The sequence below is a fragment of the uncultured Winogradskyella sp. genome (assembly GCF_937958655.1).
Taxonomy (GTDB): domain Bacteria; phylum Bacteroidota; class Bacteroidia; order Flavobacteriales; family Flavobacteriaceae; genus Winogradskyella.
On the sequence record NZ_CALGNH010000020.1, the window covers coordinates 1 to 42355 of the forward strand.

Here is a 42355-nt window from a genome sequence, read left to right on the forward strand (position 1 = left end):
GTTGCTGGCGTTAAGACCTCTCTGGGAATTGAAGTTAAAGCAAAAACCGTTGTATTGACTAATGGTACATTTTTAAATGGTCTTATTCATATCGGTGATAAAAACTTTGGTGGAGGAAGAGCGGGTGAAAGAGCTGCTACAGGAATAACAGAAGAGCTCATCGAAATTGGTTTTGATTCGGGTAGAATGAAAACAGGAACACCACCAAGGGTAGATGGACGGTCATTAGATTATTCTGTAATGATAGAACAACCAGGTGACACCAATCCAGAGAAATTTTCCTATTTAGATATTACGAAACCTTTAGAGAATCAACGTTCTTGTCACATGACTTATACGAGTCCTGATGTACATGATTTATTGCGTGAAGGTTTTGATCGTTCACCAATGTTTAATGGTAGAATTAAAAGTGTCGGCCCAAGATATTGCCCTTCAATAGAAGATAAGATTAATCGTTTTGCGGACAAGGATAGACATCAATTATTCGTAGAGCCTGAGGGTTGGAATACGGTTGAGGTATATGTTAATGGGTTTTCAACTTCCCTTCCAGAGGATGTTCAGTATAAAGCTCTAAAATCTGTAAAAGGTTTTGAAAATGTGAAATTCTTTAGACCAGGCTACGCTATAGAGTATGATTATTTTCCACCAACACAATTAAAGCATACGCTAGAAACAAAGTTAGTTGAAGGTCTATTCTTTGCAGGGCAGATTAACGTGACAACTGGTTATGAAGAAGCGGCGTCTCAAGGTCTCATGGCTGGGATAAATGCAAGTTTAAAAGTACAGAAAAGAGATCCATTTACCTTAAAACGAGATGAAGCTTACATAGGTGTTTTAATAGATGATTTGATCACAAAGGGTACAGAAGAGCCTTATCGTATGTTTACCTCACGCGCTGAATACAGAACGCTTTTAAGACAAGACAATGCAGATTTTAGGTTAACACCAAAAAGTTATGATTTGGGATTAGCATCTGAAAAACGACTGAAACGAATGGAAGAAAAGCAATCTAAATCCAATGCTTTTGTTCAATTTTTTAAAGACACGAGTGTAAAGCCAGATGAGATAAATCCAGTTTTAGAATCTAAGAATTCAGCTAAGGTGAAACAGCAGGACAAAATGTTTAAGCTTTACGCAAGACCAAATATTACCATAGATGATATGCGTAAAGTGGAGTCGGTACAAAGCTATATTTCTGATAATAATTTAGATACCGAGGTCATTGAGCAAACGGAAATACAAGTTAAATATGCTGGTTATATAGAGAAGGAAAAGAACAATGCAGACAAACTTAATCGCCTTGAGAATCTAAAGATTCCTTCAGATTTTGACTATTCAAAACTAAAATCTATGAGTATGGAGGCAAGACAAAAGTTAGCAGAAATTCAACCAGTCACTATTTCACAAGCCTCAAGAATCAGCGGAGTATCTCCGAATGATGTGTCCGTGTTATTAGTTTATTTAGGAAGATAATTGTTTGTGTTCCACGTGGAACATGTAACTTTATTTATAAAACACCCCTGAAGTCCACTAAAGCGGATAATCAAAAAATAGCCAAATTAGATAAATGTTCCTTGAGGGGACTTTAGGGGTATAAAAGAAAAATATCTGTGAATTAGTGGTAAACCATAAAGCAATATATCTAATAGTAAAAGACCATTCCGTTTCGGGAGAAGATTTTCAGCTGCTGTATAATAACGAACTCGATATGTTGTAAACGTTTCCACAACCTAAAGCAGAAAACCTTTCTGAATATTACAAGAGTGAAGACTATATTTCACACACTGATACGAAACGAAATCTGTTAGAAAAGGTTTATCATTTTGTTCGAAGCATCTCATTGAAGCGAAAACTAAAATTGATCAATTCATTCAAAATTGAGAAGAAAACGCTTTTAGATATAGGGTGTGGTACTGGCGATTTTTTAGAGGTAGCTCAAAAAGATAATTGGCAGATTACAGGAATTGAACCCAACGAAAGCGCAAGAAAGATCGCCAATTTAAAAACCAATAATTCAGTTTTTGAAATAGAACATTTAGCTACGCTAGAAGCAAACAGTTTTGATGTCATTACACTTTGGCATGTATTGGAGCATTTACCAAATATAGAAATGCACATCAAGTTGTTTAAACATCTTCTAAAACCTAATGGCACTTTAGTAATAGCGGTTCCTAATTTTAAAAGTTATGATGCTAGTCACTACAAAAACTTTTGGGCAGCATATGATGTACCAAGACATCTTTGGCATTTTTCGCAGACATCAATAGAACGACTTTTTAAAAAGGAAAAGATTGATCTCAAAGAAACATTACCATTGAAATTTGATTCGTATTACGTGAGCTTACTTTCTGAAAAATACAAGTCGGGATGGATAAATCCCTTCAAAGCATTTTGGATTGGATGGCATTCAAATTATGGGGCAAGACGCTCAAAGGAATATTCATCCCACATATATATATTAAAACACCAAAATTCTTAAATATAAGCCGCCTAGTAATCAATCTCTGTCTAAAACAATAAAGTATAAGTCTTAAAATTTAAATGCGCTTAAAACGCATTATTTTGAACAAGAATTAATAGGTTTTTAATATAAAAATAACCTGCAGCATAGATTTTATATATGAACAAGAATTTTCGTAAAACACAACTTAACTTTTATACATTTGCAAAAATTTAATTTAAATCGAATATGAAAAACCTAATAGTAGCATTAATAGTTTTAGTTTCTTTTTCATCTTGTCAAGAACAACACAAAGTTGCTTTTGTAGACAACACAAAAGTGATAGACGATTATCAAATGAAAATTGATATTGAGAAAAAATTTGAGGATCAAAGCACCGCATTTAACAAAAAGAGAGACAGTATTGGTCAGGTATATCAAATGGAAGTACAGACGATACAAATGAAATTAAGTAGAATGTCTCAAAGAAAGCAAGAAGAAGAATCCCAGAAATTTCAGCAAAAATGGCAACCCATTCAACAGCAGATGCAATTTCAGCAACAGCAAATGGAGCAAAGTTTTAATACAGAAATAGAATTGGTATTAGAAAAAGTAAATGGCTTTGTTGACGATTATGGTAAAAAGAATGGTTATACCTTTATATTCGGCAAAAATAGAGCTGGTAGTATAATGTATGGAGCAGAGGCTAAAGACATTACTAAAACCCTTACAGAAGCCATAAATAAAGCTTATGAAAATAAGGACGAAGCTAAAAAGGAAGCCAAAACATTAGAAGACGAAACGGAAGAATAAAAAGAAACTTCGGACAAATAATAACAACGTTCTTACTCTAAAAAGCCGAGCTTATGCTTGGCTTTTTTTATGGAGTAATCGTGTTAACTTTATGGATAAATCTGTAAGAATAATCTTTGAGTTACCGTTGCGTTCAATATGGTAAATGGCGTCCTGTAACTCATTAGAAATTTCAATAATATTAGAGCCATGCACAAAAGGCGCAAACTTTTCGAGTTTAAAATTAGCCGCTTTAGGCTCTAAGTAAACTAAGTCATTAGCCTTGTAATTTAAAAGCATAGCTTGCCTAAAGTAATTGAGACAAAATGCTAAAAATTTCTTTTGAGTTTCTCTGCCAGTTTTGGCAATTTCTTCGGACCAAGAAATTAAATCGTGTATGGCGCTCTTATTGTCCTTCGCTTTAAATGCAGAACGTACCCAAATAACAAACCATTTTTCAAACTGTATGTCTTCACTATCTTTATAAATTAAATCGCAGGCTTTGTTAAAATTTCCATTGGCTTGGTGGGCAATTTTTGCAGCAACACTCATTTCTATATGGTATTTAGCCACTAAGGCCTCTGCAATGGTTTCTTCTGCTAATGGAGGAAAATGTAAAATCTGGCATCGCGACCTAATGGTGTTAATGATTTGTTCTTCATCTTCAGCAACTAATATAAAAATTGTTTTTTCTGGTGGCTCTTCTATCAGCTTTAAAAGCTTGTTGGAGGCAGCTGTATTCATCTTTTCCGCCATCCAAATTAGCATGACTTTGTAGCCTCCTTCATAAGATTTTAGGGTTAAAGCTTTTACTATTTGATGCGCCTCATCAACACCAATCTGACCTTGCTTATTATCAACACCCAATAGTTTGTACCAGTCAAATAAATTACCATAAGGTTGCTGGTCTAGAAGTTGTCGCCATTCTTCCAAATAATAACTAGAAACAGGTTTACTTTTTACTTTGTCACTAGTAGTTACCGGAAAAGCAAAATGCAAATCTGGATGCGATACATTTTTAAACTTAAGATTGCAAGATGCATTACCACCCGTATTTTCGCTATTAGTATTGCCGCACAACAAATACTGTGCGTAGGCTAAAGCCATTGGCAAAGTGCCAGAACCTTCAGAGCCAACAAATAATTGTGCGTGTGCAATTCTGCCAGCATCAACACTAGTGGTAAGATGGTTTTTAATATGTTTTTGACCTAAAACGTCTGAAAATTGCATAGCGCAAAACTATATAATTTTTTTGTCCTGTGTAATCTTTATCTTTGCACACTTTAATTATTCAATTTTACACTAATTCTATAAAATGAAAACACTAAACGACTTCAACTTCAACAATAAACAAGCACTAATACGTGTAGATTTTAATGTACCATTAAATGATAATTTTGAGGTTACCGATGCCACAAGAATTAATTCTGCAAAACCTACCATTATTAAAATCTTAGAAGATGGAGGAAGTTGTGTGTTAATGTCTCATTTAGGGCGACCAAAAGGTGTACAAGAAGAATTTTCATTACAACATATTCTTTCAAAAATAGAAGACGCGCTTGGTGTTGAAGTAAAGTTTGCTGGTAACTGTGTTGGTGAAGAGGCCATAGAAAAGGCAAATGCTCTAGAGCCTGGTGAAATTTTGCTATTAGAAAATTTGCGCTTTCACGAGGAAGAAAAACAAGGCGATAAAGACTTTGCAGAACAGCTTTCAAAACTTGGTGATATTTATGTTAATGACGCTTTTGGTACTGCACATAGAGCACATGCATCAACCACTATTGTAGCGCAGTTTTTTCCAGAAGCAAAATGTTTTGGTCATTTATTGGCTAAAGAAATTGAAAGTATCGACAAAGTCCTTAATAACAGTGAAAAACCAGTTTTAGCAGTTCTTGGAGGAGCAAAAGTATCCTCAAAAATCACCGTAATAGAAAATATATTAGATAAGGTAGACCACTTAATTATTGGTGGAGGAATGACCTATACTTTTATAAAAGCACAAGGCGGAAAGGTTGGTGATTCTATATGCGAAGATGATAAAATGGAATTGGCTTTAGATATTATGAAGCAAGCCGAAGCTAAAGGCGTAAAAATACATATACCAGTAGATGTTATTGCCGCAGATGATTTTAGTAACGATGCTAATACACAAATTTGCGACGTAAAACAAATACCTGACGGTTGGCAAGGTTTAGATGCTGGCCCTCAAACGCTACAAAACTTTAATGACGTGGTTAATTCCTGTAAAACCATACTTTGGAATGGTCCTCTTGGTGTTTTTGAAATGGAAAGTTTCTCTAAAGGCACCATAGCACTTGGTGAATCTATCGCAAATTCTACTAAAAACGGTGCATTTTCTTTAGTGGGTGGAGGTGATTCTGTAGCAGCAGTGAAGCAATTTGGATTTGAAGATAAAGTAAGTTATGTAAGTACTGGTGGTGGTGCTATGCTAGAAAGTTTAGAAGGAAAAACCTTACCTGGAATAGCAGCGATCTTAAATTAGAATTTTATTATACTATATTTAGAACCCTTTAAGTTGATAGGGCTTAACCTTGTTTGATCATGAAAATTTTGAGACATTTTAGTGTTGTTTGTTTTGTGTCAGCCTTTTTTTTAGGGACTGCACAAGAAAATAATAGTAATATAACAGATAGAATTACAAAAGAAGATTTTGAGCCAGGTAAAAGTTATGAAAAAGATACCATAATCAATGGTATTAACTATTATAAAGAGTTTAAAAGTAAAGTAAGTCAGCCAATAGAAAGTAAACCACAAATTGATGGTGCACCAACAAAGCTAAATAAGCAGATTCCGCCAGAAAATAAAGCTATTGAGATTAATAAGCTTACAGATTTACCAGAAGCATTAGAATTAGACCAAAAATGGTTAGATGAATTGTATAGCAATGCTTTGTTTGATACTATTTATAAGTCGGTTTCAGAACTTACTTACGAGCCTGTAGATTATCCAGAGTTAACCACAGACACGTTAAAAGCAAGACTAAAACGCTTAAATGCAAGAACCCCTTTTAATGTTGAATACAATCCATCACTAGAAAATGTGATTAAGCGGTATTTAAAACACAGAAGAAGCTCTATGGAGCGGCTAATGGGACTTAGCCACTTTTATTTTCCGATGTTTGAAGCTGAGTTCGATAATTACAATGTGCCTTTAGAAATGAAATACCTTTCTATTGTTGAGTCGGCCTTAAAACCAAAAGCCAAATCTAGGGTTGGAGCTACAGGATTGTGGCAATTTATGTTCGGTACAGGTAAAGAATATAAGTTAGATGTTAGCAGTTATGTTGATGAGCGTAGCGACCCAATAAAATCTACAAAAGCAGCAGCGCAGTATTTGTCTAGACTTTATAAAATATTTGGCGATTGGGATTTGGCACTGGCAGCTTATAATTCGGGTCCAGGTAATGTAAACAAAGCCATAAGGCGATCAGGTGGGTATAAAAATTATTGGAATATAAGACAAAACCTTCCAAGAGAAACTGCAGGTTATGTACCAGCATTTTTAGCCACCATGTATATTTTTGAGTTTGCCAAAGAACATGGCTTTAAACCAGAGCGACCGCTATTTCAGCACATACAGACGGATACCATTCATGTTAAGCAAATGATAAGCTTAGACCAAGTTGCTGAAACTACTGGAGTAAAGATTGAAGAGCTTCAGTTCTTAAATCCTGCCTACAAGTTAGATATTATTCCTAAATTAGAGGGTAAAACCTATGCGCTACGCTTACCAAGAGAAGCTGTTGGTATATTTACATCAAACGAGGACAAAATATATGCCTTTGCCAATGCCGAGTTTAACAAACGCGAAAAACCTTTACCACAATTATTTAATGCGGATGCCAAAGTGAGATATAGAGTAAAAAGTGGAGATTATTTAGGTAAAATTGCCAGAAAATACGGAGTAAGAGTAAGCCAATTAAAACGTTGGAATGGCTTACGAAGTAACAATTTAAAAATAGGACAGCGTTTAACCATATACCCAAAAAATCCGAGTACTACGGTAAAAACTAAGCCTAAAAAAGTATTAAATACAAAAGGTAAAAAAACATATATAGTGCAATCTGGCGATTCCCTTTGGAGTATATCACAAAAATTTTCTGGTATTTCTGTTCAAAATCTTAAAGATTGGAACGATATTAGTGGTAGTAAACTCAAAATCGGAATGACCTTAATCATTTCAGAGTAAATAACCGACAAAAATTTTAATGTTATGAGAATCGTATACACTTTATTTATTTGTGCATTATTAGTAGCATGTGGAGAAGAAAAAAAGGAAGACAGAACGACCTATTTACCAGCATCTAATGGTAACCTCAATAGTATATCCGTTGTAATTGATAATCAGCTTTGGGATGGTAATGTTGGCGAAACTATAAGGTCTGTTTTTGCAGCACCAATTAATGGTTTACCAGTGGATGAACCAAAGTTTATGATACGTCAAATTCCTCCTCAGGTATTCGATGGTTTTGCAACCCGAAGCAGAATTGTTTTAAAGATCGAAAAGGGAGACGACGCATCAGAAACTAAAGTAGTTAAGGATGCATTTGCTAAACCACAAACCCTAGCGGTTATTGGAGGGCTAACAAATGACGCTATTATAAGTCAGATAAAAACAATAAAGGTTAAAATAATAGATGCCTTTAATAAAGAAGAGGTTAAAGAAAAGCAGAGACGCATAAGTTTATCCTTACTTGCTGATGAAAAAATGGAAAAACAATTAGGTTTTAGTATTGATATTCCATCGGCTTATAGAATCAGTAAAGCAGCTGAAGATTTTTTCTGGGTGAGAAAAAATTTAAGTACCTCTAAAACAATAGAACTTATGTTTTATGAGGTTCCATTAAATTCTATTTCTAAAGGAGATAGTACTATAGTAGATATAATAAATGTACGTAACAACATTACTAAAACAAAAATACCAGGTGAGGACGATATCTATATGGCCGTAGATGATATATATGCACCATCCATGTTTAAAACCATAATAGATAATAAGCCAGCTTACGAAGTAAGAGGATTATGGAGAATGCAAGGCTATACTATGGCAGGCCCTTTTATAACTTACGTCATTGAGGATAAAGTTAATGAGCGCTATTTAATTGCCGATGGCTATGTATATGCTCCATCACTCAATAAGAGTGAATATGTGTTTGAGCTAGAGGCGATAATAAAATCTATAAAAATTAAATAAATAGAAAAGCCAACTTAATTAAGTTGGCTTTTTTTATATTCTTTAACAAGGAAAACTATTCTTTTTCTTTGCCTTCAGCAGGATCTTCTTTACTTGCGTCTTTAAATTCTTTAATTCCGCTTCCAAGCCCTTTCATTAACTCAGGGATCTTTTTCCCACCAAATAAAAGTAAAATTGCCACAATAATCAGCACCATTGACCCTGGGCCTGGCATACCTAAAAATATTGAACTTGAGATCATAATTTCTTATTTAGACTACAAAGTTAGTAATTATAGTTTAATAATAACGCTGAAAAGCTAACTTTAGCACTTTAAGCTAAAGCTATTTCACAATTTTAACTAATTTTGTTTTAATGGCAAAAAAAGACAAAAAAGATAAAAAGTTAGCAAAAAAACTATTGCATAAGTATCGTTTAGTCATTTTAAATGAAGATACTTTTGAAGAACGTTTTGCAATTAAGCTAACCAGACTTAATGTGTTTGTTTTAACCTCTGTTTCAGCAATTTTATTGGTGTTCTTAACCATTTTATTAATTGCCTTTACACCATTAAGAGAGTACATACCAGGCTATTCGTCTGCAAGACTCAAAAAAAGAGCCTCTACTTTAAACTACAAAACAGATTCTTTGGTTAAAGAATTGGAAATTAATAAAAAATACTATGCATCCATTAAAAAAGTATTAACAGGCGATGTAAAAACAGTAGAGTTTAACAGAGATTCTGTTATTGAGGCGGCCAAAAACGATGTAGATATAAAACCAGTGAGTACCAATAGAGAAGATTCCTTATTGAGAGAAAAAATAGAAAAAGAGGACAAATACAACGTTTTTGATACCGCTCTTAAAGCCTCAAACTATGTGCTTTTTCCTCCAGTAAACGGTACGTTATCAGCGCCATATAACATAGAAGAAAAACATTACGCAGTGGATATTGTTGTTGCTGCTAACACACCAGTAAAAGCTACTGCAGACGGCACAGTGATTTTTGCGGAGTGGACGGTTGAAACAGGTTATGTTGTTATTTTAGAGCATAACCAAGAGTTAATTTCTGTATATAAACACAATTCAACCATAACTAAGGAACAAGGGGACTTGGTAAAAGCAGGTGAGGTCATTGCTATGTCTGGTAATACCGGAGAGCTGAGTACTGGCCCACATTTACATTTTGAATTATGGAGTAAGGGTTACCCTGTAAATCCTACTAATTTTATTGACTTTAGATAATGCCTTCATTAAAAGCATCACTTTCTAAACCGTTTGCAAAATACGTTGCTAAACGTATACATAAATGGTCTTCTAAACCAGTCGAAACGCAACAAAAGGTGTTTGGTCATTTAATTTCAGAGGCTAAAAACACAGCTTTTGGTAAAGATCACAACTTCAACACTATTTTCTCTTATAAAGATTTTAAACAATATGTCCCTGTAAGAGATTATGAAGAATTAAAACCCTATGTGGAGCGTGTGGTTAAAGGCGAAGAAAATGTACTTTGGAAAGGTAAGCCCATCTATTTTGCCAAAACTTCTGGCACAACCTCAGGTGCTAAATATATTCCTATTACCAAAGACAGTATGCCAACGCATGTAGAAGCCGCTAGAAATGCCATTTTAATGTATATAAATGAAACTGGCAATTCAAAATTTGTAGATGGTAAAATGATTTTTTTACAAGGAAGCCCAATTCTCGAAGAAAAAAACGGCATAAAGCTTGGTAGATTATCTGGCATTGTGGCGCATTATGTTCCTAAATATCTTCAAAAGAACAGAATGCCAAGCCTAAAAACCAATTGCATAGAAGACTGGGAAACTAAGGTAGATGCTATCGTAGAGGAAACCGTCGATGAAAATATGACAATCATATCTGGGATTCCATCTTGGGTACAGATGTATTTTGAAAAATTGATTGAAAAGCGCAATAAAAAGGTAGGTGAGATTTTTAAAAATTTCAATCTATTCATATTTGGAGGCGTTAATTATGAGCCTTATCGGTCTAAGTTTGAAAATATGATAGGCAGAAAAGTAGATAGTATTGAGCTTTACCCGGCTAGTGAAGGGTTTTTTGCGTTTCAGGATAAACAGCATGAAAAGGGAATGTTGCTGCAGTTGAATTCAGGCATATTTTATGAGTTTATTGAAGCAGAGCATTTTTTTGAAAATAACCCAGAGCGCATCACTATAAAAGACGTTAAGATTGGAGTCAATTACGTTATGATTATTTCAACTACGGCTGGGCTGTGGGCTTATAATATTGGAGATACCGTTCAGTTTACTTCATTAAAACCCTATCGTGTTATTGTAAGCGGAAGGATAAAACATTTTATTTCAGCATTTGGAGAACATGTTATTGGTAAGGAAGTTGAGCAAGCACTTAAGGAGGCTACCGAGAGTACAGATATTTCAGTGAATGAGTTTACAGTTGCTCCAAAAATTAATCCTGAAGAGGGTTTACCATATCACGAGTGGTTTATAGAATTTGAAAACGAACCAACTGACGAGAAAGCATTTATTAATCGTTTAGAAAACTCCCTTAAAAAGCAGAACAGCTATTACTTAGATTTAATTGAAGGAAAGGTACTTAGGCCATTGGTAGTTACTAAAATTAAGAAGGAAGGTTTTCAAAACTACATGAAATCTATTGGTAAGTTGGGTGGTCAAAACAAGATACCGCGTCTATCTAATGACAGAAAAATAGCAGATGAATTACACAAGTTACAAGTAATTAAATAAATCTATATTTGAAGACGCAATAGTTTATGGATAAAGTCAATAAATCTCTAGGACGAACAAGAGCACAAGAAAGCTCTAGCGCCATTGAACGGATGTATATTACAATGCGTCATTTATTCAATCGTGGGTTTTACAAGCCTATGGGTGTTTCTGGAGAAACATTAAGAGAAGCGTTATTGTTACTCTGCCCAGAAATATACGGATCTGTAGGCGAAGAAAAAGCAGAATTAGAAGGCTTACTTTATGTTATAGATCGTTTGCCACAGGGCATAGAAGAATGCAAATTTATAAACCTCACCAGTGACGAAGGTTATGGAGACTCTCATTTTAAACCTATAATACCTTCTAAAAGACGCCGTAATTGTTATCGTATCGATAGCGAACAGATGAATATTGAGATTACAAGAGGACGATCAGAAATTTACGATATTTTAACCCACCTCACTTTTTTATTTATTGAATCGCATAAAATAAGTAAACGTGTAATTGTAGACGAAGAAGGCACAACCATTAGAGATTGGCAGAAGTTAGAGGCAATAGTTAAAAACACCAAAAAACTTACGCAGAAAGAACGGGAAATAGCAATAACACATACGGCAACTATTTTAGGAAGAACATTTAAAGAATTATCAGAAGTGTATTCTAAATTTGCAACAGTGGGCCAACCAGAGCGTTTATTAAATATAGTCTATTGGTTGGGTAAATTAGCAATAGAAGAAGTTGTAAAAGAACATAAAAGAACAATAACGTTTAGTCCTGTTTTACGAGAACGCTTAGGACACCACATACATGGAGAAATATGGGCAAATAATGTCAAAGCCGTTTTGTTTAAGCATGGACTGATAGAGCGACCAATACATATTATTAGCGCCAATATGCATAGTGTAATGAACTCTATTTTTGCCAAGGGTACACTAAAATCTAATACTACAAAAAACAATAGTTTTGAAATTTATGAGACTTTGAGCAACCCTAAAAGTTCTAATCTTCGTAATAAAGTAGAAAAATTAGCGTTGCAGAATGGAATGATTTTTATTAAAGATACGTCTGGTTCCAATATAGATGTTCAGATTTTTGATACTGATAAAATTGATTTTTCTAAAACAGATTTTAAATATAAAATAGATAAGGTAGAAGATAAGGCGGTTATTTGTGTTATGGATTATGCTTTTGGTGAACAAGCCTATGAAACCATGGACGAACTTTTAAAACCAATAAGCGTTGATCGAAAGAAAATACATTTAGATGTTAAGTCAATATCTATTATGGGTAAAGCAGGGATTTTAGAAGGTGGTAAGGGAGATGTAATGATACCATCTGCTCATATTTTTGAAGGAACAGCCGATAATTATCCATTTAAAAATGAACTAAGTAAAAACGATTTATTAGATTGCGGAGTTGATGTTTACGAAGGCACTATGATTACTGTATTAGGAACATCGCTTCAAAATAAAGAGATTTTAAAGTTTTTTAAAAATTCTACATGGAATGTCATAGGCCTCGAGATGGAAGGCGCACATTATCAGAAAGCCATCCAAGCGGCATCTAAGGTTAGAGGAAGTATAAACGAAGATGTAAAAGTAAGATATGCTTATTATGCGAGTGACAATCCCTTAGAAACAGGAAGTACTTTAGCTTCGGGTGGATTAGGAACTTCTGGTGTAAGACCAACGTATGCAATAACAAAAAAGATTTTAGAACAACTATTTAATGCCTAAAAAAATGAGTGAAAAATTACCACAAGACACACAAAATGAAGAAGTTGATTTAGGACAACTATTTAACGCTATAGGTAAATTATTTAAAAGTTTATTCAATTTTATTGGAAACATCTTCAAAGGATTATTTTCGGTTATAATTTATGCTATTAAGCCTTTTGTTGTGCATTTTAAGATAATTGCCCCTATTGTAGTTATTGCAGCGATTTTGGGCTATTTGTACGATAAAAAATTTAAAGATCCGGTTTATTATTCTAAAATGGTTGTTAAACCGCATTTTGATTCAAAATATAAACTATCCAGTAATATTAATTATTTTAACGAACTTATTGGTTTTCAAAAGTTAACAGAATTATCAGAGGTTTTTGAGATAGACACTTTAAGGGCTAAAGAGTTAAAAGGTTTTGAATTAGAAATGGGACCTGAGACGCAGAATGATCTTTTTTTAGAGTATGATGAATATGTAAAGAGTGTTGACACTTCTGTAGTAGATGAGCTAAATTATATTGATTTTGTAAATAATAGAGAAGTTTTATCCGCTAATATTTTTACAGTTACTGCAAGATCAAGTAGTGACGATATCTTTGTCAATTTAGAACAAGGATTTAAAAAAACGTTTGAAAATGAGTTTTCTAAGCGTCAAAAAATAAAAAGAGATGCGGTTGCTGACATTGAGCGACAAGCGCTATTAACGCAATTAGCGCGTTTAGATAGTATTCAAAAAACATATTTAACCGTATTAAAAAACGAATCTGAGAAAAGTAAACTTGCTTTAAATCTTGAAGGTGCAATACCTCTTCAAGAATCTAAATCAAACACTAAGGAATATGATTTATTTAAAGAAGAACAACGCATAAGAAGTATGCTAAGTGAAATAGAGACTGAAGTTGCTGAAGAAAACACCTACTTTGATGTATTATCAGGATTTGATAACGTTGGCCGTAAAGATAATAGTCTAAAACGGCGTTATTCTATACTCTTGCCGTTATTACTATTGGGCATTGTATTTTTAACCTTTTTAAGTATTAAAGCTTTTAATTTTATTAAAAACTATGAGGGATAGACTAAAAATACTGGTAACAGGCGGTGCTGGTTTTATTGGTTCTAATTTTATTCATCATATTCTAGACAACTCTAATAATTTGTCAATTGTAAACCTTGATAAGCTTACATATGCTGCTGACCTTTCAAACTTAGAAAGTTTAGTTACTAACAATAATTATACATTTATTAAAGGAGATATTTGTGATTCTGAATTAATGGATTCGCTTTTTAAAGACTATAATTTTACAGGTGTCATACATTTTGCTGCTGAATCCCATGTAGATAATTCTATTAAAAATCCAGACGCATTTATAAATACCAATATTCATGGTACATTTAATTTAATAAATACAGCAAAAAATTATTGGATGGACGCACCCTTTACTTTTAAAAAAGGATGTGAAAATAACAGGTTTCATCATATATCTACAGATGAGGTCTATGGCACGCTAGGTCAAACGGGTTTATTTACAGAGCAAACACCGTATGCGCCTAATAGCCCATACAGTGCATCAAAGGCGTCTTCAGACTTTATTGTTAGAAGCTATTTCCATACCTATGGGATGAATGTTGTAACCACAAATTGCAGTAATAATTATGGTCCAAAACAGCATAAGGAAAAATTAATACCTACCATTATAAGAAAAGCCTTAAGCAATGAGGATATTCCAATTTATGGAGATGGTAAAAATATAAGAGACTGGTTGTATGTTAAAGACCATTGCAAAGCAATTGATTTGGTTTTTAAAAAAGGAACAGCAGGAGAAACCTATAACGTAGGTGGTAAAAACGAAAGAAATAATTTATATATCGCCGATAAAATTTGTGCTATTTTAGATAATATGGCGCCAAAAAGTAAATCTTACAAAGCACAAATTACCTTTGTTAGTGATAGGCCAGGTCACGATTTTAGGTATGCAATTGATGCTTCAAAAATTGAAACTCAGCTAGGTTGGCGTGCAGATGAAAATTTTGAAACAGGCATTATAAAAACCGTTAACTGGTACTTAAAGAAACTTCAAAAGAAATGAAAGGAATAGTATTAGCTGGTGGATCTGGCACGCGTTTACACCCCTTAACGTTAGCAATAAGCAAACAGCTTATGCCAATTTATGATAAACCAATGATATACTACCCTATATCTACATTAATCTGGTCTGGTATAAGAGAAATACTCATTATTTCCACACCTTCGGACTTACCTTTATTTAAAAAATTACTTGGAGATGGTAAAAAGTATGGTTGCGACTTTCAATACGCAACCCAAGACAAACCTAATGGTTTGGCAGAAGCATTTATAATTGGCGAAGAATTTATTGGTAATGATAAAGTTGCTTTAATCTTAGGTGATAATATTTTTTATGGTACAGGTCTGTCAACGTTACTTCAGCAGAATAATAACCCAGACGGAGGGATAATTTATGCCTACCATGTGTTAGACCCAGAACGCTATGGCGTAGTAGAATTTAACCAAGAAGGAACAGCGATTTCAATAGAAGAAAAACCGCTTAAACCAAAATCAAATTATGCGGTTCCAGGAATTTATTTTTATGACAACTCGGTTATTGATATTGCAAAAAATATCGTACCAAGTAAGCGTGGTGAATTAGAAATTACTGACGTTAATAAAGCCTATTTAAAACAAGGAAAATTAAGTGTTTCCATTTTAGATAAGGGAACAGCATGGTTAGATACTGGGACGTTTCAATCGCTTATGCAAGCCTCCCAATTTGTACAAGTTATAGAGGAAAGGCAAGGCTTAAAAATTGGAGCTATAGAAGAAGCAGCCTACAAAATGGGTTATATTAACAAGGTGCAATTTCAGAATGTTATTCAACCATTAACTAAAAGTGGTTATGGTAAACACTTATTGAGTTTATTACAAGAGTAATATGGAATTTAAAGAAACAGATCTTAAGGGCTGCTATATATTACAACCAAAAATTTTTAACGATAAGAGAGGATATTTCGTTGAAAATTACAATAAAAAAACGTTTTTTAAAGCGACAGGATTAGACATCAATTTTGTACAAGACAATGAGTCGCGTTCGCAAAAAGGGGTTTTACGAGGTCTGCATTATCAGTTAGGTGAACATGCCCAAGCTAAATTAATTAGAGTCTCAAAAGGTAAGGTGCTCGATGTGGTTGTAGATTTAAGAAAAAACTCACAAACCTTTGGCCATAAGTTTTCAATAGTGTTATCAGCAAAAAACAAAACGCAATTATTTATACCAAGAGGATTTGCTCATGGGTTTTTAGTATTAGAGGACAACACCACTTTTAATTACAAATGCGATAATTATTACAATAAAGACGCAGAGGCAGGGATTATTTATAATGACAAAGATTTAAATATAGATTGGCAACTAACCTCAAACAATTTGATTATATCAGAAAAAGATTTGGTGTTGCCAGAATTTAAAAACGCCAAATTATGAAAAAAGTTGTAGTACTAGGCGCCAATGGGCAATTAGGACAAACACTTCTGGATATTGTAAAGAATGAGCGGTACCAGTTCTTTTTTTTTTCAAAAGAAGATATAGATATAACTAATAAAGAAAGCTTAGACGTTTTATTTAAAAAATCAGATTTTGAATATTGTATCAACTGTTCTGCATATACTAATGTAGAGGCTGCAGAAACGGATATTGAACAAGCTTTTTTGGTCAATGCTAAAGGAGTAAAGCATATTGCTGAAGTTTGTAATTTGAGTAACGTAAAGCTTATTCATATTTCTACTGATTATGTCTTTGATGGAGAAAAAAAATCACCATATAAAACGGATGACGAAACCAACCCATTAAATCAATACGGGAAATCTAAACTTAAAGGAGAACTGTATATTCAAAGTATATTAAAAGAGCACTTTATCATTAGAACATCTTGGTTATATTCTATTTATGGAAAAAATTTTCTTAAGACTATAATCAATAAAGTTGATGAAAATAAGGAGTTAAAAATTACAACAGAAGAAGTTGGCACACCGACTAGTTGTATTGATTTATCTAATTTTATTATCCATTTAATTACTAAACAAAACACTTCATACGGAATTTATAACCTTTCGGCTAAAGGGCAAACCACGTGGTATGGATTTGCCCGAGAAATTACGTATCATTACAGCCCAAAAAAAATGAACCTTATCCAACCAGCGGATCATTTTAAGACAGTTGCCAAAAGACCTAAATACACTGTATTAGATATGACTAAAACAAGTGAATTTTATGATGAGATAAAAAACTGGGAGGCGAGTGTTAAAGACATTGTAGACCAACTAACTTTAGAAAATAATCAATAAAATGACAAGTATTTTAGATAACAAAAATATTCAAACGGCAACAAAAGCCGCCCTAGAAGCTGGTGATGTTATAATGCAAATCTATGATTCAGTCTTTGATGTTGAATATAAAGATGATAAATCTCCACTAACCGAAGCAGATAAAAAAGCAAATGATGTTATAAACGCTTTTTTAAAGCAAACGGATTTTCCTATAATTAGTGAAGAAAATAAGCAGACGGACTATAACATAAGAAAAACATGGAATAGTTGCTGGGTTGTAGACCCTGTAGACGGAACCAAAGAATTTATTAAGCGTAATGGTGAGTTTACTGTTAATATAGCTCTTGTTGAAAATGGGAAACCAATACTAGGAGTCATTTACGTGCCAGCGACTAAAACACTTTACTATGCAGATACTAATTTAAAGAAAGCATACAAAGCTAGTTTAAGTTCTCATAACCAAACTATAGATTCAATTATCAATAAATCTCAACCTTTAATTCCTAAAGACAATAATTCAAACAACATAGAAGTTGTTGGAAGTAGATCTCACATGAACCAAGACACACTTGATTATGTAGAAGCACTAAAAAAAGACGGCAAGCAGGTGGAAATTGTTTCTAAAGGAAGCTCATTAAAATTCTGCCTAGTCGCAGAAGGTAAAGCAGACGTTTATCCACGTTACGCACCTACGATGGAATGGGATACTGCCGCTGGGCAAGCCATTTGCAATGCTGTAGGCTTAAAAGTTATTTCTAAAGAAACAAATAAATCTTTGGCTTATAATAAAGAAAACCTACTTAATAGTTATTTTTTAGTAAGCAAATAAATGGCAGATATTTCTTACAAAAGACATATAGCAAAGACCATTACGTGGAGAGTCATAGGAACTATAGATACCATTATTTTATCTTGGGTTGTAACAGGTAATCCCTTAGCAGGTCTAAAAATAGGTTTAGCAGAAGTTACTACTAAGTCTATATTATATTATCTTCATGAGCGTGTATGGTTTAAAATTAACTTAAGTAAAGAAGGTGTATTATTAGAAAGTAGAAAACGCCACCTAGCAAAGACCATTACTTGGCGCGTTATTGGTACTATAGATACAATGACTTTAGCTTGGATTATTTCAGGTAACCCATTAGCTGCACTACACATAGGTTTAGCAGAAATAATCACAAAAATGATATTGTATTACGTGCACGAGCGTGCGTGGTATAAAATAAATTTTGGATTAACCCAAAGAAATAAAAATTGAAATGGCTAAAAATATAATTCCCCATACTTACCAAGTCGCTTTAAACGATAGAATTAAAACAAATGGGCATAAATCGTTACTATTATGGTTTACAGGTTTGTCAGGTTCTGGTAAATCAACGATTGCAAACGTTGTTGAACAAAAATTATTTCAGAACGATATTAAAACCTATACTTTAGACGGCGATAATATAAGAAAAGGAATAAACAAAGACCTTGGTTTTTCACCAGAGGATAGAACAGAAAATATTAGGCGAATAGCAGAGGTGTCCAAATTAATGATTGATGCTGGTTTAGTAGTTTTGGGCGCATTTGTATCCCCTTATAAAAAAGACCGCGAGAACATTAAAAGTATAGTTAAAGATGTTAACTTTGTTGAAATTTTTATTAATACTAGCGTAGAAGAATGTGAACGTAGAGACGTTAAAGGACTCTATAAAAAAGCTAGAGCTGGCGAAATTAAAAATATGACAGGTATTTCCGCTCCTTATGAAGCGCCAGAAAATCCTGATATAGAAATAAAAACAGAAAACGAATCTATAGAAGCAGCTGCTCAGAGAGTCGTTGACTTTATAACACCAAAATTGTCAGAGTTACAATGAGTAAGTATTATTTAAATTATTTAGACGAATTAGAAAGTGAAGCTATTTTTGTTTTACGAGAAGTATGGGCTCAATTCGATAATCCCGTAATATTATTTTCGGGAGGAAAAGACTCTATTTTAGTTACACATTTAGCAAAAAAAGCATTCTATCCTGCAAGGATACCATTTCCATTAATGCACGTAGACACAGGGCATAATTTTCCTGAGACCATAAAATTTAGAGATGATATCATTAAAGAATTGGGAGCACAACTTATAGTGGGTTCTGTTCAAGACTCTATTGATGAAGGTCGTGTTGCAGAAGAGAAAGGTAAAAATGCCACAAGGAACGCCTTGCAAATAACAACACTTTTAGATGCCATAGAATCTAATAATATAGACTGCGCTATTGGTGGTGGAAGACGAGACGAAGAAAAAGCCAGAGCAAAAGAACGTTTCTTTTCACATAGAGATGATTTTGGGCAATGGGATCCAAAGAACCAACGACCAGAACTCTGGAACATTTTTAATGGAAAGCATTTTGAAGGAGAGCACTTTAGAGCGTTTCCTATAAGTAACTGGACAGAAATGGACGTTTGGAACTATATAAAAAGGGAAAATATAGCCATCCCATCTTTATATTTTGCTCACGAAAGAGAAGTGGTTTGGAGACAAGACAGTTGGATACCTAATTCTGAGTTTTTAATCCTTGAAGACCATGAAGAAATCGTAACCAAGAAGATACGTTTTAGAACTTTAGGTGATATTACCATAACAGGTGGTATAGAATCAGATGCAGATACGTTAGAAAAAATTGCTGATGAGGTTTCGGGTATGCGCCAGACAGAGCGTGGTAACCGAAGCGATGATAAACGTTCAGAATCTGCAATGGAAGACAGAAAAAGACAAGGCTATTTTTAAAGAAGACAAACATGTTAGATAATAATCAACTATTAAGATTTACAACAGCAGGAAGCGTTGATGACGGTAAGAGTACATTAATTGGGCGCTTACTGTACGATTCTAAGTCTATATTCGAAGATCAACTAGAAGCAATAGAAAACACAAGTAAAAAGAAAGGTCACGAAGGTGTAGATCTTGCTTTATTTACGGATGGATTGCGTGATGAAAGAGAACAAGGTATAACCATAGACGTTGCGTATAGGTATTTTACAACGCCTAAGCGTAAGTTTATAATAGCGGACACACCAGGTCATATTCAATATACCAGAAACATGGTAACCGGTGCTTCTACAGCTAACGCAGCAATAATTCTTGTTGATGCTAGACATGGAGTTATTGAGCAAACTAAACGTCATTCCTTTATAGCATCATTATTACAGATTCCTCATGTCATTGTTTGTATCAACAAAATGGATTTGGTGGATTATAAAGAAGACGCATACAATAAAGTTATTCAACAGTTTGAAGAATTTTCTTCAAAACTATTAGTGCATGATATACGTTTCATCCCTATTAGTGCACTTAATGGCGACAATGTGGTTAACCGATCAGAAAATATGAATTGGTATCAAGGCGCACCTTTATTACACACTTTAGAAACTATGCACATCAGTAGTGATATAAATAAAGTGGACGCAAGGTTCCCAGTGCAAACAGTCTTAAGACCGCAAAGCGACGATGACAATAGAGACTATAGAGGATATGCAGGTCGTGTAGCAAGTGGAATATTTAGGGTTAACGATGAGGTTACTGTGATGCCTTCAGGCTTTACGTCAAAGATTAAGTCTATAGATGTGCTGGATAAATCATTAAATGAAGCTTACGCACCAATGTCAGTGTCCTTAACGCTTGAAGATGATATTGACATTAGTCGTGGAGATATGATTGTAAGATCCAATAATAAGCCAGAAGCGCTTCAAGATATAGAAGTTATGCTTTGTTGGTTGAACGACGATGCAGCTAAGCCAAGAGCTAAATACAGTATAAGACATACTAGTAATGAGCAAAAGGCAATGATTAAAGAGGTGATTTATAAAATAAATATCGAAACTTTAGACCGTAATACGGAAGATAAATCACTTAACATGAATGATATCTCTAAGGTAAAAATAAGAACTACAAAACCTTTAATGGTTGATCCTTACAGAGAAAATAGAACTACAGGAAGCATCATTTTAATAGATGACGCAACTAACGAAACTGTTGCTGCGGGTATGATTGTTTAATGAGTCTAACATCAATACCTTTTTTAAATTAATAATTTAGTTAAAATTGATTTTACCTTTAGTTTAATTGGTTTATTAATTGTTGATTTGTAATTGCGTATGGTAATACAAGATTTATGAAAAAAACAGCATTAATAACTGGTGTTACAGGTCAAGACGGAGCATATCTTAGCGAATTTCTCTTAAAAAAGGGCTATATAGTACATGGAGTTAAAAGAAGATCATCGCTTTTTAATACAGGCAGAATAGATCATTTGTATCAAGATCCTCATGAAGAGGATCAAAATTTCTTTTTACATTATGGGGATTTAACAGATAGTACTAATTTAATAAGGATTATCCAAAATGTTAAGCCCGATGAAATTTACAATTTGGCGGCCATGAGCCATGTTCATGTGTCTTTTGAAACGCCAGAATATACAGCAAATGCAGACGGTATAGGTACATTAAGGATTTTAGAAGCCGTAAGAATATTAGGTTTAGAAAAAACAACAAAAATTTACCAAGCCTCAACTTCAGAACTTTATGGTAAGGTACAAGAAGTGCCGCAAACTGAAACGACGCCGTTCTACCCAAGAAGCCCTTACGCAGTTGCTAAAATGTACGCGTATTGGATTACAGTAAATTATAGAGAAGCCTATGGTATGTATGCCTGTAATGGTATTTTGTTTAATCATGAATCACCAGTAAGAGGAGAAACTTTTGTAACCAGAAAAATTACAAGAGCCACATCTAGAATTGTCTTAGGCATGCAAGATAAAGTATACCTTGGTAATCTCGATGCTCAACGAGATTGGGGACATGCAAAGGACTACATTAGGATGATGTGGATGATTTTGCAGGCAGAGCAACCAGAAGACTGGGTCATAGCAACAGGAAAAACCACCTCTGTAAGAGATTTTGTAAAGATGTGTTTTAGTCATGTCGGTATTGAGTTGGATTTTAAAGGAAAAGGTGCTAATGAAAGGGGTTATATAAAGGCTTGCAATAACAAAGACTACCAGATCCCAATAGGAAAAGAGGTTGTATCTGTAGACGAAAAATATTTTAGACCAACAGAAGTAGATTTATTAATAGGTGATGCTACAAAAGCCAGAGAGAAGTTAGGTTGGATACCAGAATACGATTTGCCAGCCTTGGTTGAAGATATGATGTCTAGTGACCTAAAATTAATGCAAAAGCAACAATACCTCAAGGATGGAGGCTATCAGGTTAAAAATTACTTTGAATAGAGATGCATAAAGATTCAAAGATATATGTTGCAGGGCATCGCGGTTTGGTAGGTAGCGCAATATTAGAAAATTTAAAAGCTAAAGGTTATACTAATATAATAACCAAAACACATACAGAACTCGACCTAACCAATACAGAAAAGACAAGGAAGTTTTTTGAAATAGAGAAACCAGAATATGTCTTTCTAGCAGCAGCTAAAGTTGGAGGTATCATTGCAAATAATACGTATCGCGCAGATTTTATTTATCAAAACTTGATGATTCAGAATAATGTAATTCATCAAAGTTATTTAAATGGAGTAAAAAAATTATTGTTTTTAGGAAGCACATGTATTTATCCTAAAAATAGCCCTCAGCCAATGAATGAAGCGTATCTGTTAACAGATACCTTAGAATACACAAACGAACCCTATGCTATTGCTAAAATAGCAGGTATTAAGATGTGCGAAAGCTATAATTTGCAATATGGCACAAATTTTATCTCTGTAATGCCTACAAACCTATATGGGCCAAATGATAATTTTGATTTAGAGAAATCCCATGTTTTACCTGCATTAATCCGAAAGATTCATTTAGCTAAATTGATCAGTGAATCAAAATACGATGAGGTTTTAAAAGATTTAGGCTTAAAAACAATTGAAGAAGCCAAAACCTATTTGGCATCATTTGGTGTTTCTGCAAACAGTGTTGAAATATGGGGGACAGGAAAGCCCAAAAGAGAGTTTTTATGGTCAGAAGATATGGCGGATGCTTGTGTTTTTTTGATGGAGAAAAGGGATTTTAAGGATACATTTTCGGAAAGTGAAACAGAAATAAGAAATACCCATATTAATATCGGTACAGGTGAGGATATCTCTATAAGGGATTTAGCCAAAACCATAAAAGATATTATAGGTTTTACAGGTGAACTTGTTTTTAATACTGAAAAACCAGATGGTACTTTGCGTAAATTAACCGATGTTTCAAAGTTGAATGGTTTAGGCTGGAAGCATAAAGTGGACTTAAGAGAGGGTATAAGGATATTGTACGATTGGTATATAAGTAATAATTCTAAACCCTTACTTTAAAATCAAATCCAGAAGTTGTACTGCAATAATGACCAATAAAACCAGCAGTAAATTAGTATTAATAAACAGATTTTTATTGAGTAAAACAATAGTTACAGTAAGATCTGTATAATGGTTAATATAAATTTGAAATAACTATACCTATTACATCTGTATTTTCGAGTTTGAAAATAAAAATAAGCACTAGCTGAAACCTCTTTGAGACATTTTTAAATAAAATAGTTGTTGAATTACAGGGAATATGAAAGAAAAACTAATATTTTAAAATTATAAGTTTATTTATTTTGTCAGAAAAACCAACCTTTATAGTTATTTTTATTTTATGTTATTTATTCTCCTGTGAAAATGAAGGTAATTATTATTCTATTTCTGCCTATTCAAAGGATGGTGCAGTAAATGCAGTTATCGAGATACCAGCAGGTAGTAACGTAAAAAAAGAGTATGACCCAAGTGCCAATACATTTTACGTGGATCAAGAAAACGGAAAGGACAGAGTGATTAATTTTTTACCCTACATAGGCAATTACGGTTTTATACCATCAACCTATTCTGATCCAAAAAAAGAGGGTAATAGTTTTTTAGCCCTACGGATTCAAGGGGCTTATCCGGACAGAGTAGACGCTGTTTTTAATTTAGATAGTGGTAAGTTAAAAAATGTGAAAAAGGCAGGCAGATTTGAAAATGAAAACGCAAAAATTGAACCTTTAGGAAATGGTTATTATAAGTGTGTATTAACTGGCAAAATAAATGCTTCTAACGTTTCGTTGCTTATAGGAACTACATCAAAAGAAAACAAAATTTTAAGTTGGGAAGCTAAGTCTGAGGACTCAAAAAGTGTGAAAATAATACCATCTAGTCTAAAATTGGAAATCCTTTGAATTTAATTAGGTGATAAAAAAATTTTTAAAAGATAAGGAGTCTAAGGTTTTAGTAGATAATTACTTATCCTTATTAATACTGCAAGGTGCAAACTACCTTTTACCATTATTGATTTTACCCTTTCTTGTAAGGGTATTGGGTACAGACAAGTTTGGACTTGTAATGTTTGCGCAAGCGCTGTCAGTATTTCTTACGGTTTTTGTAGATTTTGGTTTTAATATAAGTGGCACGAGAGAGGTATCTCTGGCAAGAAATAATAATAAAAAACTTTCCGAGATCTTTAGTGCCATAATATTCATAAAGCTATGTTTAACTATAGTCGCACTCGCCATATTATTCTTTGTTATTAATATTTTTACAAGATTTAGTATAGATAAGTCTGTTTATCTATTTAGTTTTGGGATTGTAATAGGTCAGGCTATTTTTCCTGTTTGGTTCTTTCAAGGCATAGAGAAGATGAGATTTATTACGCTAGTTAATATTTCTGCTAAACTCATTTTTACACTACTTGTTTTTATTTTAATAAGGCAGGAGTCAGATTATATTTATGTGCCTGTTTATAATTCTTTAGGATTTATAATTGCTGGATTTTTAGGATTAATCTTTAGTTTTAAGTATGTAAAATTTAAAGCCCCTAGCTATACAATGGTAAAAAGATTAGTGGCAGAGAGCTCTAGTTTGTTTGTGTCTAATTTTGCCACAACACTCTATACGTCTAGTAATGTTTTTATCCTAGGTATTTTTACAGGAAATACTATTGTCGGTGTATATGCTAGTATGGAAAAACTAATATTAGCGGTAAAAAATTTTTATGTCCCACTTTACCAAGCTATGTATCCTTGGATGGCCAAACAATTGGATAAAGATAAAGTGAAAAACATAAAAAAGATTACACCTTATATTATAGTTACGGGCTTACTAATTACTGCTATTATTCTAATTTTTGGTAAATCTATCTTAAACTTAGTTTATGATGATACCTTAATAGAAAGTTATGTTGTAATTTTTAAAATACTTAGTTTTATTGCTATTTTTTCTGGATTAAATATGTTGTATAATGCGTTGTATTTTCCGGCCATAAAAAAATATAAAATTAGAATGAATATTATGATTGCAGGAGGTGCTGTAAACTTGTTGCTAAGTTTAATACTTGTAAAGCTTTATGGTATTTATGGAACAGCAATTACTGTTACATTTACAGAATTTGTACTTTTGATTTTAGGCTTTTATTTTTTTAAAAGAGAGCAGAAATTTTGAAAAAACTAATCATTTTACAAACTGCAGCACCTCATTATAGAAAGGGTATTTATTCCTATTTAAATCTTGAATTAGGTGATTATTTTAAACTATATTCGGGTAAAAGCTATTTTGAAAAATCAATTACTACAGATAAAACGATATCTTTTATAAAACCAGTTAAAAACTTCTATTTTTTTAATAGACGCTTGCTTTTCCAAATGGGTATGTGGCATCAGGTTTTTAAAAAGAACACTATGGTTTTGGAAATGAATCCAAGGATTATTTCCAACTGGCTCATTTTAATAATTCGTAGACTTTTGTTAAAAAAAACGGTACTTTGGGGACATGCTTGGCCTAGAAATGGTAAAAAAAGTAAAACAGATCTTGTTAGGCATTTTATGCGACTTTTAGGTAACGAAATTATAGTTTATACACAGACCCAAGCTAATGAACTTAAGCAGAAAATGCCTAAGAAGAAGATAACTGCGGCACCTAATGCATTGTACTTAAAAAAGAATATGCTTTATAATGAAGATAATAGACTTATAACAAATCTTATTTATGTTGGACGATTATCCAAAGCTAAAAAAGCATTTTTTTTAGTTAAAGCATTCCATGAAGCATTAAGTGAGATACCCAATACGTGTCATCTAATTATTGTTGGTGAGGGTGAAGAGAAAATAGATATAGAAAACTACATTATAAAGAATAATTTAAAAGAAAGAATTAGCCTTAAAGGACATATTTCTGATTTAAAGACATTAGAAAAACTTTATGCGACTTCGTTATTTAGTATTTCGCCAGGTTATGTAGGCCTATCTATTACACAAAGCTTTAGTTTTGGCACACCAATGATAATATCTAGGGAAGAAAATCATTCTCCTGAGATAGAGGCAGCCTTAAAAGGTGTTAACGCTTTATTTTTTGAAACAAATAGTAAAGCTTCTTTTAAGGAGACCTTAAAGTGTGCTTTTCAGCAAAAATTAAGTTGGATTAATAAGCGCCAAGAAATCTGCCAATTTTGCAAGAATACCTATTCAACAGAAGCAATGGCTAAAACATTTTTAAATGTCATAAAATAAATGAGTTTAAGAAATATTTTTTTGGTAGTTTATGTTATTATAAGTTCAATTCTATTCATCACATTTCGTTGTGATCCTATGGTATGGACAACATTCTTTGTCAGTTTTATTATTGTTTCTATCATAGTATATTATCATTTATTTGTTGAAAAGCATTTTTCCCCATTTATCTCAGCCTACATCGTTTTTACATATTTATTCTTTTTACTCGCGCCTATTATACAAATAGGCGGTTTTAAAGACGGAGTTGGCAAATATGCTACCAATTTAGATTATAAAGTTGATTTAACACTAAAAACCAATGGCTTAATAATTTTGTTTAATCTTATTTTTTTTCTGTCCTATTTTTTCATAAAAAAAAGATTCACTAGGAAGATTATACAACCCAAACAATTAAAACAAGAAAGAGTATTGCCATTAACCATATTTGTGCTTTTTACAATAAGTATATTGGTTTATTTCGTTACAAAAGACTTTATAGAAGATGAGTTATATAGGCCAAGTTGGCAAATATCATCATATTCTATTTTTGAATTACTACTTCAAAAAAAGGTATTGTTTATGATACCTCTTGCGGTTATAATTTTATGTTATCAATATTTTAAAAACCATAAAAAAATAAATAACAACACATTAATTATCGCTCTAATATTAGTGATATCATTTTTTATTCTACTTTGGTTTAAAAATCCAATGACAGAGAAACGAAATGCCTTAGGGCCTATTTATATAGCTTTAATATTTTTATTCTTTCCAAAAACTTTAAACTCTAATGTAAAAGTTTTATCATTTTTGTTTTTTGCAATGATTATTTTATTTCCTCTTTTTCAGGTAATAACGCACATAGATTATTCTTTTGAGTATATTGTTAATAATCCAGAAATACTTTCAGAAGAGTTTGCAAAATCTAATTTTGCCACAACATTTAACACCCTCAATTATGATGCATTTTCTAACATTTCAGCAACAATAGATTATGTTTCTTATAATGGTTTTGCTTATGGGTATCAACTATTAAGCGGGCTTTTATTTTTTGTGCCAAGAGCAATATGGACGTCTAAACCTATATCTACAGGAGAACTTATTGGCAACTATATAGTAGAAGAATATAATTTTAATTTCACTAATCTTGCAAACCCACTGGTGTCTGAAGGTTATATAAATTTTGGCATCTTTGGTGTTTTACTAATGTCTATAGCCTTAGCTTATTTTATGGTAAAACATTTAATATGGTTAAATAGAGATGATCAGTTAAAGAGGATCATGGCGTTTTACTTTGCCATACATTTAATTTTTTTATTAAGAGGAGATTTTACCAATGGTTACACGTATTATATAGGTACGTTAATGGGAGTATTTTTAATTCCCAAAATCGTCCATAAAAGTATTAAATTTGCCCTAAAAAAGTAATGATGGTACTAACAGACAGTTTTAAGTTTAAATTGCTTAATATTAGTCTATTTATAATGTTTTCTTTACCTGTAATACCAGATTACATTAGACCTTACGCTATAATCTTTCTGGGATTATCATTACTGATAGCAAATATTAATAGGTCATTTAATTTTAACCTAAAGTTTTTTTTAATAAATTCTGGCATATATGTGCTAATGGCACTTAGTTTGTTTTATTCAGAAAATTTAGACTATGGATTTAATAAGCTAGAGACCATGGCTTCTTTAATAGTGCTACCTTTATTATTTTCTTTCTTTCCAAAATTTGCACTAAAAAAAGTAAAGGCGAACCTTAGTAATTATTTGTTAATATATAGTATTGCAATTTTAATATATAACATTATTTCTCTGGTATATCATTTTGGACACTATGGTAAAACAACACTAATTCATTACCCTACAGTTAATCGAATTGCGCAAGGCCCATACAATATACATCCTATATATTTATCTATGCACATATGTACAGCCATTCTGTTTTCATTTTTTATTCTCAAAAAATTAAAAACGAAGTGGAAAATTGCACTAATGGTTGTATTAGATTTTGTTCTTTTATTTTTCCTTTTTGTTTTATTAAAAAAAGGGCTAATCATCGTTTTAGGTTTTACTTCTATAATATTTGTCTTATTTCAAAGAAGTAAAAAATTACTGTATGTTGGTTTTGCTTTAATAGCAATTAATGTTGTTATAATTATAAGCATACCGCAATACCGTAGTAAGTTTATGGAGTTAACTAAAATTGAAGATGTTAATAAAGGAGGCCCTACTTCTACCAATATTAGATATACAATATATAGGTCTGCATTGTATAATTTTTTAAAATCTCCTTTAATTGGTTATGGTTTAGGAGATCATAAAGATGTACTTTTAGAGGGTTTTAAAGAAAAATCTAAGGAGCTCTATAAAAACAGGTATAATACCCATAATCAATACATTAGTTTTATGCTGTCTTTAGGAATAATTGGATTACTTTACTTTCTTTACTTCTTAGGCTTTAATTTGGTGTTAGGTATACGATATAATAATCAACTCTTAATTTTGTTGGTTGTTTTTTATGGAATGATAATGCTTTTTGAAAATATATTGGAAAGAGAAAACGGAGTTATTTATTTCAGTTTCTTTATTAACTTTTTCGGGTTGATGTCTTATTATGAACACCAAGACCGTAAAAATAAAACACTAAATATTTAACTATGAGAATAATCCATATTGTAGAGGATTACTCAATAACAAGTGGTGGAATACGAACCGTGGTTAAAAGTCTCCACGAACAGCTCCTATTACATAAATATAACTCATTAGTAGTAACCCCTTTCTTTGAAGAAAAGGATGAGGGGATAGTAGCTATACCAATGAAAAAGAAAAACCCATGGGTTTATTCTAGCAAATTGGATAGTATTTTAAGAAAGCTCCACAATGAATCAAGTATTGATGTAATTCATATACATGGAGTATGGATGCATCCTCAATACTATGCTAGTAAATTTGCATATAAAAACAACATATCTTTTGTCATATCTTTTCATGGTATGTATGAGCCTTGGTTGTGGAAATCTGGAAATCTAAAAAAAAGATTATATTCAAGATTTTTAACAAACAAATATTTTAGTAAAGCCAAAGTTATACACTCTATTACAAATTCTGAGACTTCCAATTTAAGCAAGACTTTTAAAGAAGCCGATATTATTGAAATACCTAACCTTATACGTTTTAGAAATTTAAAGTCAGTTGGTTCAGAAAAAGATAAGTCTAACTATATTTTGTTTCTTGGAAGATTGGATCCTATTAAAGGTATAGATTTATTAATCGATGCTTTTCATAGAATCAGTAAAAATGATGATCTTTTATTAAAAATAGCAGGCCCTATAAATAGTTATAAAGAAAAATTGCAAAATCAAGTTGAACAGTTGTCTTTAGAAAATAAAGTTGAGTTTTTGGGTTTGGTTAAAGGTATAGAAAAGCAAAAACTTTTTGAAAATGCTCTAGCATTGGTAGCGCCATCATATTCCGAAGTTATTGGTATGGTAAATTTAGAATCAGCTCTTTTTGGAACAGTAGTAATTACAACTCATGCAACGGGTTTAAGTAAAGACTGGTCAAAAAATGGGGGGTTTTTAATAAATCCAAATATAGATGAAATTGCCAAAGCGCTACAAAAAGTTCTAAGTTGGGATAACAGCACACTTAAAGAAAAAGAGAGCCAACTAAAACAGTTTGTGAGGAAGAATTATTCTTGGGAAGAAAGATTTATAGATTGGGAGAATTTATATAAACATGTTTGCAAATAATTATGCGTAACATTCAAAACTTAAAAGCATTTAAAACACCCAAGTCATTTAGAGGAAAGGGTGTTTTATATGTTCAATTATGGTGGTTGGTGCAAGCTACATTATTTAAGTGGTCACCTCAATTTATGTATAGTTGGAGACGTTTCTTATTAAGAATGTTTGGTGCTAAAATTGGTAAAAAAGTTATAATTAGACCTTCCGTAGAAATTACGTATCCATGGAAAGTCTCAATAGGTGACTATAGTTGGGTTGGCGATGATGTAGTACTTTATTCATTGGGCGAAATAGAAATTGGATCTAATACAGTAGTGTCTCAAAAATCTTATATATGTACAGGGTCACATCATTATAATTCTGAAACCTTTGAGATTTATTCTAAAAAAGTAACCATCGGTAATAAATGTTGGTTAGCTACAGATGTTTATGTTGCTCCCGCAGTTACTATTGGCGATTTTACAGTTGTTGGGGCTCGTAGCAGTGTGTTTTCTGATTTGCCAGCAAATAAAGTCTGTGTAGGTAGCCCTGCTAAAGCTATAAAAGACAGAGCCTAGTGAAGATAAAAAACATTACTTTTATTAGCCTAAACTATGCACCCGAAGACACAGCTATAGGCTTGTATTCTACGCAATGGGTTGAGTACTTAAAAAATAAGGGATTTAAGGTTACTGTAGTAACTGCATTTCCGTATTATCCAAAGTGGGAGATTTCGCAAGCGTACAAAAACAAAAAAACATTCCTAAAAGAAGAAAATGACGGCATAAAAATTTTGAGGTACAAACAATATGTACCCAAAACACCAAGTTTTTTAAAACGAATAATCCATCTTTTAGATTTTACTTTTGGGTCTTTTATTAACCTTAATAAAATAAAGGACTGTGACCTTGTAATTTCAATAGTACCCTTTACAACATCTGCATTTTTGGGTTATCTCCATAAAAAAAGACATGGTGCAAAATTATGGGCACATATACAAGATTTTGAGTTTGATGCGGCACTACAAACGGGAGTAGGCAAAAAGAAAAATTATTTTTTTTCGCCGTTATTTTCATTAGAAAAATGGCTTTTTTCAAGGCCAGATTTGGTAAGTACAATAAGCCATACCATGCTTAAAAAACTGTCTCTTAAAAGTAGTGCAGATCAATTTTTTATGCCAAACTGGATCGATGAGAAGGAAATCAACCCTAGCACATCCAAGACGCATCCCTACCTAAATACCAATAAAATTAAAATCTTATACTCTGGTAATATTGGCGATAAGCAAGATTGGGAAATATTTCTACAGTTTTGTAAGGATATTGACAAATCTACGTATGAAATTGTTGTAGTTGGTGATGGATCAAAAAAGGATTGGCTGGTCTCCAAAATTGAATCATTTAATAATGTTAAGCATTATCAACCTGTGCCCTTTAAAGAGCTGTCGGACCTCTTATGCAGTGCAGATGTACATATACTATTTCAAAAATCAGAAGTTTTGGATACCGTTATGCCGTCTAAGGTACTAGGCATGATGGCTAGTTCTAAATTATCAGTAATTATCGGTAACGATAAATCCGAGGTAAAGACTATATTTAAGAATTCAGATTCAGGTTTATACTTTTCGAGCTACTCAAAAAGTATTATTGAGACTATTAATAATTTTATCAATGACAAAGCGCGCTTACATCAAAATGGAATTAATAGTAGAACATATGTAATAGAAAATTTTTCTAAAAATACAATTCTTAAGAAAATGTATGAGAAATTAGTACAGCTATAGTTATACACCGTAATCAAAGATTAAAATACAATTGCAAAACATATAATTTTAACTTAACTTTCATAAAATAAACCACGTTCAACTCAAAATTAGATTTACAGGGAAAACAACTACTTTTAACGCCATTTTTAATTTAGAAATTTGAGTTTATTTAAACACGGACGATATTCAGGGTATTTAAGACCCATTTCCTATTTGATAGATTTATGTGTAATCAATTTTTTGGCTACGCTTTATCTACTTAATGTAAGTGTTCCATTTGTTTTTTTACTGGTTATTTCCTCTGGTTGGGTGTTGTTGTCTATTTATTCAAAATTTTACGAGGTATATAGATATACAAGACCAGTAAATATTTTGGCTTTAATATTTAAACAAGCCCTATTATTTTTATTATATGTTTTTGCATTTTCAGGCTTGTATTATGAGCTTAATATCTATCCTAAACCCATCGTAAAATACACACTTATTTGTTTTGCGTTTATTACCGTTTTTAAGTTTGCCATCTACTATCTTTTACAGCGTTACAGGGTCTCTTTTGGTGGTAATTACAGAAAAACAGTAATATTTGGAGTTAATAAAAAAACGTTAGCATTAGAGAGTTTTTTTAACAAAAATCCTGAGTACGGATATCAGCACGAAGAAACGTTTAACATTAAAACTAAAGCACATACGTTAGAGGATTGTTTTAATTATATCTTAGATCAAAAAGTTGATGAAATTTATTGTTCTATTTCAGAACTTACTAATGCCCAGATAGCTGATATTGTAGATTTTGCAGATAATAATTTAAAAATATTGAAGTTTATCCCAGATAGTAAAGAAATCTATTCTAAAAAGTTGAGGTATGAGTACTATGATTATATACCAATTCTAACGTTAAGAAACATTCCTTTAGAAGAGCACTTTAATACAATTATAAAGCGTGGTTTTGATATTTTATTTTCAAGTTTAGTAATTCTATTTATACTTTCGTGGCTAACGCCATTAATTGCTATTTTAATTAAATTAGAGTCTAAGGGCCCTGTGTTTTTTAAGCAATCTAGAAACGGCTTTAACTTTAAAGAGTTTGATTGTTACAAGTTTCGTTCAATGACACCAAATAGCGATGCTAACTTATACCAAGCCACAAGAGGAGACGAACGCGTAACTAAGGTTGGTAAAATTATTAGAAAAACTAGTATAGATGAACTTCCTCAATTTTTTAATGTACTCTTTGGCGACATGTCTGTAGTAGGTCCACGACCACACATGGTAAGCCATACTAATATGTATGCTAAAAAAATAGATAAGTTTATGGTAAGGCATTTTGTTAAACCAGGTATAACGGGACTAGCACAGACTAGTGGTTTTAGAGGTGAGGTAGAAACAGACAAGGATATAATAGGCAGAGTTAAATATGATATCTTTTATATAGAAAACTGGTCATTATTGTTAGATATAAAAATTATTATTCAAACCTTTGTTAATGCGGTAAAAGGTGAAGATAAGGCATATTAAACCTATGGATCTCTTAGTCTCTGTAATAACACCAATGTTTAATAATGAGGCCGTAATTGTTGATACGGTCAATAGTGTAAGACAGCAAACCTACCCTCATTGGGAATTGATTCTAATAGATGATGCTTCTACAGACCATACAAATATCATTATACAATCCTTATTGGAGCAAGACACAAGAATTCAGCTCTATAAACATTTAAAAAACAAAGGAACATCCGAAGCACGTAATTTAGGGACCAAAATGGCTAAAGGCGATGTTATAGCTTTTTTAGACGCAGACGACAAGTGGCATAAGTATAAGTTAGAATTACAACTTAAAGCACTTAAGAGTGCAGATGTATGTTTTGGTAGTTACGAATTAATTGATGAAAACTCAAAACCTCTAAATAAGAAAGTTAATGCCCTAAACACTTTAAGTTATAAAAAGCTTTTGAGAGCAAACTATATTGGCAATCTTACAGGAGTTTATAACGTAAATACCATAGGTAAGATTTATACAAAAGACTTAAAAAAAAGACAAGATTGGTTATTGTGGTTAGAAGCCTTAAGACGAAGTAAAAAACCTGCCATAGGTTTACAAGAGACCATTGCTTATTACAGAATTTCTAAAGGTTCATTGTCGTCTAATAAAACGAATCTTATTAAGCATAATTTTTATGCCTATCGGAAAGGTTTAGGGTATTCATATTTAAAATCTATAGTTTATATGGTGCTATTTTTATTTGAGCACCTCATCATAAAACGAAGATTAATTAGATCTATACCTTAGAAATAAACTGTTTTAGTTTGCCTGCTTTTGTGCGTTTTAAGACCTTTACTCTATTATATAGCACTTGTATACCAGGCTCTAAGTAATTTGTCATTTCAGAGCTAATTAGGGCTTTCTTTTCTGCAGAAAGTTCATCCTTACTAACATAATTAATTGTAAACTCATTTAGCGTATTTTGTACAATTGTAAATTCTGAAACATTTCCGTCGTTTTCAATAACACTTTTAGTAATGTAATAGAACGTAAGCCCAGCCGCCTTTTTACCGCTTGGCAAAACTGCTATATCATTTGTTCTACCTGTTAGTTTTTTAAGAATCGGTTTTTTTAAAGTACTGTTTTTAGATAGTGATCCAATATCGCCAATATCATAACGAATAAATGGATGGGCTTTATTGTAGAAAGAAGTAATGACTATTCTGCCTTCTTCACCATAAGGTAAAACACGGTTGTTTTCGTCTAAAATCTCAACATAAAGCGTTTCAGAATTAACCTGCCATTCATCTTTAGTATTTTCAAAAGCAATAAGATCTAGTTCAGATGCGCCATATTCATTAACTACTGGCACACCAAACTGTATTTCCATTAGAACTTTATCATCCTTAAAGAGCATCTCTGAGGTTACAATACAAACCTTAAGATTTGGGCATATGGTTTTTAAAACAATATTTTTTCGTTTTAAATATTTTGCAAATTGTACAATAGGACTTGTGTATCCGTTTATAAATTCAAAACGTGTATGTTTAAATTTTTTAACAGCAACATCAAATGATGTATCACTTAGGTCAAAAACTGAAAAACGATACCGATTACTAAACACATCCTTTAATCGTTCTTTGTAATACCCTTTTTTGTTTAAGGGGATGCCGTAAAATCTTGCCTGTTTAGAGGTGTTAAAATCTATATTATACCAAGAAAATCGGTTTATAATTTCTGCCCAAGTCATAGCATGGCACCATTTATCCTTTGCAAAAATAAAAGGATTACCAGAGCTGCCAGAGGTTTTATTTAGGTAAACATTTTTTGTGGTATACCCATTACTCAATCGATCTTCTATGGGTTGCTGCAAATGCTGCTTGGTGAGTATGGGTACTGTAGACCAGTTATTTATATCTATAGGGTCTCCAAACGATTTATAAAATGAATTGTTTTGTAAATGATAGCTTAAAATATCTTTTTGAGATGTTTTAATATAAGTTTCAAATTCAGAATCATTTTTTAACAAAATCTGGGATAACCTAGCCTTAGCTTTGTTAATATCAAAGCCATTTACTTTTAGGGTGAAGTCAAATAATCGCAAACCGTTTTTAGACTTAAGGTTTCCGTAAATTAATTGTTTTTTCAACTTAAAACCAATTATTTTTGCGCAAACAATTTGTAGATATGAATATTTTAGTACTTGGCTCAGGAGGTAGAGAACACACATTTGCATGGAAAATAGCACAAAGTGCTCATTGTAAGACCCTTTTTGTTGCACCCGGAAATTCTGGAACCGACGCCATAGCTACAAATTTAGATCTCGCTGTAACAGATTTTGATGCCATAAAAAATGCCGTACTTCATAATAGTATAGATCTTGTTGTGGTTGGCCCAGAAGATCCTTTAGTACAAGGCATTCATGATTTCTTTTTAAATGACGATGAAATTAAACATGTCTCCGTTATAGGACCTCAAAAAGCAGCTGCAGAACTCGAGGGAAGCAAAGAGTTTGCAAAGGAGTTTATGATGCGGCATAATATTCCGACAGCAGCATATAAAAGTTTTACTAAAAATAATGTTGAAGAAGGCTATAAATTTCTAGAAACCTTAAACCCTCCTTATGTTTTAAAAGCAGATGGATTAGCCGCAGGCAAAGGTGTTTTAATTTTAAATGATATAGATGAGGCTAAGACTGAATTAAAAAACATGCTTGTAGATGCTAAGTTTGGTGAAGCCAGTACCAAAGTAGTTATAGAAGAGTTTTTAGATGGTATTGAATTAAGTTGCTTTGTCCTATCGGACGGAAAGGACTATAAAATTTTACCAACAGCAAAAGATTATAAGCGTATAGGTGAAGGCGATACAGGATTAAATACTGGCGGTATGGGTGCAGTGTCTCCTGTACCATTTGCTACAACTGATTTTTTAAATAAAATTGAAAATCAAATCGTTAAGCCAACAATAGAGGGTTTTAAGAAAGACAACTTACCTTATGTTGGTTTTGTTTTTATTGGCTTAATAAAAGTGGGTAATGACCCTAAAGTTATAGAGTACAATGTAAGAATGGGTGATCCTGAAACGGAGGTGGTGTTACCTAGATTAAAGACTGATATTGTAGAAATTTTTAAAGCAATGTCTAATCAGACTTTAGCCAATATAGATATAGAAATAGATGAGCGTGCAGCAACTACAGTTGTATTAGTCTCTGGTGGTTATCCTGAAGCTTACCAGAAAGGAAAAGAAATAACAGGTATAGAGGCAGTAAATAACTCATTAGCTTTTCATGCAGGAGCTAAATTACAAGATGAAAAAGTAGTGACCTCTGGAGGACGTGTAATGGCCATAACCTCTTATGGCAACACTTACCAAGAAGCCATAAAAAAATCTTATCAAAGTATAGAACATATACACTTTGATAAGATGTATTATAGAAAAGATATAGGCTTTGACTTATAAATAAGAATGTGCAGAAATACTTTTATCTTCCTCGTTATTAGCATTATACTTTGCTAATTGCTTCATCCAATATACAAAAGCTACAAAACCAATAATCATAAAAATCCATGACATGGTGTTTGCAGTAAACCAACTTTCTAGTTCTAAAGCTCTAATGGCATCAAAAGGTGCAAATAATACATTTACAAACAAATCTTGTATGGCGTTAAAGAAATCTTTCATAACTTTTTAAATTTATGCGCTATGCAATTTAAATTATAGTTTATTTTTCAAATTAGTTTCTAATCCTTTATATTAAAAACTATAATTAAAGCAAAAATACAAAAACACGCTATGATTACAAGTATTTTTAATAAATCTAGACCAATTAACTATGTATTGGTAGCTATTTTTGTGTTCATTTATTTTTTGAGTCTTAATCTACAATTTTTAGTTAGTGATATTTCTTATGCATTAATAGGAATAGCAAGATTTCTCATAGTCCTTTTCATGATTTTTTTATTAGATTTTATAATCTCAAAAAACAATCTATCAAAAAATAACAGTTATGCCATATTAACCTTTGGCCTCTTGGTAGGTGTATTCCCAGAAATTTTTAAACATTCTAATTTATTGTTAGCTAATCTCTTTGTTTTATTTGCACTAAGACGCATTATTAGTTTACATTCTAATGTGAGTCTCAAAAAAAAATTATTTGATGCAGGATTTTGGATTATGATAGCAACGCTATTCTATTTTTGGTCAATTCTGTTTTTTTCTATTGTTATAGTGGCTTTAATATATCATTCTCAAAATGATATTAAAAATACAATCATCCCTTTTATCGGTATCGCCGTAGTATTGATAATTCTGTTAGTTTATAATATTATTTTTCATGATGTTTTTATAAGATATACTAACTTTCAGCCATTTGCTAGTTTGGATTTTACGGCATATAATAGCAAAGAGAACATTGTGAGATTAACAGTGTTTTTTACAACCTTACTATGGATACTAATTTATTTTTTTAGAGTACTTCCCGATAAAAATAATAAGTTAAAACCATCCTATTTTTTAATTGCATGGTCTTCTATTATAGCGGTCTTAATTACCGTTATAGCTCCGCTTAAAAATGGCAGTGAGTTTCTTTTTGTTTTTGCACCGTTTTCTATAATAATGGCTAATTATATTGAGGTAATTTCAGAAAAGTGGTTTAAAGAAATTTTTATAATATTATTAATAATAACGCCTATCATTAATTTATTGTTGTAGTTTATTACCAAAAGCTAAATCGCCAGCATCACCTAAACCAGGTACTATATACCCTTTATCATTAAGTATACTATCTATGGAGGCAATCCAAAGATGTGTAGCTGCATTAAATTGTTCTGACATGTAATCTACACCCTTTTGCGCACCAATAACGCTTACTAGATGGACTTCTTTGGGCGTACCAAAAGGTTTTAAAGCTTCAAACGTCGCAACCATAGACTGACCCGTTGCAAGCATTGGGTCTGCAAGTATAAGTGTTTTGTTTTCTAAATTAGGACAGGCCAAATACTCAACAACAATTTCAAAACTTTCAGGATGTTGTTTGTGTTGTCTGTATGCAGATATAAATGCGTTTTCTGCAGCATCAAAATAATTAAGTAAACCATTATGTAATGGTACACCTGCTCTAAGAATAGAGCATAATACAATGTCATTTTTGTGTAATACTGTTTCTGATAGCCCTAAAGGAGTTTCAATTGTATGATTTTCAAAATTCAAAGTTTTACTTAATTCATAACCCAAAATCTCACCAATACGTTCAATATTTCGTCTAAAACGCATACTGTCTTTTTGAATAGATTTATCTCTGATTTCTGCAATAAAAGTGTTTAATACAGAGGGTGTTTTAGATAGGTTATGAATATGCATCGGATTCGCTTTTTATTCAATTGCTAAGTTAATAATTCAAAGTATATTTGCATATTCTAAATTTTTTAAAATGTTTTCAGATAAAGCAAATGCCATATTTCAAGATGTCATTAAGACCTATAAAGTTTTAAATACAGTAGACCAACCATTTTCTAACAAGTATCATAAGGATGAAGATTTAATCGCTCATTTATTATACAGAAAATGTTGGATTGACACTGTTCAGTGGGCTTATGAAGACATAATTAGAGATCCAAATATAGATCCTGTTGCCGCATTAAAACTGAAGCGAATGATTGATGCATCAAACCAAGACAGAACAGATACCGTTGAATTTATTGATGGTTATTTCTTAAATAAATACAAAGACGTTGTTGTAAAGTCTGACGCTAAAATCAACTCAGAAAGTCCGGCTTGGGCAATTGACCGTTTATCAATTTTAGCGCTTAAGATTTATCATATGCATTTAGAAACAGTTAGAGATGACGCTTCTGACGCTCATAAAGCCGCTTGCCAAAAGAAGTTAGATGTATTGCTAGAACAGCGTGTAGATTTAAGTACGGCTATTGACGATTTATTAGAAGATATTTCTAATGGAGATAAATACATGAAAGTCTACAAGCAAATGAAGATGTATAACGATGATGAGCTAAACCCTGTTTTAAGAGGACAGAAATAATTTGAGACCTCGCAGGTTTCTCAAACCTTGCAGGTCTTTTCGAAGACCAGATGCAAACCATAAACCACATATTAGTCATTAGATTCTCTGCCATGGGAGATGTCGCTATGACTGTTCCAGTTTTAAGAGCTCTTACCAATCAATATCCTGATCTAAAAATAACTGTTGTAACTAGAGAATTTTTTAAGCCGTTCTTTAAAAACTTAGACAATATTGAAGTTTATGCTGCAGACCTTAAGGGAAAACACAAGGGCATATTGGGATTATATAAACTTTCAAAAGAATTGAATCGTTTAGAGTTTGATGCTGTTGCAGATTTACATAATGTCTTAAGAAGCAAAATCCTAAAGTTCTTTTTTACCAAAAAAAAGGTCGTACAGATTGATAAAGGCAGAAAAGAAAAGAAAGCTTTAACCTCTGGCAAACTTTTTGAACAGTTAAAAACTACCCATCAACGTTATGCTGATGTGTTTGAAAAGTTAGGCTATAAAATAGATTTATCCAAACCAAGTTTTCCTGAGAAAGTTGAACTACCTACACAAATAAAAAGTTTTATATCTAAATCTAATAATAGAACCATCGGAATTGCCCCATTTGCTGCTCATAAAAGTAAGATGTACCCATTAGAACAAATGGAAAATGTTATTGCTGAGTTATCCAAAACTTATAATGTTGTTTTGTTTGGTGGAGGGCAAAAAGAAGTAGAGATTTTAAACAAACTTGAAGCAAAATATAGCGATGTTAATTCAGTCGCTGGCAAATTAAATTTTGAAGAAGAACTAGCACTTATATCTAATTTAGACCTAATGCTGTCTATGGATTCTGGTAATGGACATTTAGCAGCCATGTATGGAGTAAAAGTAGTAACACTTTGGGGGGTCTCCCACCCTTTTGCAGGTTTTGCACCATTCAACCAACCTAAAGATTATGCTTTAGTGGCAGACAGGGAACACTATCCTTTAATACCAACGTCTGTATACGGCAATAAATTTCCAGAAGGCTATGAAAAAGCTGCTGGTAGTATTTCTGTTGATAAAATAGTATCAAAAATTAAAGCCGTTATTCCTGCATAGTCAGAAATTTGACTGAAAGAAGTTAATCAATTTATTTTGAGTTTTCGTTCCCTTCCTCCTGGGAAGAGCTAGGGATGGGCTTCTGGGCTTCACACATCATCATAATCCACCACAACATTTGGAGTCGTTGGATGTGCTTGGCATGTTAGTATTAAACCTTCTGCAACTTCACTGTCAGTAAGAATATTATTTTGTCGCATTGTAGCTTCACCATCAGTAAGTCTTGCAATACAACTACTACAAATACCACCTTGGCAAGAGTAAGGAGCATCGATATCTTGTTTTAAAGTAGCTTCTAAAATAGAAGCGTCTTGTGACATGGTAAACTCAAATTCCTCTTCATCAACCAGTACTTTAATTTTTGAGCTTCCATTCGGGACATCAATATCAGTTGTATTTTCAGCTTCAGTCGGAGCAGTAAATAATTCAAATAAAATATTAGAGTCTTTTACGTTATTTTCATTCAGCACATCTTTAACGGTGTGTATCATTTGCTCTGGACCACATAAATAAAATAACTCTACAGAAACACCTTTATACTTATTTTTCACAATGAGATTAACAGTACTTTTTTCTATACGACCAAATAAGGCATCATTTTCTTGAGCCTGGCTATAAATAAAATGTATGTGGAAACGATTGCCGTAGGTGTCTTTTAGTTTAAGTAAATCTTCAACAAACATGGCGTCAGCTAAAGTTTTGTTACCATAAACTAAAATAAAATTACTAAAAGGTTCATCTTCTAATAAGGTTTTTGCTATACTTAGAATTGGTGTAATACCACTACCAGCTGCAAAAGCAGCTATAGTCCTTGTTTTGGCTTCGTTGGCTTCAAATATAAATCGTCCATTGGGTTCAGCGACTTCGATACTATCACCAGCCTTAAGTTCTTGGTTGGCATAAACTGAAAAGGTACCATTGTCAACAGCCTTAACGCCAACGGTGAGGTCACCACTCTTTGCAGAAGAACATAAAGAATAATCTCTACGAACGTCTTTACCATTAATTGTGGTCTTTAGTGTAATATACTGACCTGCCTTAAAAGTAAAGTTTTCTTTTAAAGCCTCAGGAATATCAAAAGTTATAGCTACAGATTTTGCAGTTACGTTTTCTACAGATTTTATATTGAGTGTATGGAATTGAGCCATTATAATTTTTTTTGCAAAAATAAGGAATCTTTAGTAGTTGAGGTTCTAGAAGCCACAGCGCAATTACAAAAATTTCTTAAAATATATACCTAAGAATATTATGCATAAGTGATTTATGCATATATTTGATCTATGAGTAATTCTAAATTATATAAAGGGAGTTTAAATACAATTATTTTAAAACTGCTCAATGAGAATGATAAGATGTATGGTTACGAGATCACACAAAAAGTTAAAGCATTAACTAAAGGTGAGCTAAATATTACTGAAGGTGCCTTATACCCAGCGCTTCATAAGCTGGAAGCGGAGGGTCTTTTAGATGTTGAGGTAGCCAAAGTAGATAATCGCTTACGTAAATATTATAAACTCACTGAATCTGGGACTAAAGAAACCGT

At 32.5% G+C, this 42355-nt stretch carries 41 protein-coding genes and 1 pseudogene; 36 read left to right on the forward strand and 6 right to left on the reverse strand.

Translation table 11 applies throughout. The annotated features are described in order from the left end of the window. The 3 genes and pseudogenes from mnmG to Q0800_RS04285 form a co-directional block, all read left to right on the forward strand. The coding region (mnmG, locus tag Q0800_RS04275; protein ID WP_299127908.1) for a tRNA uridine-5-carboxymethylaminomethyl(34) synthesis enzyme MnmG at positions 1-1473 on the forward strand (1473 nt) is incomplete at its 5' end. Positions 1474-1606: 133 nt separating this feature from the next. Beyond that, positions 1607-2479 (forward strand): annotated as a pseudogene (locus Q0800_RS04280) (class I SAM-dependent methyltransferase). Between the two features lie 210 nt (positions 2480-2689). Next, positions 2690-3253, forward strand: coding sequence for an OmpH family outer membrane protein (locus tag Q0800_RS04285; RefSeq protein ID WP_299127910.1), 564 nt, complete (start codon positions 2690-2692; stop codon positions 3251-3253). A gap of 51 nt (positions 3254-3304) precedes the next feature. Here the strand turns inward: Q0800_RS04285 and Q0800_RS04290 are convergent, their stop codons facing one another. Continuing rightward, positions 3305-4462, reverse strand: a complete 1158-nt coding sequence (locus tag Q0800_RS04290) for a DNA polymerase III subunit delta' (RefSeq protein WP_299127911.1) — start codon at positions 4460-4462, stop codon at positions 3305-3307. A gap of 85 nt (positions 4463-4547) precedes the next feature. Here Q0800_RS04290 and Q0800_RS04295 point away from each other — a divergent pair, with 85 nt between their 5' ends. Genes Q0800_RS04295 through Q0800_RS04305 form a run of 3 tightly spaced genes read left to right on the forward strand, consistent with a single transcriptional unit; the run spans position 4548 to position 8446 of the window. Next, on the forward strand, positions 4548-5735 hold the full coding sequence (locus Q0800_RS04295) for a phosphoglycerate kinase (protein WP_299127913.1): 1188 nt from the start codon (positions 4548-4550) through the stop codon (positions 5733-5735). A gap of 59 nt (positions 5736-5794) precedes the next feature. Then, positions 5795-7441: a lytic transglycosylase domain-containing protein gene (locus tag Q0800_RS04300; protein WP_299127916.1), complete on the forward strand. Its 1647-nt coding sequence runs from the start codon at positions 5795-5797 to the stop codon at positions 7439-7441. Between the two features lie 24 nt (positions 7442-7465). Then, positions 7466-8446, forward strand: coding sequence for a DUF4837 family protein (locus Q0800_RS04305; RefSeq protein ID WP_299127917.1), 981 nt, complete (start codon positions 7466-7468; stop codon positions 8444-8446). A 55-nt stretch (positions 8447-8501) separates the two neighbouring features. Here Q0800_RS04305 and Q0800_RS04310 read toward each other — a convergent pair whose 3' ends face one another. Then, on the reverse strand, positions 8502-8687 hold the full coding sequence (locus tag Q0800_RS04310; protein ID WP_299127918.1) for a twin-arginine translocase TatA/TatE family subunit: 186 nt from the start codon (positions 8685-8687) through the stop codon (positions 8502-8504). A gap of 113 nt (positions 8688-8800) precedes the next feature. Here Q0800_RS04310 and Q0800_RS04315 point away from each other — a divergent pair, with 113 nt between their 5' ends. The 25 genes from Q0800_RS04315 to Q0800_RS04435 all read left to right on the forward strand — a co-directional run bounded on the left by Q0800_RS04315 (position 8801) and on the right by Q0800_RS04435 (position 34509). After that, positions 8801-9670 (forward strand): M23 family metallopeptidase, encoded by an 870-nt coding sequence (locus Q0800_RS04315; RefSeq protein WP_299127919.1) that lies wholly within the window; start codon positions 8801-8803, stop codon positions 9668-9670. Then, the gene (locus Q0800_RS04320; protein ID WP_299127921.1) at positions 9670-11172 is read left to right on the forward strand and encodes a GH3 auxin-responsive promoter family protein; all 1503 of its coding nucleotides are present in this window, start codon (positions 9670-9672) and stop codon (positions 11170-11172) included. The genes Q0800_RS04315 and Q0800_RS04320 overlap by 1 nt, the downstream gene beginning before the upstream one ends. A gap of 26 nt (positions 11173-11198) precedes the next feature. Further along, entirely contained in the window at positions 11199-12890 is a 1692-nt protein-coding gene (locus Q0800_RS04325; RefSeq protein ID WP_299127922.1) for a hypothetical protein, read from the forward strand. Between the two features lie 4 nt (positions 12891-12894). After that, entirely contained in the window at positions 12895-13953 is a 1059-nt protein-coding gene (locus Q0800_RS04330) for a hypothetical protein (RefSeq protein ID WP_299127924.1), read from the forward strand. Next, positions 13943-14965 carry a dTDP-glucose 4,6-dehydratase gene (rfbB, locus tag Q0800_RS04335; protein ID WP_299127925.1) on the forward strand — a complete coding sequence of 341 codons (1023 nt, stop codon included), beginning with the start codon at positions 13943-13945 and terminating at the stop codon, positions 14963-14965. The genes Q0800_RS04330 and rfbB overlap by 11 nt, the downstream gene beginning before the upstream one ends. Next, positions 14962-15825: a glucose-1-phosphate thymidylyltransferase RfbA gene (rfbA, locus tag Q0800_RS04340; RefSeq protein WP_299127926.1), complete on the forward strand. Its 864-nt coding sequence runs from the start codon at positions 14962-14964 to the stop codon at positions 15823-15825. The genes rfbB and rfbA overlap by 4 nt, the downstream gene beginning before the upstream one ends. A gap of 1 nt (position 15826) precedes the next feature. Beyond that, positions 15827-16372 carry a dTDP-4-dehydrorhamnose 3,5-epimerase gene (rfbC, locus tag Q0800_RS04345; RefSeq protein WP_299127927.1) on the forward strand — a complete coding sequence of 182 codons (546 nt, stop codon included), beginning with the start codon at positions 15827-15829 and terminating at the stop codon, positions 16370-16372. After that, positions 16369-17232, forward strand: coding sequence for a dTDP-4-dehydrorhamnose reductase (rfbD, locus tag Q0800_RS04350; RefSeq protein ID WP_299127929.1), 864 nt, complete (start codon positions 16369-16371; stop codon positions 17230-17232). The genes rfbC and rfbD overlap by 4 nt, the downstream gene beginning before the upstream one ends. A 1-nt stretch (position 17233) precedes the next feature. Next, the gene (gene cysQ / locus Q0800_RS04355) at positions 17234-18043 is read left to right on the forward strand and encodes a 3'(2'),5'-bisphosphate nucleotidase CysQ (protein WP_299127930.1); all 810 of its coding nucleotides are present in this window, start codon (positions 17234-17236) and stop codon (positions 18041-18043) included. Further along, a complete protein-coding gene (locus Q0800_RS04360) occupies positions 18044-18472 on the forward strand; it encodes a DUF2061 domain-containing protein (RefSeq protein WP_299127931.1) in 429 nt (142 codons plus the stop codon). It begins immediately after the preceding gene. Position 18473: 1 nt separating this feature from the next. Further along, positions 18474-19073 (forward strand): adenylyl-sulfate kinase, encoded by a 600-nt coding sequence (gene cysC, locus Q0800_RS04365; protein ID WP_299127932.1) that lies wholly within the window; start codon positions 18474-18476, stop codon positions 19071-19073. Then, complete coding sequence (gene cysD / locus Q0800_RS04370) at positions 19070-19975, forward strand: sulfate adenylyltransferase subunit CysD (RefSeq protein ID WP_299127934.1); 906 nt, start codon at positions 19070-19072, stop codon at positions 19973-19975. Before cysC ends, cysD begins: the two co-directional genes overlap by 4 nt. 11 nt (positions 19976-19986) lie before the next feature. Continuing rightward, on the forward strand, positions 19987-21243 hold the full coding sequence (locus tag Q0800_RS04375) for a GTP-binding protein (protein ID WP_299127935.1): 1257 nt from the start codon (positions 19987-19989) through the stop codon (positions 21241-21243). A gap of 116 nt (positions 21244-21359) precedes the next feature. Then, positions 21360-22475 carry a GDP-mannose 4,6-dehydratase gene (gene gmd / locus Q0800_RS04380; protein ID WP_299127936.1) on the forward strand — a complete coding sequence of 372 codons (1116 nt, stop codon included), beginning with the start codon at positions 21360-21362 and terminating at the stop codon, positions 22473-22475. 2 nt (positions 22476-22477) lie between these two features. Then, complete coding sequence (locus tag Q0800_RS04385; RefSeq protein ID WP_299127937.1) at positions 22478-23542, forward strand: GDP-L-fucose synthase; 1065 nt, start codon at positions 22478-22480, stop codon at positions 23540-23542. Positions 23543-23826: 284 nt separating this feature from the next. Then, a complete protein-coding gene (locus Q0800_RS04390) occupies positions 23827-24420 on the forward strand; it encodes an inorganic diphosphatase (RefSeq protein WP_299127939.1) in 594 nt (197 codons plus the stop codon). A 10-nt stretch (positions 24421-24430) separates the two neighbouring features. Beyond that, complete coding sequence (locus tag Q0800_RS04395) at positions 24431-25678, forward strand: flippase (RefSeq protein WP_299127940.1); 1248 nt, start codon at positions 24431-24433, stop codon at positions 25676-25678. Continuing rightward, positions 25675-26742: a glycosyltransferase gene (locus Q0800_RS04400; protein ID WP_299127942.1), complete on the forward strand. Its 1068-nt coding sequence runs from the start codon at positions 25675-25677 to the stop codon at positions 26740-26742. The genes Q0800_RS04395 and Q0800_RS04400 overlap by 4 nt, the downstream gene beginning before the upstream one ends. Next, positions 26743-28152: an O-antigen polymerase gene (locus tag Q0800_RS04405; protein ID WP_299127943.1), complete on the forward strand. Its 1410-nt coding sequence runs from the start codon at positions 26743-26745 to the stop codon at positions 28150-28152. Next, complete coding sequence (locus Q0800_RS04410; RefSeq protein WP_299127944.1) at positions 28152-29387, forward strand: O-antigen ligase family protein; 1236 nt, start codon at positions 28152-28154, stop codon at positions 29385-29387. Before Q0800_RS04405 ends, Q0800_RS04410 begins: the two co-directional genes overlap by 1 nt. A gap of 2 nt (positions 29388-29389) precedes the next feature. Continuing rightward, complete coding sequence (locus Q0800_RS04415) at positions 29390-30484, forward strand: glycosyltransferase (RefSeq protein ID WP_299127946.1); 1095 nt, start codon at positions 29390-29392, stop codon at positions 30482-30484. 2 nt (positions 30485-30486) lie between these two features. Beyond that, the gene (locus Q0800_RS04420) at positions 30487-31035 is read left to right on the forward strand and encodes a putative colanic acid biosynthesis acetyltransferase (protein WP_299127948.1); all 549 of its coding nucleotides are present in this window, start codon (positions 30487-30489) and stop codon (positions 31033-31035) included. Next, positions 31035-32240, forward strand: a complete 1206-nt coding sequence (locus Q0800_RS04425) for a WcaI family glycosyltransferase (RefSeq protein WP_299127949.1) — start codon at positions 31035-31037, stop codon at positions 32238-32240. Before Q0800_RS04420 ends, Q0800_RS04425 begins: the two co-directional genes overlap by 1 nt. A 141-nt stretch (positions 32241-32381) precedes the next feature. Then, positions 32382-33737, forward strand: coding sequence for an exopolysaccharide biosynthesis polyprenyl glycosylphosphotransferase (locus Q0800_RS04430; RefSeq protein ID WP_299127952.1), 1356 nt, complete (start codon positions 32382-32384; stop codon positions 33735-33737). A gap of 4 nt (positions 33738-33741) precedes the next feature. Beyond that, positions 33742-34509: a glycosyltransferase family 2 protein gene (locus Q0800_RS04435; RefSeq protein WP_299127954.1), complete on the forward strand. Its 768-nt coding sequence runs from the start codon at positions 33742-33744 to the stop codon at positions 34507-34509. On the opposite strand, the gene Q0800_RS04440 is transcribed toward Q0800_RS04435, so the two are convergent. Further along, complete coding sequence (locus tag Q0800_RS04440; protein ID WP_299127971.1) at positions 34499-35806, reverse strand: phenylacetate--CoA ligase family protein; 1308 nt, start codon at positions 35804-35806, stop codon at positions 34499-34501. The genes Q0800_RS04435 and Q0800_RS04440 overlap by 11 nt on opposite strands. Before the next feature lie 83 nt (positions 35807-35889). Between Q0800_RS04440 and purD the strand changes: the two genes are divergently transcribed. Beyond that, a complete protein-coding gene (gene purD / locus Q0800_RS04445; protein WP_299127972.1) occupies positions 35890-37161 on the forward strand; it encodes a phosphoribosylamine--glycine ligase in 1272 nt (423 codons plus the stop codon). On the opposite strand, the gene Q0800_RS04450 is transcribed toward purD, so the two are convergent. Next, complete coding sequence (locus tag Q0800_RS04450) at positions 37156-37383, reverse strand: uracil phosphoribosyltransferase (RefSeq protein ID WP_299127956.1); 228 nt, start codon at positions 37381-37383, stop codon at positions 37156-37158. The genes purD and Q0800_RS04450 overlap by 6 nt on opposite strands. 111 nt (positions 37384-37494) lie before the next feature. On the opposite strand from Q0800_RS04450, the gene Q0800_RS04455 reads away from it, so the two are divergent. Next, a complete protein-coding gene (locus Q0800_RS04455; RefSeq protein ID WP_299127958.1) occupies positions 37495-38412 on the forward strand; it encodes a DUF6427 family protein in 918 nt (305 codons plus the stop codon). On the opposite strand, the gene upp is transcribed toward Q0800_RS04455, so the two are convergent. Then, complete coding sequence (gene upp, locus Q0800_RS04460; protein WP_299127960.1) at positions 38401-39060, reverse strand: uracil phosphoribosyltransferase; 660 nt, start codon at positions 39058-39060, stop codon at positions 38401-38403. The two genes, Q0800_RS04455 and upp, sit on opposite strands and share 12 nt — an antisense overlap. Before the next feature lie 70 nt (positions 39061-39130). Between upp and Q0800_RS04465 the strand changes: the two genes are divergently transcribed. Together Q0800_RS04465 and Q0800_RS04470 are read left to right on the forward strand one after the other, a co-directional pair. Then, complete coding sequence (locus Q0800_RS04465; protein ID WP_299127963.1) at positions 39131-39739, forward strand: DUF4254 domain-containing protein; 609 nt, start codon at positions 39131-39133, stop codon at positions 39737-39739. A 50-nt stretch (positions 39740-39789) separates the two neighbouring features. Further along, the gene (locus tag Q0800_RS04470) at positions 39790-40812 is read left to right on the forward strand and encodes a glycosyltransferase family 9 protein (RefSeq protein ID WP_299127965.1); all 1023 of its coding nucleotides are present in this window, start codon (positions 39790-39792) and stop codon (positions 40810-40812) included. An 89-nt stretch (positions 40813-40901) separates the two neighbouring features. Here the strand turns inward: Q0800_RS04470 and Q0800_RS04475 are convergent, their stop codons facing one another. Continuing rightward, complete coding sequence (locus Q0800_RS04475) at positions 40902-41960, reverse strand: ferredoxin--NADP reductase (RefSeq protein WP_299127967.1); 1059 nt, start codon at positions 41958-41960, stop codon at positions 40902-40904. A gap of 132 nt (positions 41961-42092) precedes the next feature. Between Q0800_RS04475 and Q0800_RS04480 the strand changes: the two genes are divergently transcribed. Continuing rightward, the coding region (locus Q0800_RS04480) for a PadR family transcriptional regulator (protein WP_299127969.1) at positions 42093-42355 on the forward strand (263 nt) is incomplete at its 3' end.

Coding starts and splice junctions, on each gene's coding strand:
- Q0800_RS04285 (WP_299127910.1), top strand. CDS start 2,690: ATGAAAAACCTAATAGTAGCATTAATAGTTTTAGTTTCTTTTTCATCT.
- Q0800_RS04290 (WP_299127911.1), bottom strand. CDS start 4,462: ATGCAATTTTCAGACGTTTTAGGTCAAAAACATATTAAAAACCATCTT.
- Q0800_RS04295 (WP_299127913.1), top strand. CDS start 4,548: ATGAAAACACTAAACGACTTCAACTTCAACAATAAACAAGCACTAATA.
- Q0800_RS04300 (WP_299127916.1), top strand. CDS start 5,795: ATGAAAATTTTGAGACATTTTAGTGTTGTTTGTTTTGTGTCAGCCTTT.
- Q0800_RS04305 (WP_299127917.1), top strand. CDS start 7,466: ATGAGAATCGTATACACTTTATTTATTTGTGCATTATTAGTAGCATGT.
- Q0800_RS04310 (WP_299127918.1), bottom strand. CDS start 8,687: ATGATCTCAAGTTCAATATTTTTAGGTATGCCAGGCCCAGGGTCAATG.
- Q0800_RS04315 (WP_299127919.1), top strand. CDS start 8,801: ATGGCAAAAAAAGACAAAAAAGATAAAAAGTTAGCAAAAAAACTATTG.
- Q0800_RS04320 (WP_299127921.1), top strand. CDS start 9,670: ATGCCTTCATTAAAAGCATCACTTTCTAAACCGTTTGCAAAATACGTT.
- Q0800_RS04325 (WP_299127922.1), top strand. CDS start 11,199: ATGGATAAAGTCAATAAATCTCTAGGACGAACAAGAGCACAAGAAAGC.
- Q0800_RS04330 (WP_299127924.1), top strand. CDS start 12,895: ATGAGTGAAAAATTACCACAAGACACACAAAATGAAGAAGTTGATTTA.
- rfbB (WP_299127925.1), top strand. CDS start 13,943: ATGAGGGATAGACTAAAAATACTGGTAACAGGCGGTGCTGGTTTTATT.
- rfbA (WP_299127926.1), top strand. CDS start 14,962: ATGAAAGGAATAGTATTAGCTGGTGGATCTGGCACGCGTTTACACCCC.
- rfbC (WP_299127927.1), top strand. CDS start 15,827: ATGGAATTTAAAGAAACAGATCTTAAGGGCTGCTATATATTACAACCA.
- rfbD (WP_299127929.1), top strand. CDS start 16,369: ATGAAAAAAGTTGTAGTACTAGGCGCCAATGGGCAATTAGGACAAACA.
- cysQ (WP_299127930.1), top strand. CDS start 17,234: ATGACAAGTATTTTAGATAACAAAAATATTCAAACGGCAACAAAAGCC.
- Q0800_RS04360 (WP_299127931.1), top strand. CDS start 18,044: ATGGCAGATATTTCTTACAAAAGACATATAGCAAAGACCATTACGTGG.
- cysC (WP_299127932.1), top strand. CDS start 18,474: ATGGCTAAAAATATAATTCCCCATACTTACCAAGTCGCTTTAAACGAT.
- cysD (WP_299127934.1), top strand. CDS start 19,070: ATGAGTAAGTATTATTTAAATTATTTAGACGAATTAGAAAGTGAAGCT.
- Q0800_RS04375 (WP_299127935.1), top strand. CDS start 19,987: ATGTTAGATAATAATCAACTATTAAGATTTACAACAGCAGGAAGCGTT.
- gmd (WP_299127936.1), top strand. CDS start 21,360: ATGAAAAAAACAGCATTAATAACTGGTGTTACAGGTCAAGACGGAGCA.
- Q0800_RS04385 (WP_299127937.1), top strand. CDS start 22,478: ATGCATAAAGATTCAAAGATATATGTTGCAGGGCATCGCGGTTTGGTA.
- Q0800_RS04405 (WP_299127943.1), top strand. CDS start 26,743: ATGAGTTTAAGAAATATTTTTTTGGTAGTTTATGTTATTATAAGTTCA.
- Q0800_RS04410 (WP_299127944.1), top strand. CDS start 28,152: ATGATGGTACTAACAGACAGTTTTAAGTTTAAATTGCTTAATATTAGT.
- Q0800_RS04415 (WP_299127946.1), top strand. CDS start 29,390: ATGAGAATAATCCATATTGTAGAGGATTACTCAATAACAAGTGGTGGA.
- Q0800_RS04420 (WP_299127948.1), top strand. CDS start 30,487: ATGCGTAACATTCAAAACTTAAAAGCATTTAAAACACCCAAGTCATTT.
- Q0800_RS04435 (WP_299127954.1), top strand. CDS start 33,742: ATGGATCTCTTAGTCTCTGTAATAACACCAATGTTTAATAATGAGGCC.
- purD (WP_299127972.1), top strand. CDS start 35,890: ATGAATATTTTAGTACTTGGCTCAGGAGGTAGAGAACACACATTTGCA.
- Q0800_RS04450 (WP_299127956.1), bottom strand. CDS start 37,383: ATGAAAGATTTCTTTAACGCCATACAAGATTTGTTTGTAAATGTATTA.
- Q0800_RS04455 (WP_299127958.1), top strand. CDS start 37,495: ATGATTACAAGTATTTTTAATAAATCTAGACCAATTAACTATGTATTG.
- upp (WP_299127960.1), bottom strand. CDS start 39,060: ATGCATATTCATAACCTATCTAAAACACCCTCTGTATTAAACACTTTT.
- Q0800_RS04465 (WP_299127963.1), top strand. CDS start 39,131: ATGTTTTCAGATAAAGCAAATGCCATATTTCAAGATGTCATTAAGACC.
- Q0800_RS04470 (WP_299127965.1), top strand. CDS start 39,790: ATGCAAACCATAAACCACATATTAGTCATTAGATTCTCTGCCATGGGA.
- Q0800_RS04475 (WP_299127967.1), bottom strand. CDS start 41,960: ATGGCTCAATTCCATACACTCAATATAAAATCTGTAGAAAACGTAACT.